The 57,671-nt window shown below is 34.8% G+C and carries 53 protein-coding genes and 1 pseudogene (1 of these 54 only partly in view); 9 read left to right on the top strand and 45 right to left on the bottom strand.

Annotation, left to right across the window (positions count from 1 at the left end):
• Nucleotides 1-100: 100 nt before the first annotated feature.
• Together OEV98_RS07660 and OEV98_RS07665 are read right to left on the bottom strand one after the other, a co-directional pair.
• Nucleotides 101-472, bottom strand: a complete 372-nt coding sequence (locus tag OEV98_RS07660) for a VOC family protein (RefSeq protein WP_263072638.1) — start codon at nucleotides 470-472, stop codon at nucleotides 101-103.
• Nucleotides 473-666: 194 nt separating this feature from the next.
• Nucleotides 667-1,266 carry a TetR/AcrR family transcriptional regulator gene (locus OEV98_RS07665; protein WP_263072639.1) on the bottom strand — a complete coding sequence of 200 codons (600 nt, stop codon included), beginning with the start codon at nucleotides 1,264-1,266 and terminating at the stop codon, nucleotides 667-669.
• Between the two features lie 120 nt (nucleotides 1,267-1,386).
• On the opposite strand from OEV98_RS07665, the gene OEV98_RS07670 reads away from it, so the two are divergent.
• Together OEV98_RS07670 and OEV98_RS07675 are read left to right on the top strand one after the other, a co-directional pair.
• Nucleotides 1,387-1,953 carry an isochorismatase family cysteine hydrolase gene (locus OEV98_RS07670; RefSeq protein WP_263072640.1) on the top strand — a complete coding sequence of 189 codons (567 nt, stop codon included), beginning with the start codon at nucleotides 1,387-1,389 and terminating at the stop codon, nucleotides 1,951-1,953.
• Between the two features lie 85 nt (nucleotides 1,954-2,038).
• A pseudogene (locus tag OEV98_RS07675) lies at nucleotides 2,039-2,230 on the top strand (hypothetical protein); the annotation flags it as partial.
• A 531-nt stretch (nucleotides 2,231-2,761) separates the two neighbouring features.
• On the opposite strand, the gene OEV98_RS07680 reads toward OEV98_RS07675, so the two are convergent.
• From OEV98_RS07680 to yeiL, 3 genes are all read right to left on the bottom strand, one after another.
• The gene (locus OEV98_RS07680; protein WP_263072641.1) at nucleotides 2,762-3,259 is read right to left on the bottom strand and encodes a hypothetical protein; all 498 of its coding nucleotides are present in this window, start codon (nucleotides 3,257-3,259) and stop codon (nucleotides 2,762-2,764) included.
• A gap of 20 nt (nucleotides 3,260-3,279) precedes the next feature.
• A complete protein-coding gene (locus OEV98_RS07685) occupies nucleotides 3,280-3,738 on the bottom strand; it encodes a hypothetical protein (protein WP_263072642.1) in 459 nt (152 codons plus the stop codon).
• Nucleotides 3,739-4,066: 328 nt separating this feature from the next.
• Nucleotides 4,067-4,738 (bottom strand): transcriptional regulator YeiL, encoded by a 672-nt coding sequence (yeiL, locus tag OEV98_RS07690; RefSeq protein ID WP_263072643.1) that lies wholly within the window; start codon nucleotides 4,736-4,738, stop codon nucleotides 4,067-4,069.
• A gap of 79 nt (nucleotides 4,739-4,817) precedes the next feature.
• Here yeiL and OEV98_RS07695 point away from each other — a divergent pair, with 79 nt between their 5' ends.
• Complete coding sequence (locus tag OEV98_RS07695; RefSeq protein WP_263072644.1) at nucleotides 4,818-5,990, top strand: MFS transporter; 1,173 nt, start codon at nucleotides 4,818-4,820, stop codon at nucleotides 5,988-5,990.
• A 288-nt stretch (nucleotides 5,991-6,278) separates the two neighbouring features.
• Here the strand turns inward: OEV98_RS07695 and OEV98_RS07700 are convergent, their stop codons facing one another.
• The 8 genes from OEV98_RS07700 to OEV98_RS07735 all read right to left on the bottom strand — a co-directional run bounded on the left by OEV98_RS07700 (nucleotide 6,279) and on the right by OEV98_RS07735 (nucleotide 14,444).
• Entirely contained in the window at nucleotides 6,279-6,404 is a 126-nt protein-coding gene (locus OEV98_RS07700; RefSeq protein WP_263072645.1) for a hypothetical protein, read from the bottom strand.
• Nucleotides 6,405-6,526: 122 nt separating this feature from the next.
• The gene (locus OEV98_RS07705) at nucleotides 6,527-7,666 is read right to left on the bottom strand and encodes a response regulator (protein ID WP_263072646.1); all 1,140 of its coding nucleotides are present in this window, start codon (nucleotides 7,664-7,666) and stop codon (nucleotides 6,527-6,529) included.
• A 29-nt stretch (nucleotides 7,667-7,695) separates the two neighbouring features.
• Nucleotides 7,696-9,462: a sensor histidine kinase gene (locus OEV98_RS07710; RefSeq protein WP_263072647.1), complete on the bottom strand. Its 1,767-nt coding sequence runs from the start codon at nucleotides 9,460-9,462 to the stop codon at nucleotides 7,696-7,698.
• Nucleotides 9,463-9,696: 234 nt separating this feature from the next.
• The gene (locus OEV98_RS07715; RefSeq protein WP_263072648.1) at nucleotides 9,697-10,713 is read right to left on the bottom strand and encodes an oxidoreductase; all 1,017 of its coding nucleotides are present in this window, start codon (nucleotides 10,711-10,713) and stop codon (nucleotides 9,697-9,699) included.
• Between the two features lie 163 nt (nucleotides 10,714-10,876).
• Nucleotides 10,877-11,788 carry a PTS system mannose/fructose/sorbose family transporter subunit IID gene (locus tag OEV98_RS07720; protein WP_263072649.1) on the bottom strand — a complete coding sequence of 304 codons (912 nt, stop codon included), beginning with the start codon at nucleotides 11,786-11,788 and terminating at the stop codon, nucleotides 10,877-10,879.
• An 18-nt stretch (nucleotides 11,789-11,806) separates the two neighbouring features.
• Nucleotides 11,807-12,610, bottom strand: coding sequence for a PTS mannose/fructose/sorbose transporter subunit IIC (locus OEV98_RS07725; RefSeq protein ID WP_263072731.1), 804 nt, complete (start codon nucleotides 12,608-12,610; stop codon nucleotides 11,807-11,809).
• 33 nt (nucleotides 12,611-12,643) lie between these two features.
• A complete protein-coding gene (locus OEV98_RS07730) occupies nucleotides 12,644-13,618 on the bottom strand; it encodes a mannose/fructose/sorbose PTS transporter subunit IIA (RefSeq protein ID WP_263072650.1) in 975 nt (324 codons plus the stop codon).
• Between the two features lie 448 nt (nucleotides 13,619-14,066).
• Entirely contained in the window at nucleotides 14,067-14,444 is a 378-nt protein-coding gene (locus OEV98_RS07735) for a DUF956 family protein (RefSeq protein WP_263072651.1), read from the bottom strand.
• A 315-nt stretch (nucleotides 14,445-14,759) separates the two neighbouring features.
• Between OEV98_RS07735 and nagA the strand changes: the two genes are divergently transcribed.
• From nagA to OEV98_RS07750, 3 genes are all read left to right on the top strand, one after another.
• A complete protein-coding gene (nagA, locus tag OEV98_RS07740) occupies nucleotides 14,760-15,959 on the top strand; it encodes an N-acetylglucosamine-6-phosphate deacetylase (protein WP_263072652.1) in 1,200 nt (399 codons plus the stop codon).
• On the top strand, nucleotides 15,956-16,693 hold the full coding sequence (gene nagB, locus OEV98_RS07745; RefSeq protein WP_263072653.1) for a glucosamine-6-phosphate deaminase: 738 nt from the start codon (nucleotides 15,956-15,958) through the stop codon (nucleotides 16,691-16,693). The genes nagA and nagB overlap by 4 nt, the downstream gene beginning before the upstream one ends.
• Nucleotides 16,694-16,804: 111 nt before the next feature.
• Nucleotides 16,805-17,527: a GntR family transcriptional regulator gene (locus OEV98_RS07750; RefSeq protein ID WP_263072654.1), complete on the top strand. Its 723-nt coding sequence runs from the start codon at nucleotides 16,805-16,807 to the stop codon at nucleotides 17,525-17,527.
• A gap of 139 nt (nucleotides 17,528-17,666) precedes the next feature.
• Here the strand turns inward: OEV98_RS07750 and OEV98_RS07755 are convergent, their stop codons facing one another.
• The 5 genes from OEV98_RS07755 to rlmH all read right to left on the bottom strand — a co-directional run bounded on the left by OEV98_RS07755 (nucleotide 17,667) and on the right by rlmH (nucleotide 24,887).
• Entirely contained in the window at nucleotides 17,667-18,299 is a 633-nt protein-coding gene (locus tag OEV98_RS07755; protein WP_263072655.1) for a copper homeostasis protein CutC, read from the bottom strand.
• A gap of 320 nt (nucleotides 18,300-18,619) precedes the next feature.
• On the bottom strand, nucleotides 18,620-21,187 hold the full coding sequence (locus tag OEV98_RS07760) for a lipocalin-like domain-containing protein (RefSeq protein WP_263072656.1): 2,568 nt from the start codon (nucleotides 21,185-21,187) through the stop codon (nucleotides 18,620-18,622).
• 980 nt (nucleotides 21,188-22,167) lie between these two features.
• A complete protein-coding gene (locus tag OEV98_RS07765) occupies nucleotides 22,168-23,169 on the bottom strand; it encodes an asparaginase (RefSeq protein WP_263072657.1) in 1,002 nt (333 codons plus the stop codon).
• A gap of 160 nt (nucleotides 23,170-23,329) precedes the next feature.
• The gene (locus OEV98_RS07770) at nucleotides 23,330-24,196 is read right to left on the bottom strand and encodes an AraC family transcriptional regulator (protein WP_263072658.1); all 867 of its coding nucleotides are present in this window, start codon (nucleotides 24,194-24,196) and stop codon (nucleotides 23,330-23,332) included.
• A gap of 211 nt (nucleotides 24,197-24,407) precedes the next feature.
• Complete coding sequence (gene rlmH, locus OEV98_RS07775) at nucleotides 24,408-24,887, bottom strand: 23S rRNA (pseudouridine(1915)-N(3))-methyltransferase RlmH (RefSeq protein ID WP_263072659.1); 480 nt, start codon at nucleotides 24,885-24,887, stop codon at nucleotides 24,408-24,410.
• A 269-nt stretch (nucleotides 24,888-25,156) separates the two neighbouring features.
• Here rlmH and rlmD point away from each other — a divergent pair, with 269 nt between their 5' ends.
• A complete protein-coding gene (rlmD, locus tag OEV98_RS07780) occupies nucleotides 25,157-26,572 on the top strand; it encodes a 23S rRNA (uracil(1939)-C(5))-methyltransferase RlmD (RefSeq protein WP_263072660.1) in 1,416 nt (471 codons plus the stop codon).
• Between the two features lie 233 nt (nucleotides 26,573-26,805).
• Here rlmD and OEV98_RS07785 read toward each other — a convergent pair whose 3' ends face one another.
• From OEV98_RS07785 to rpsF, 16 genes are all read right to left on the bottom strand, one after another.
• Entirely contained in the window at nucleotides 26,806-26,973 is a 168-nt protein-coding gene (locus OEV98_RS07785) for a CxxH/CxxC protein (RefSeq protein WP_317633794.1), read from the bottom strand.
• A 114-nt stretch (nucleotides 26,974-27,087) separates the two neighbouring features.
• A complete protein-coding gene (locus OEV98_RS07790) occupies nucleotides 27,088-28,320 on the bottom strand; it encodes a S1C family serine protease (RefSeq protein ID WP_263072662.1) in 1,233 nt (410 codons plus the stop codon).
• A 202-nt stretch (nucleotides 28,321-28,522) separates the two neighbouring features.
• Nucleotides 28,523-29,317 (bottom strand): MBL fold metallo-hydrolase, encoded by a 795-nt coding sequence (locus OEV98_RS07795; RefSeq protein WP_263072663.1) that lies wholly within the window; start codon nucleotides 29,315-29,317, stop codon nucleotides 28,523-28,525.
• 125 nt (nucleotides 29,318-29,442) lie between these two features.
• Nucleotides 29,443-30,234 (bottom strand): two-component system regulatory protein YycI, encoded by a 792-nt coding sequence (locus OEV98_RS07800; protein WP_263072664.1) that lies wholly within the window; start codon nucleotides 30,232-30,234, stop codon nucleotides 29,443-29,445.
• Nucleotides 30,221-31,537, bottom strand: coding sequence for a YycH family regulatory protein (locus OEV98_RS07805; protein ID WP_263072665.1), 1,317 nt, complete (start codon nucleotides 31,535-31,537; stop codon nucleotides 30,221-30,223). Before OEV98_RS07805 ends, OEV98_RS07800 begins: the two co-directional genes overlap by 14 nt.
• On the bottom strand, nucleotides 31,527-33,356 hold the full coding sequence (gene walK, locus OEV98_RS07810; protein ID WP_263072666.1) for a cell wall metabolism sensor histidine kinase WalK: 1,830 nt from the start codon (nucleotides 33,354-33,356) through the stop codon (nucleotides 31,527-31,529). The genes OEV98_RS07805 and walK overlap by 11 nt, the downstream gene beginning before the upstream one ends.
• A gap of 8 nt (nucleotides 33,357-33,364) precedes the next feature.
• Entirely contained in the window at nucleotides 33,365-34,072 is a 708-nt protein-coding gene (yycF, locus tag OEV98_RS07815) for a response regulator YycF (protein ID WP_263072732.1), read from the bottom strand.
• A gap of 464 nt (nucleotides 34,073-34,536) precedes the next feature.
• Nucleotides 34,537-36,021, bottom strand: a complete 1,485-nt coding sequence (locus OEV98_RS07820; protein ID WP_263072667.1) for a M23 family metallopeptidase — start codon at nucleotides 36,019-36,021, stop codon at nucleotides 34,537-34,539.
• 587 nt (nucleotides 36,022-36,608) lie between these two features.
• Nucleotides 36,609-37,895 (bottom strand): adenylosuccinate synthase, encoded by a 1,287-nt coding sequence (locus tag OEV98_RS07825; RefSeq protein ID WP_263072668.1) that lies wholly within the window; start codon nucleotides 37,893-37,895, stop codon nucleotides 36,609-36,611.
• Nucleotides 37,896-38,122: 227 nt separating this feature from the next.
• On the bottom strand, nucleotides 38,123-39,487 hold the full coding sequence (gene dnaB / locus OEV98_RS07830; RefSeq protein ID WP_263072669.1) for a replicative DNA helicase: 1,365 nt from the start codon (nucleotides 39,485-39,487) through the stop codon (nucleotides 38,123-38,125).
• Between the two features lie 332 nt (nucleotides 39,488-39,819).
• Entirely contained in the window at nucleotides 39,820-40,266 is a 447-nt protein-coding gene (rplI, locus tag OEV98_RS07835; RefSeq protein ID WP_263072670.1) for a 50S ribosomal protein L9, read from the bottom strand.
• Nucleotides 40,266-42,233, bottom strand: coding sequence for a DHH family phosphoesterase (locus OEV98_RS07840; protein WP_263072671.1), 1,968 nt, complete (start codon nucleotides 42,231-42,233; stop codon nucleotides 40,266-40,268). The genes rplI and OEV98_RS07840 overlap by 1 nt, the downstream gene beginning before the upstream one ends.
• A gap of 176 nt (nucleotides 42,234-42,409) precedes the next feature.
• Nucleotides 42,410-43,354 (bottom strand): YybS family protein, encoded by a 945-nt coding sequence (locus OEV98_RS07845; protein WP_263072672.1) that lies wholly within the window; start codon nucleotides 43,352-43,354, stop codon nucleotides 42,410-42,412.
• A gap of 242 nt (nucleotides 43,355-43,596) precedes the next feature.
• The gene (gene rpsR / locus OEV98_RS07850) at nucleotides 43,597-43,839 is read right to left on the bottom strand and encodes a 30S ribosomal protein S18 (protein WP_263072673.1); all 243 of its coding nucleotides are present in this window, start codon (nucleotides 43,837-43,839) and stop codon (nucleotides 43,597-43,599) included.
• Nucleotides 43,840-43,880: 41 nt separating this feature from the next.
• Nucleotides 43,881-44,363 (bottom strand): single-stranded DNA-binding protein, encoded by a 483-nt coding sequence (gene ssb, locus OEV98_RS07855; RefSeq protein ID WP_263072674.1) that lies wholly within the window; start codon nucleotides 44,361-44,363, stop codon nucleotides 43,881-43,883.
• A gap of 70 nt (nucleotides 44,364-44,433) precedes the next feature.
• Nucleotides 44,434-44,721: a 30S ribosomal protein S6 gene (gene rpsF / locus OEV98_RS07860; protein ID WP_263072675.1), complete on the bottom strand. Its 288-nt coding sequence runs from the start codon at nucleotides 44,719-44,721 to the stop codon at nucleotides 44,434-44,436.
• 246 nt (nucleotides 44,722-44,967) lie between these two features.
• On the opposite strand from rpsF, the gene OEV98_RS07865 reads away from it, so the two are divergent.
• Nucleotides 44,968-45,495 (top strand): AAA family ATPase, encoded by a 528-nt coding sequence (locus OEV98_RS07865; protein ID WP_263072676.1) that lies wholly within the window; start codon nucleotides 44,968-44,970, stop codon nucleotides 45,493-45,495.
• Between the two features lie 148 nt (nucleotides 45,496-45,643).
• Here OEV98_RS07865 and ychF read toward each other — a convergent pair whose 3' ends face one another.
• Both ychF and OEV98_RS07875 read right to left on the bottom strand, forming a co-directional pair.
• The gene (gene ychF, locus OEV98_RS07870; RefSeq protein ID WP_263072678.1) at nucleotides 45,644-46,744 is read right to left on the bottom strand and encodes a redox-regulated ATPase YchF; all 1,101 of its coding nucleotides are present in this window, start codon (nucleotides 46,742-46,744) and stop codon (nucleotides 45,644-45,646) included.
• A gap of 321 nt (nucleotides 46,745-47,065) precedes the next feature.
• The gene (locus OEV98_RS07875; RefSeq protein ID WP_263072679.1) at nucleotides 47,066-47,260 is read right to left on the bottom strand and encodes a DUF951 domain-containing protein; all 195 of its coding nucleotides are present in this window, start codon (nucleotides 47,258-47,260) and stop codon (nucleotides 47,066-47,068) included.
• Nucleotides 47,261-47,493: 233 nt separating this feature from the next.
• Here OEV98_RS07875 and yyaC point away from each other — a divergent pair, with 233 nt between their 5' ends.
• A complete protein-coding gene (yyaC, locus tag OEV98_RS07880) occupies nucleotides 47,494-48,111 on the top strand; it encodes a spore protease YyaC (protein WP_263072680.1) in 618 nt (205 codons plus the stop codon).
• A 170-nt stretch (nucleotides 48,112-48,281) separates the two neighbouring features.
• On the opposite strand, the gene OEV98_RS07885 is transcribed toward yyaC, so the two are convergent.
• The 9 genes from OEV98_RS07885 to spoIIIJ all read right to left on the bottom strand — a co-directional run.
• Nucleotides 48,282-48,983, bottom strand: a complete 702-nt coding sequence (locus OEV98_RS07885) for a DUF554 domain-containing protein (protein WP_263072681.1) — start codon at nucleotides 48,981-48,983, stop codon at nucleotides 48,282-48,284.
• A 61-nt stretch (nucleotides 48,984-49,044) separates the two neighbouring features.
• Nucleotides 49,045-49,902, bottom strand: a complete 858-nt coding sequence (locus OEV98_RS07890) for a ParB/RepB/Spo0J family partition protein (protein WP_263072682.1) — start codon at nucleotides 49,900-49,902, stop codon at nucleotides 49,045-49,047.
• The gene (locus OEV98_RS07895; protein ID WP_263072683.1) at nucleotides 49,895-50,656 is read right to left on the bottom strand and encodes a ParA family protein; all 762 of its coding nucleotides are present in this window, start codon (nucleotides 50,654-50,656) and stop codon (nucleotides 49,895-49,897) included. Before OEV98_RS07895 ends, OEV98_RS07890 begins: the two co-directional genes overlap by 8 nt.
• 417 nt (nucleotides 50,657-51,073) lie before the next feature.
• Nucleotides 51,074-51,967, bottom strand: a complete 894-nt coding sequence (gene noc, locus OEV98_RS07900; protein ID WP_263072684.1) for a nucleoid occlusion protein — start codon at nucleotides 51,965-51,967, stop codon at nucleotides 51,074-51,076.
• A gap of 120 nt (nucleotides 51,968-52,087) precedes the next feature.
• Nucleotides 52,088-52,810: a 16S rRNA (guanine(527)-N(7))-methyltransferase RsmG gene (gene rsmG, locus OEV98_RS07905; protein WP_263072685.1), complete on the bottom strand. Its 723-nt coding sequence runs from the start codon at nucleotides 52,808-52,810 to the stop codon at nucleotides 52,088-52,090.
• 93 nt (nucleotides 52,811-52,903) lie between these two features.
• The gene (mnmG, locus tag OEV98_RS07910; RefSeq protein WP_263072686.1) at nucleotides 52,904-54,799 is read right to left on the bottom strand and encodes a tRNA uridine-5-carboxymethylaminomethyl(34) synthesis enzyme MnmG; all 1,896 of its coding nucleotides are present in this window, start codon (nucleotides 54,797-54,799) and stop codon (nucleotides 52,904-52,906) included.
• A 21-nt stretch (nucleotides 54,800-54,820) separates the two neighbouring features.
• Nucleotides 54,821-56,206 (bottom strand): tRNA uridine-5-carboxymethylaminomethyl(34) synthesis GTPase MnmE, encoded by a 1,386-nt coding sequence (gene mnmE / locus OEV98_RS07915; protein ID WP_263072687.1) that lies wholly within the window; start codon nucleotides 56,204-56,206, stop codon nucleotides 54,821-54,823.
• A 381-nt stretch (nucleotides 56,207-56,587) separates the two neighbouring features.
• On the bottom strand, nucleotides 56,588-57,205 hold the full coding sequence (gene jag / locus OEV98_RS07920; protein ID WP_263072688.1) for an RNA-binding cell elongation regulator Jag/EloR: 618 nt from the start codon (nucleotides 57,203-57,205) through the stop codon (nucleotides 56,588-56,590).
• Nucleotides 57,202-57,671 carry the 3' portion of a YidC family membrane integrase SpoIIIJ gene (gene spoIIIJ, locus OEV98_RS07925; RefSeq protein WP_263072689.1) on the bottom strand. The gene runs 328 nt beyond the window's last position, so only the last 470 of its 798 coding nucleotides appear in the window; its start codon lies beyond the right edge, outside the window — the gene reads right to left on this strand; its stop codon occupies nucleotides 57,202-57,204. The genes jag and spoIIIJ overlap by 4 nt, the downstream gene beginning before the upstream one ends.

The raw sequence follows: 57,671 nt of genomic DNA on the forward strand, positions 1-57,671 counted from the left end.
TTTTTAGGCAAAAAATATGGGAACGTCTAATTTGGACGTTCCCATTCTTATTCCGTTAAAGCACCCGCTAATCAAATAAGGTGATTTATTTATAATAAACCTACCAGTGTACTTGAAGTTTATTTCCATTTAGGTCATAAAAGTGGAAAAAGGCATGACCATTATCTTCTTTTATATCCTCGACCTTAACTTGATTATCAATTAAGTGTTGATGAAATTCAGGTAATTCAGGACTTGTAAAGCCAATGCTAAATGCTTGTTCATTATTAATTGTAAAATGTGCAAATGTTTCATCTTCGGTAGGAACTAAGATAAGTAAAAAAGGTCCTTCATTTACTTTTAAAATTGCAAGTTCCTCCGTATCGTTTAGTAACTGGAGCCCTAATACATCCCTATACCATTGTGCAGACAGTTCTAAATCTTTAACAGGAATTCGAATATAATGTACTTGCTCAATAAATGATTTACTCATGGGCTTCTCTCCTTATTTCATCCGCTATATCAAATAGTTCCCTTTCATATACCTTTTTCCTTCCGAATTATTGAATTAACCTGCCCTTTAACGGAACAATTAACTCCCTATTATTCAGAGAATTACGATAACATTAGTTTAGCATAATTTATGTTAATTTGGAAAAAACACTATTCTTTTTTCTTTTGTTGGAGTCAAATAAATGTGGCACAAAGCTGCTCAACAATTTCTTCAGGTGTATAGCCCCGGACTTCTCTTTGGAACAAATAGGAGTCACTGCTTAAAGCGATAAGCAGCATGTCTGCTTTAAATACACTATTTGGTTGTACTTCTTTTCCTTCATACATCTCATGAAAAAGTCGAACGAAGTGTTGATGTAGCTCTTCGTGTAACGGACTGTATACTCCGGACTTTTTACGTTTCGTGGATGCTGAATCCTCGACACCTTTAAGTAGCTGGGCTTTGCTTTCCCTTAATCGAATAAATAAATGGAGTATTCCTTTCAGTCTCTCCGTTGGCGGCTCTGCTTGGTTTTGTTCCAAGTATTCTTCTACATCCTCAAAGCATCTCACCACATTATCTTTAATTAAATCTAGACATATTTCTCCTTTGCTTCTATACCGACGATAAAGCGTACCTGAACCAATTCCAGCCTCTGCAGCAATTTGATTCATACTTACTTTTTCCACACCACTTTCCTCAAACAATCGAGCCGCTGTATCTAAAATGCGCTGACGGTTCTCAACTGCATCTCGACGTTCTGGACGAGTATAGGTATTTTCGAGATCCTTCATATTCTATCGCTCCTTCAACTTCTATCAATACCCCATTTGACAAATGGAGACATCGCCGTTTATTATAAGCGAGAGAGTTCTCCACTTAATAATAGCTTAAGGAAATGAGGTTGACAACAGATGCAAGATCAATCAAAAAATGCTGCATTGTTAGTAATGGATATGCAAAATGGCATTGTTTCCCACTATGCAGAAGATGTAGTATTCCCCCCCGTTCAGAAAGCACTGGCACATGCTCGCGAACATCATATCCCAGTAATTTTTATCCGTGTTGGATTTAGCGAAGGCTATCCTGAAGTGAGCCCACAAAATAAAGTATTTTCTTCAATCGCAAAAATTGGAGGTATGACTACATCTGATGAATCGACTCAAATACATGCAGCTGTTAAGCCTGAAGCAAATGAACCAATTGTAACAAAGTACAGATTCAGCGCATTTGCTGGAAGTACACTTGAAACGATTCTCCGTTCCCGTCAAATCGATACACTCATACTTTGTGGTATTGCGACTAGTGGTGTTGTTTTATCCACTGTGCGTGAAGCATTTGATAAAGATTTTTCCTTAACAGTATTGAAAGATGCTTGTTTTGATCAGGATCCGGAAGTTCACCGCGTTCTTACAGAAAAGGTTTTCCCTAAACAGGCAAATGTAGTAACTGTCGATGCTTGGTGTGATATATTGGTTTAATAAATAAACGGTCAGCTTATTGATACGGAATCTTATCATCAATTTGAAAGTGGTAACTTCCTACGAAGAGATGGAATGATTCTGAAATAAACTTCGTGAAGCCGGCGTTCCTGTGACTTCCGTACGATTCCAAGGTATAATTCATGACTTTGTAATGCTTAATAATCTTGCAGAAACAGAAACAGCCAAAGGGGCATTATTACTAGCCACTGCTTGGTTAAAAGCTTCACTTTATGTACCCGACTTCCGGTTGATTACTCCTTATCCTGGAATTTAATAAGCAGTTCAAATGATATGTTGTCGGGTTTTTTCTTTTTGATCAGTAAGAAGTTAATACTTAATAATTTCCGCGATACTGATAAAGTTATCGGTACGAAATCCCCACATTTCATCGTTTCCGATATACTAATAGTTTAACTGACAAAGTAAGAATTCCAATTTTCCCTTCCTCTCATTATAAGACAGCTCGTATTCATCTATTAATTGTTCTTCTCCCCCAAGATTTCATAAAAACTAAAAAAAGCATAACGCATGAATTTAAAACCACTATTGTATCATTAAGAGGATTTGCAAAATACTGAAGGAAAACCATTTAACAGAGGAGAAACGAGAGGAATATTTAGATATCATCATAACCGAATCAGAAGGTATGAACATCTTGAATTTATTACCGATATAGCTCGTTTTCGATTAGATGAGCAAATCCGAAAATCGATTGTTTTAATGGAACCAAAATTAGTTTAATAGCTACATTTAGTTAGCCCCACTAAAATAAACAAGAATTAATGATTCTATTAGTAGAAATAATCTACTTGTACGGATGCTCCCTTTCCGTAAAGTTTGCTAGTCCAATGTTAGCTGCCAATACCACTAAATAAGTGATATACGATAAATACAATTTCCAACCTGTATAGGTAAAAACATGAAATTTGAATGCAATCCATTCTAATATGATTGCTATTCCTGCCCAAAATATAATATAGAATAAACACTTTATGCCTTTCGGTTTATTTTTTTGATAGAAGGTTACGACAAAATACGGAAGCGTAGGGTAAGTAACAAAATGCAAAAGTACATCAAATAATTCATGTGTTTTATGGTCAATAGTATAGTAATAATCATATGGCTTTACACTTATTGTAATATCAGCAGATAAAGCAAGAAAGATATTAAAAGTCCAAATAATTACAATGGTAACATAGGACAAGCGTCTTCGTATTACAAACATAAGGATCCATGTTACTACTGTAGATATGATAATAAATATCTCATTTTCATCAAATTCCTTTGGAAGTGGGAAAATCATATTATATTCACCTTTTTGTCTCAGTTGATAAGTTTTTCTAAATAAAAGCTGTACATGGCCAATAAGAATATAATTAAGCTATATCTAGCATATGAATAATATACATTCCAATTCACCCATTCCAAATATCGGATATGAACAAAATAAAGTTCAATGCAAACAAGTGATGTTAAGCAAATGAAGAAATAAATAATTTTACTTAAAACGGTTCTTCTCGAAAACAATAAATAAATTAACCATAAAAGTAACACTGGCTTAAGTGATAATTCCGGTATTTTTTGTACCCAAAAGATGATTGGTATCGGATCTTGCTTTGTAAATTGTAAATTTAAATTAACAATTATACCGGTATTTGTAATAAGAATATTAGCAAAAAAATAACCACCCCATAAGTTTATGATGTTCATGTTCTTCAGCAAAATCGATAGGGAGGCAAAAGATAAAATTGCTAAACTGATAAAAATCCACATTGCTTCCATATTAGTCACCATCTTTATTAATATGTCCATTATTTTATACATAAAGGGTAAAAATACACGGCATTTATCCAAAAGATGGATGGAGTACAAATTGAAATGAAATGAGTTATTTGCTTTAGAAAAAAACTAGGAGCACTTCCTCCTAACGTTTTTCCATACTCCATTTCATTAATTCGTTGTCAAGGACCACCTAGAAAATCCCCGTTCTTCTCTCGATACATCGCTTGATCCACTTCTCTGATTATAATCTCTAAATCTAAATGTAATACGTTGGTTGTGATCGACCATTCTAAAGTTGCTGAAACTTGTATCTTTTAATGCACCTTAGTCATTTATTTTTCAAAACCTCTGTAAGACTATATAAAGAGTCATATTGTTTTATTCGATAGTTCCGCCCTTCCTTCTCCAAATAATTTTTCTCACAAAATTGAGTAAGTACATGCAATAAATGTCGGTAGGAAACACCTAAATAATCACATACCGTAACATGCTTCTCTTTATATACCCCTCTATCAGCTGTTTGTAAAATAAAATCTGCTAACCTGTTTTCCAGTGGGAATGCGAGACTTTGAGAATACTTTGCTGCCATATTCGTAGCCTTCACACTTAAGAATTTGGTCAATTCGCGTAGAAACTTAGCATCCTCCAATAACCTATCACGATAGCGATGAAATGGAAATGCAAAACAAATGGTCTTCGTTGATGCTTGAATCCCCTTTGTATAGTACACATCATTTAATAGTTCCATCTCTCCAATATATTCATCCGCATTAATAAAATTTAGTAAAGATACTTTTCCATTTTGATAGGTTACATAAATTTTTGCTTTCCCTTCGATTACATAAAATAAATAGTTGGGTCTCCTATCTTCTTGAATTATCCACTCATCACGCTCATACTCATGTACCTCAATATGCTCTTCGATTGGAAAGGAAAATAAATGTACAATTGAGTGGTTCGTTACATACTGCCTTTTCTTTTCCCCTTTGTAAATTTTCATATTCCACCTCAAAATATGAGATATCTCATATTATTAATTTTTATTTCCATGATATCATGCAATCAATAAGGAGGATACTATGAAAACACAACGTTGGATGAGTACACAGTTTTTTAGCTTTTTTCTTACATGGGGTATTTTTCTCCCCTATTGGTCAGGCTGGATGATTTATACAAAAGGAATTTCAGTAACAGAAGCTAGTATGATTATGAGTTTAGGTTTACTTGCTAGAGGTATTTCTACTTTATTCGCTTTCCCATATTTATCCCAGCGATTTAGCAGTAAAACTATATTAAATATTGCTGGAATCGGTACACTCATTTCTATTCTCTGTTATATTCCCGCAAACTCCTTTGCAAGCTTACTAGTTGTTACAATTTTTATCCATCTGTTTTATCCAACACTAATGCCTGCATTAGATAGTGCTGCAAGTGTTCTTGTACAAAGTAATCAAATAAAACATTATGGAAGAAGTCGGCAATGGGGATCAATCGGGTTCGTTACTGTTGGTATGGTACTGACTATTTTTACTGGAATGTTTGGCGATGAAGTAATTTATTGGGCACTTCTACTAGCTATACTCGCATTTGTTTGTCTTGGTTTTATGCAGGCACCTGCTATTTTAGCGAAAAATCCACAAGTAAACAAAACAGAAAAAGGTGGCTTACTACAATTACTCCATATCAAGCATTTTAGTCTAGTGCTCACTATTGTTATTTTATTACAAGGAGCACATGCTACTTATTACAACTATGGATATATCTTTCTTCAGGATATCCATGCACCAATCTATTTAATTGGTCTTATTATAAACATTGCCGTGTTTGCGGAAATTATTTTCTTCTCGATTGCAGATAAAAGCTTTCAAAAATTTTCCGTAGGCTCTCTATTAATACTTTCAGCCCTCGGTTCTACCGTGCGTTGGATACTAGTATTTACTTTTCCAAACGTCATCGTTTTCTGTTTTGCACAAACATTACATGCATTCTCCTTTGCGATGGGACATTATGCATTCATGAAATACTTAATTAACAACATCCCGAACGCACAAATTCCAAAAGCACAAGGGATGTATTCAGCACTTGCACTTAGCTGGAGTACTGCAGTCTTTACGATTTTCGGGGGCTATTTGTATGATATGGAACCAAGATATGCCTTTATCGGAATGATCGTTTGTACTATACCAGCAATGTTAATCGCACTTGTCTATCGAAAAATGGAACTAAGAAAGGATATTTTGGTTTCTATATAGTTATAAGATAAGAAATAGTAAATTAACTGCTACGCAGACTGAACACACTCCCCTCGCTCGTCCGAATGGATGCGCGGAGCGTACTCAGTCTGCGAGCTATTTACAAGTCATTTTACGAAACAAAATTACGAAAACGATCGATCCTAATTAAAAAACTAGACAGGTGATACCCTATCTAGTTTTGTTATTTGTTTGTTCAAATATATTTTCTCTTATGTACTAAAAAATAGTAACGAAATAATTGAAGTAATCCATTAATATCAGATGTTATTGAAATGACCGAGATAATTAACCTATTTTCTTCAGTTTCCCACCTCTCCATTTCATATAATAATGGCCATCATTATCCTTTAATAAACTAATGCCGACTAAAGAGAGTGGCGTCCAAATTCTTTTTACATGAATAAGTGGCATGTGTTTATCCCCCTTCAAAATACTATCTACAATTACTTCCATTATAAATTTGGTAAATGAAAGAATAATGAAAATAATAAACACCTACTGGATTAACCCAAGTAGGTGTCTAATAATTTTAATCAATTACTCCGCTTTCGGTTTAATTCATTTAATTGCTCCAAATAATAATTGGCAAACTCTTTGGAAGGTTTTACGCCTAATTCTTCCTTCAAGGTTTTCGTATACTGTTCATACAATGTTACATAAGCATCCATATCCATTTGTGCTGCATACGAGCTTAGAAGTAATTTTACTACCTCATCATCTAATTCATTATAACTCCATAATTTTTTCAGAAGCAGTATTGCCGTAGCATATTCTTTATTTGTTAATAACACTGCCGTTACCTTTTTCACAAATGTACTATACATTCTATTAAATCTCTCTAAATCACTTAACGACCATAGAAACGCACGCTCTCCAAATAAAGGTCCTCGATAGATTTCCTCTACCTTTAAAGCATTTTCTATATAGTCCGGGCTTTTTTCATCAAGGCTTGCCAATTTCTCTTCAAAATTTAAAAAATCAATAGTTGCTTCATCTAAAGAGACACTATAGTGATCCTTGTTGGAATGAATGATTGCTTTTAATCCGTGGGGAATTAATGATTTTCTAATCTGATAAATGACCGTATTTAAGTAGGTCTCTGCATTTTTTTTTGCCATCTCTGGGAAAATATTTTCAATAATTCGCTCTCTTGAAACCATTCGCCCACGACACATCACCAAATAGGCAAAAACCTCTTCACTTTTTCTCGACATCCACTTAACAGGTCCTACAGTAGAGTAAACCTCTAATCCACCGAAGAAATCAATAAATAGCTTTCCCCTTATTTTTGCTTTATTTTCTGTATAATTATAATGATGAATAGCTCGTGCACGTTTGATTGCTTTTTCAAGTCTTTCTAAACTAACAGGCTTCACTATATAGTCTAATGCATAAACATCGAATGCATCTAATGCATAATCCTTATGGGAGGTAACAAAAATAATCGGTAAATTATAATTCATTTCTGCAATTCTTCTAGCAAATTGTAATCCACTTTCCTTTGGCATTGAAATATCAATAAACGCTAAATCTACTGCATTTTTTACTAAATACGAAAAAGCACTAGCTGTTTCGTGGAACATACCAACTATTTCTAGATCAGGTATTTTCCTTAACATTTTTCTCATAATGAGATGCATCGCTTTTTCATCATCAATAATGATAACCTTCATATTTGGATCGAGTCCTTTCCCCTTTGCTTTTAATTTCCCACATCCTTTGAGGAAGGAAGACTGAAGAAAAATGTACTTCCCTCCCCGATATTACTTTCAAACCAGATTGTTCCGCCATTCATTTCAACAAACTTTCCGGCTAAATAGAGACCTAAACCGGTTCCTTCCTCTCCTTCCGTTCCAGTTATGGACATTTGCTGCACTTTCCGAAACAAGGTTTTCGCAATTTCTCGATCGACCCCTACCCCAAAGTCCTTTACAAAAACCTTAACTTGACTCCCCTCAATAACCGCTCCTAATTCTATTTCTCCATTTATTTCTGAAAATTTAATAGCATTGGAAAGCAATGTTCGGATAATTAACTTCACCATTTCTATATCTGCATAAACTTGAACGTTTTCAGCGACACTTGATCGAATGTGAATATTTTTTTGTTTACTTTTTATTTTAATGGATTCTATTGTTTGATTGATAACGGAGGATAAATTCCAAACAACCGGGCGAAAAATCAATTTTCCTTGCTGACTTCGATACCAGTCGAGAAGCTGCTCGACAAGCTTATACGTATTTCTTAATCGCCAATTCATTTCATGAAAGGCCGTTACTTCCTCTATATCATAGTTTTGCAGTTCTTCTTCTAACAAATCCAGTAAATTAATTAAAATAGCCAATGGATCACGAATATCATGGGCAATTACTGTAAATAGATTGTCCTTAAATTCTCCTAGTTCAGCAAGTTGATTTGCATTCGTTAGAAGCTCCTCTTGGTATAGCGTCACTTGTGTCACATCATTAATAGTTATCAATTTCCCCAGTTCTATTGACTCTTTTTCGTAAATAGGGGATACCTTCATATCATAGTATCGATTTTCTTGCCCTTTCTTTAACGATATCCGGCTAATTGGACTATGAAGTTTTAACAACACATCTGGATAATTGGATAAAATGTGGTAGATGGAATCATTATGATTTGTTGCGGGAAGTAATTGGTCAAAAATATGTTTAGCAGCACGGTTCATACTCGTTACATTGTCCTCGTAATCAAGAATCAATACCCCATCCTGCATCGTTTCAAATACTGTTTGGATTGCTACCGGTACTAATCGGTTGAGATTAAACCGATAAATAGCCCATACCAAAAAAATTCCTGTTAACGTAAATCCTATTGGAGTCAAATCTATTTTCCAATTATCTCCTAAAAAAAGATAGATGAAATTGGCAAACCAAGGCGAAAGTGTACCAAGCATCATCATAATAATTTGCTTTTTAACAATTGGTTTTGCTTTCACATACATCCTTGCAAAGAAAACTACCCCTGATGCTCCTAGTAGATGATTATAAATAACTTGAATCCAATACCAAGGACCTTTTTCTAGCATCGTCTTTGATAGTTGGAGTGGATTGTCTGCTAACTGTAGATTGCGGTAATAGAAATGATGCCAATCATTCGTATAATGAAAAATGAGGGTAAGTGTGGGAATAACAAATAAGAGAGCTATTACCCATTTTTTTAATAAATGCTGGTACCCTGTAAAATGCAAAATAAAAATTAGCCAAAATGTAGAAATAAATGGTGATCCTATATATTCCACTTTTAGCCAAAATTTTACACTATGTAAATCTGTTGATAATAATTCAAACGCATAACCAAATGAATAAAAAGAAGAAGCGAGCATAACAAATGAAGTGTATTTCGCAATGGCGAGATGCCGTTTCCTAAAGGAAAGATATGCAATAAACAACATTAGACCTGTGGCAATAAATAATATCATGACAAAAAATGTACTGATGTTCATCTGAATTCTCCTATATTATATCCATTACACCTTGCTTCTTCGTCCTTCATATTGTAGTTATTGACGTAATGTTAATATTTATATAGTAGCATAAATATAGGAATACGTTGTATTTATAAATCACGTAATACAATTTTCTCTCTTTCATTTTATAAGAAAACAGCCGATATTAACGAACAATAGGCTCTAGCGAGAATATTTGCTAGAGCCTATTACAATTTTTTCTTTTGGTTTCTACTTTAAGTTTTTAATTCCGGTTTCTAAAATTTCCATTTGTAATAGTGTTTGTTCATCTGTAATCGTTTTTTCTTTACCATTGATGATTGCTTCATATAAATCATCATATACTCTTCCATAATCACCATCAACTGATTTCACTTTTTCTTCGTGAATGGTACCTTCTTCATCAATATAGGTCAGTACACCATAATGTTTTATTGTATCTATACCAAAATCTTTATTATCCGGCATATAAAATAACTTTAAATGTTCTTCCTGACGATCTTTTGTTTCTTTAATAAAGCATCCCTTTTTGCCATGAACAACAAAGCTTGGTCTTTCTTTCAGTCGAAAATAGCTAGATTTCACAGAAACCTTTAACGTTCCATAGTATAGGTCTAAATCAAAATAGTCATTCATTCTACCTTCGCCTAATAGTTGTCTTACATCATAATGGATATGATCTGGCTTGCCAAAATAGCTAATCACCTGATCGAGCGTATGACAGCCATGTCCATATAAAAATGATGCTGCTGGATCAAAGGAATGCGCAGACTCTGGTACTTCAGGGCGGTAATAATCATAATGCATTTCCACCTCCAACAAGTCTCCGATTTTCCCTTCTTCAATAACCTTTTGAACCGTTAAAAAATCGCTATCAAAACGTCTATTTTGATACGTCTGAACAACTAATCCTTTCTCTTTCGCGATGGCAAATATTTCTCTTGCCTGATCGGAGGTTTCCATAAATGGCTTTTCGACTAAACAGTGTTTATTATGCTCTAGTACTAATTTTGAGTATTCATAATGACTATCATGTCTTGTGCATATGACAATAAGTTGAATTTCCTTGTCGTTTAGTAGTTCATCTAAATCAGAAGTATATTGGACTCCTGCAATCCGCTCCCAGCTTTCACGCTGCGGATTTCTTTGATAAATTGTTTTTACCTTTATGTTCTCTCTTTGTAGTACAAACGGTAAATGATATCTATTTGTACTTTTCCCATTTCCGATATATCCGATCGTAAGCATAGTTGCCCCCTATAATATAATTTGGTATATTTCTGCTTTACTTTTCCCCGACGTATTCGTTTAGAAATTGAAAAGCACCTCCTTTATAATTATACCAGGAGGTGCTGCTTTATTTATATCGTGTTTACCATTGGTCTTTTAAAAACCTTGGTATGCATTCTTTTTACATTAAATGGATTAAGTGGAATACGATACCCACTACAAACAACCCAAGAATCATAACGATTGGAGAAACTTTTTTCTTCAGTAACCACATGCAAAGAATTGTTAATAATAGACCAGCTAAACCAGGGATTAAGCTATCTAAGTTATCTTGTAAAGTAGTTACTTTGAAGTTACTCAATGATAGGCCACCAGCTTGTTGTTCTAAGGCAGACTTAATTCCTTCTGCACCCGCAGGTAATTTATCCCAATCAATGTAAGCTCCTTCGTCAAGCTCAACCTTTGATACTGTAGGCGTGAAACTTACCGATACCCAACGGTTAACTAATGCACCAAGGATGAACATCCCCAAGATGGAAGCACCTTTTGTAATATCTTGAAGTAATCCGCCAGATAAGTCGTCTGTAATTTTCGAACCAGCTTTGTAACCAAATTCTTGTGTATACCAAGTGAATCCCATACGAATGAGGTTCCATAAAACGAAGTAAAGAATTGGTCCAAGTATGTTACCAGTCATTGCAAGAGAAGCAGCTAACGCACCAAGGATTGGTTTAACTGTGAACCAGAAAACTGGATCCCCGATCCCTGCTAATGGTCCCATCATACCAACTTTAACCCCTTGAATGGCTACGTCGTCAACCGGCGCACCGTTTGCCCGTTCTTCTTCAAGTGCTAAAGTTACACCAATAATTGGTGAAGCTACATATGGATGAGTATTAAAGAACTCTAAATGACGTTTTAGTGCAGCAGCACGATCTTCTTTTGATTTATATAATTTTTTGATGGCAGGAATCATTGCATATGCCCAACCACCGTTTTGCATACGTTCATAGTTCCAAGAACCTTGAATGAAAGTTGAACGCCACCAAACAGAAATACGATCTTTTCTAGATAATCTTAATTCTTGTTCCATTTTTATGTCCCCTCCTTCTTAATAATTATCAATAATGGCGCCTAGTGGATCTCCGGTATTACCACCGTTTCCGCCATTTCCTGAACCGCCTTGTTTAGAAAGCGCTAAATAGATAAGTGCAAGAGCCACACCGATGGCACCTAAACCGATAAGTGTAATTTGTGAAACAGTTGCTAATACGAAACCAATTGCGAAGAATGGCCATACTTCTTTTGTAGCCATCATGTTAATAACCATTGCATAACCAACAGCTACTACCATTCCCCCACCAATTGCTAAACCGTCTGTCAACCAACCAGGCATAGCTTCAAGTAAGCTTCTAACTGGACCTGCACCAACAGCGATAATTAATGCAGCTGGGATTGCAATACGTAACCCTTGCAAGCAAATCGCTATGATGTGCCAAAATTCAACTTTTCTAACATTTCCTTCTTTAGCCGCGGCATCCATAAAATGTACAAGTGCTGTTGCGATTGTACGAACAAGGATTGTTAAAAGTAATCCTGCTACTGCAAGTGGAACAGCAATTGCGATTGCAGATGATACACCTTCTTGACCTTGTCCACTCAAAACTAAAATAATGGCAGATGCAACTGATGCTAACGCAGCATCCGGTGCAACGGCAGCTCCAATGTTCGCCCAACCTAATGCGATCATTTGTAATGTACCGCCTAAAATTAAACATGGTACTAGGTTTCCTGTAACTAAGCCGATTAACGTACAAGCAATAATTGGTTGGTGGAAGTGGAATTCATCTAAGATCCCTTCTACACCAGCTAAAAATGCTACGATAACGACTAATATTATTTGAATAATAGTCAAATCCATAGTATTAATCCTCCCTTTTCTTCTGGATTACTTTTGTTTATTTAGCTCTTCTTGAGCTTTTTTAAGAATTTCGTCCATATCACCTTTTGAATCATTAGGAACTTTACGCACATCGAATTTCAAACCAGCATTTTTCAACTTTTTGAAAGTATCGATATCGTCTTGGCTAAACGCCAAAACTTTATTCGGTTGAACTTTACCTGGGGAGTGTGCCATTGATCCAACGTTAATTGTATCTAACGGAACTCCACCCTCAACTGCACGAAGCGCATCCTGTGGATTTTCAAAAAGAAGTAATGCACGTTGACCGCCGAAGTGCTGATCATCCTTCGCAAGTTCAATCATTTTCTTAACAGGAACAACGTGTGCCTTTACACCTGGAGGCGCAGCTTGTTGAATCAATTTCTTACGAAGTTCATCTTTAGCTACTGTGTCAGATACAACGATAATACGTGTAGGCTGTGTCGTTCTTGTCCAAGCAGTTGCTACTTGTCCATGCAGCAGACGAGAATCGATACGTGCTAAAACATATTCAAATTTACCTGGTGCGCCAGCATTCGATGGACCAGCAGCAGGTGTAGCAGGTGCAGCAACTTCTGGTTCTAATTCTTCAGGTTTAACTTTAACCCCTTCTTTAGCAGTACCAAGAATGTGTGCAGCAATTTCGTGCGCTGTGTTCATTGAGAAACGTGATGCATATGCCTCAATTAACATTGGTAAGTTCATACCACTAACGATTGCCCATTTGTCTTTGTGATCTTCCATCAAGCTGTTTGCTTGGTTGAAAGGTGTTCCACCCCAAAGATCGACTAAGAATAATACTTCATCTTGGTTGTCAAAAGAGGCGATTGCTTCTTTCATTTTTGCTTTTACATCATCAGGTCCTTCGCTTGGCATCAATGTAACAGCTTTTACATTCTCTTGTTCTCCAAAGATCATCGCACCAGATTGCAAGATACCGTTGGCAAATTCTCCGTGACTAGCAATGATAATTCCTACCATCTTTTTCCCTCCTATTTTTATAGTTACAGCTTACATGGTAAACTCCTAAAGTCCTTTTAGCTCATCTAAAGCGGTTACAGGTCCAACAAAATATAAAAAGGCATGAGGAAAAAGTCGATTAAATGAAGGTTTGGGTATAGTGTGACCCTTAATCCTCGTTTTAATCAATACTTTTCACTCATGCCTGATCGGATCAGTAACACGTAAAATAATAATGATGGCTATTTAAATGTATGTTGAAAACGCTGTAAATGAGCTGCAATTGAAGTGTTTAATAATAATTTATGTTTCACTTTAATGAGCTTCCATAAGTAGTATAGCACACTAAAAAAACCCTTTCAAGAGGAAAATTTTATTTTTGTTTCCGCTATCATTTCCATTAAAAAAATTCCTATGAAGCTTTGTATATTAATAAAAAAGACAAGTACCAACCTGTCTTATCTATAAATCAATTACTTTTTTTAAATGTACGCTTCAAACTACGTTTGACGACATCAAAGAAACTTAATGATTGGACCATTTGCTTTGGATCAACATAAACACGAATCGCTCGTAAAACTTTTTTCGGATCTTTAGAAGAAAAGGAATACGTCCCATTTCGCTTCGTTTGGATTGAATAACGTGGAATCCATTTCCCTTTGAACATGATGGAAGCTACAACGTAATCAACTTCCTCCCAAGGAATTTGAATAAACTTACGGACATCACGATTATTGAAGAATTCAAACCCTTTATCACCGATCATAATCTTTCCATACTCTGTAAGTCCTAGATGTGCAGCTGCATCAATAACTAAATCAACTTTTGTATTGATTGATTGGACCATTTTGATCTACTCCATTTCATCTTTTACTAAAAATTATTATACACGTATTAACCCTTTTAGCAAAAAATAGTTCATGCCACAAATTTTGTTAGTCGTCCTAGAGGAATAGAAAGTTATGGAAATTCCATTAGTCCGATCATATTTTGATACAGGAGTCAGCCATGATAATTTATAGAGTTTAAAATTTTTTATTAGGAAATGACCATTATTTTACAAATTAGGCAATATAATCCTTTACTGTTACGTAAAAATTGGTATAGACAACTATACAAAGGTAATGTTACTATTTATGGAGTTAAGAAAGGAAGTAATGATATGAATGCAACTTTTAAAGGTATTTTACTCAAGGGAATACAAGTGTATTCAGAAGGTAAATGGATTGAAAATGGCTATATAAAAATAAAAGATCAAAAAATTGTGGAACTCGGACGAGTAGAAACTCTTTCCGAACAGGAGAAATTTGAGGTTATCGACGTTCCCCCACAGTATAAAGCTGTTCCTGGATTTATTGACGTCCATATTCATGGTGCGAACGGGGCAGATACAATGGATGCAACAGCGGAAGCTTTAACTATTATGGCACATGCACTTCCTGCTGAAGGTACGACAAGCTTTTTAGCAACAACTATTACACAGGAAGAAAAGGCAATTGAAAAAGCATTAGTAAATGCCGGTAAATATATGAAGGATCCACAAGAACCTGGAAAATCAGAAATTCTTGGAGTCCATCTTGAAGGACCGTTTGTAAATCCCATCAAGGCTGGTGCTCAACCGCTTCCATATATTATTGAACCTAATCTTGAGCTATTTAAAAAATGGGAACAAATTTCAAATCATACCATTAAGCTAGTCACACTAGCCCCAGAACAATCTGGTGGTCTTGAAATGATTCGATATTTAAAAGAAAAGGGAATCATTGCTTCTATCGGCCATACTGATGCAACTTATGAAGAAGTATTAAACGCTATAGATGCGGGTGCAAACCACATTACCCATTTATTTAACCAAATGCGCGGCCTGCATCAACGGGAACCAGGTGTTGCTGGAGCTGCTCTTTTAAAAGACGAGTTAAAAGCAGAACTAATTGTGGACGGCATTCATGTTCATCCGGAAATGGTGAAACTTGCCTACAAGCAAAAAGGGAAAAAGGGCATTATTTTAATTACCGATTCTATGCGAGCAAAATGCTTAAAGAACGGACATTATGATTTAGGTGGTCAAGATGTAACGGTTGAAAATGGAAAAGCAGTCCTTAGCGACGGAACCCTTGCCGGTAGTATTTTGAAATTAGGTAAAGGAGTTAAAAATATCATTGCTTTTACAGGCTGCGGTCTTGAAGATGCTGTGGAAATGGCAGCAGTAAATCCGGCAAAACAACTTAATGTATTTAATCGAAAAGGAAGCCTTTCAGAAGGAAAAGACGCTGATATTGTCATTTTAGATGAAAACTTAGATGTTTACATGACATTATGTCGTGGGAAAGTGGCCTTTTTAAAGGAGGAAAACGTAAAATGAAAATTATTGAAGCAAAAGATTACCAAGATTTAAGTAAAATTGCTGCTGATTACATTATAAACAAGGTAAATTCCTTTCCAAAATTAAAACTTGGACTAGCAACAGGCGGAACCCCTATTGGGATTTATAAAAATTTAATAGCCGACCATCAAAAAAATGGAACCTCCTATCGAGAAATTACTACTTTTAATCTCGATGAATATGTCGGTCTCGCAGGACATAATCAAAATAGCTACCGTTATTACATGAACCATCACTTATTCGATCATATTGATATTCAAAAAAAGAATACATTTATTCCACGTGGGGATGTCGATAATATTCAAAGTGAATGTAGTGCATATGAGGATTTGATTCAAAAACATAAAGGAATTGATTTACAAATTCTCGGAATTGGTACGAACGGACATATTGGATTTAACGAGCCAGGGACATCTTTTAAATCGGAAACACATGTAGTTAATTTAACAGCATCCACTCGAATGGCAAATGCAAGATATTTCAACAGCTTGGAGGAAGTTCCCACAAGGGCGATTACAATGGGGATTGGCACGATTATGAAGAGCAAGGAAATTATATTACTCATATCCGGTGAACAAAAAAAAGAAGCACTAAATAGACTTTTAACCGGAACTGTCGATGAAAGTTTCCCTGCATCAGCACTTAAAAACCATCCATATGTTACAATAATTGCAGACAAGGCCGCCATTGCTGGTTTAAAAATTCACAGTTGAGGTATCTCCTCACTGTGTCTTTTTAATAAGCGAGATATTATTTTATGAAGGATTTCCCATGTTGGATATGGTCTTTTACTTTATTATAGAAAGGATGCCGTTGAGAGGAGAATGATTAAAAAGGATTCCCCCATTCCGATTTATTATCAACTTCAAGAGCTTTTAAAAGCTTTAATTGACAAAGGTGAATTAAAGCCAGGAGATGTAATTCCTACTGAAAGAGAGTATGCTGAAAAATTTCAAATCAGTCGGATGACCGTAAGACAAGCTTTAACACAGCTTGTAAATGAAGGATATTTACACCGAATTCAAGGAAAAGGAACGTTTGTTTCAGAGCGGAAAATTGAACAACCCCTTTACCGGCTGCGAAGCTTTACAGAAGATATGGAAGCAAGAGGAATGACACCAGGCAGTCAATTAATTTCTTATGAAATAATCCCTGCCACTAGCCAAGTTGCATCCCAGCTTAACATACTGGAGTTTGAGCCTGTTTATGAAATTAAACGGATTCGTTTAGCAGATGATGTTCCAATGGCTTTAGAGGCAAATTATATTTCCACAAATCTTGTCAAAGGCTTAACAGAACAAATTGTGAAAGAATCGGTTTATTCCTATATAGAAAATGAAATGAACTTGGAAATTGACCATGCTTCACAGGTCATTGAAGCATCGATTGCCAATCAAGTGGAAGCCAAATTTTTAAAAATAAAAAAAGGTTCCCCTATCATGCTCGTTCAACAGCAAACTTTTTTAAAAGACGGTACACCGATCGAATATGTGAAATCCTCTTATCGAGCGGATCGGTATAAATTTATGATTAAAATGAAACGGTAAATTACCGCTATAAGTATTTTTTAAGGGGGGATGGAGAATTCCATTAGCCCCTTTTCTTTCACTATTTCTAATAAAATAGTTTGTTTATCTGTTTCCCTAATTATTCGAATAAGGTTACATTTAGTTGCAGCTATACCTTTCACTCTACTATTTTTGTTCCATGAACCTCATCAATTTGTAATTCCGATGTGATTAGCGAAAGATTTTTATTTGTAATTCCACCACCAGGGAGAATCTTAATTCTGCCATTGGCATAGTTTATATATTCTTTTAGTCTAACTAGATTAGCTTCGATTTTCGTATGCAGTGGACCACCATGTGTTAAAATTCGATTTACCCCGTGCTTTACCAACCAATCAATCGCTTTAAACTGATTTTCAGGGCGAATATGATCAAATGCCATATGGAAGGTTACTTCTAGTCCTTCTGCTAAATGTAATAAGGTCTTCATAGCCTCTTCATCAATCCAACCATTATCATTTAAACAACCAAGCACTACACCATCTGTTCCCAATTGTTTCAAATGGACAAGATCCCGCTTCATTATTTCCACTTCTTCTTTCCTATAAATAAAGTTACCGCCTCTTGGCCTTATCATGGCCATTACTTTAATATTTTTACTGTGGCAGTAGTTAATGGTAACTTCTGCTACACCATGACTTACCGACGTACCTCCTACTGAAAGATTGTCACAAAGTTCAATCCTACTAGCCCCTTTAGCTATTAATTCAGGGACATTCGTAAAATTCTCTACACAGACTTCTCTAAGCATATTTATACCTACCTTTTGGAGTTCATTGAGGAATCAAACATTTACAAACTAGCTCTTCTTTTGTAACTGTAACGTAGTCGGATTTTTATTTCAATTAATGCTACCTTTTTTGTATCTCTACCAAACTTATATTTTTAGCAAATTCTTAGTAGTCAACGAACATTAGCCTTGGGTATATTATTTCTACATGTACCAAGAGTATAAAATCAAATTAATATCCTAAATAAAAATCCGAACAATGACTCAAAATTCTTCCATTAGAGTTTGAACCTGTTCGGATTTTATCATTACTTGTTATTTATTTTCAGATTTTTCAATATTTATTCTGTTAATCCACTTGGATTCTGGTAAAGCGATTGTACCTCTGTTGCTGGAATGGCTACCCCATCATATACACGCACTTCATCAATTAAACCTTTGAAAGGAGGATCCCAGTAGTTTACACCTAAACCAAATGCAGCATCAATGGAGGTAAATACAGTTGGAAAGTTTTCTCCTATATATTTGGTCACTCCATTGATATAAAATACTACATGGCCTTCTTTGGCGGTTAATGTAAGGTGTGACCACTCATCTAGAGGTATGGTTGTGTCCGTTATAGCATCATACCATTGGTCCCCATTGTGTGACCAAACCATTGTATTCCCCCATCCAGTACTCGGTACGATACTGATCCAGTTATTCGATGTTTCAGCCCCAAAGAAAGTGGTTGTGAATTCAGTAAGTTCTTCAGGCTTTACCCACAATGAGACAGAATAAGTATCACCCGTAATTAATCCATTAGCTAAACGTAACCCTGAATTTCCATCGAATTTAGCCGCTTGCCCCGTAATACCTTCAGTAAACGTAATATTTCCACCTGTATTATTAAGTCGATTTCCCGTCACAGTTGCATCTGCTTGTTTGCCAGAGTGATCTTTTAACCCTTCACTAAAATCATAGAAAGCGGATAAGCCACCTTCTTCCTTCGCCTTCACGGTTATGGTTACTGTTAATGTTTCCATCACATCCCCTAATGTAATCCTCCCTGTTAAGTTAACCTCCGCATTTTCAGAGCCAGGGCTTGGTCGTGTAACTAGTCCATTATTAGATACTACATCTGGATTAGAAGATTCCCACATAATTTGGGCTCCTCTTGTCGCTACTGTTGGTAGTGTTAAATTACTAATCACCGTTTCGGGGAAACTGGCAATTAACTCTTGTTTGATTGCCTGTACTAACTCCTCATCGGAAGACGCCTCCGCATGACTTCCCCAAATTACCACTCCCTCATCTGACATTGCACTAAAAGTCATAACCCACTTTTGAGAGGATGGGTCATATTGACGGATAAATACACCATCATACTTCCCTTCATTTTCAATCGTTAATTCTGCCCTGTAATTATCATAAAGTTTCCATACACCAGTTACTGCTCCAGAAATAGTGTGATCTTCGTTCAATTTCACCCAAGTTGACTCCGTTAACTCACCTGTAATTTCTTTGCCATGGTTAATATATTTATAATCCCCTATTACATCCGCCTCTGAAACCTTTTCGATGGTTTCTCCTGCATAGCGATATGGAGTTGGCACCGGCCATTGATCACTATTCTTAAATGTTTGATGTACGCGGACTTCGTGCATTTCCCCTTGTTGCGGGAAACGTGTATGTGTAACGATAAATTCCTTACCTAATTCTTCATCAATTAAATATGAGTTATGGCCGGGAGAAAGGTAGCCTGTACCGATTCCAGTTCCCGCTTCACCTAGGTCTCTTTTAAATAAAAAGTTTCCAATCATTTTATTTCCGATTTCTTTATGATCATCATTCCCTGGGAAGTTTCCAACTCCCTTATCGAATGATTCTGGGAAAACAGCAGGATTTCCTTGTGTATCAACATATGGGCCATCAGGGTTCTTGGATCTAAACTGTCTGATTTGATAGCCACCATCAGAAGCTAAACCACCGTATGTGATGTAAAGATAGTAATAGCCTGTTTCCTTGTCATATATTGCATAAGATCCTTCAGCTGACCTCCCATAGCCAGAAGCAATTTTTGTACCAAAATATCTGTCGATCATTCTTCCATCTTCTGTCTTTCCATCTTTACCCGGATATTTCGGTAGACCAGTTTTCTTATCTAATTCTAAAATATAGGTTCCACCTGACCAGGAGCCATAAGTCATATATAATTTATTATTTTTCCCTTGAAGAATATTAGCATCGATAGCATTAGGATAGAGCTTATTATTATATGCCCCATTTTCCGTAAACCATTCAGGATTTACTTCCATCACACCATCATTAACAAGATCTGCGATATTTGTATTTTCCCAATGTTTATTTACATTACTGTTTTGATCAAATGCATTATCTTTAGTAAATCCTGAATACATAATAGTATCTACATATTGATACGGTCCTTCAACGTTTTTCGATACCGCAATACCTATCGCAGATCGAATATAAGTGGAAGACACACTATAATAAATCATGTAGGCACCTTTTGTACCATCTTCATTTACATAGTGCTTATTCCAAAATACGTCAGGGGCCCATACCGCATAGCCACCTCTGCTATCTGCATCATTTTCTCCAGCCCATTTAAATGACTCTGCCAGGTTGGCTGACAAATCTCCATATATTTTATTATTTGGGGTTGTGTACCCATTTGTAAATCTATCCCAATTGATTAAGTCTGTTGATTTAGCTGCTTCTATGTGTGAACCGAACACATAGTAACTCCCAGTTTTAGGATCTTTAATAATTGAGGGATCATGAACGGAAACATTTCTAAACTCAATTGGTTTAAAATTATTACTTTGCTTTTTACCTAGTGCGCTACCTGGTATTAACAACAACAATATTAAGAAAACCGATATGAATCTTTTAAAATTACCCTTCATTTTGTCCTTTCTCCTCCTTAATTTAACTTTACAATGTGTACCCATCGTTTCCCTTCCAGCAAACATGACAACACTTTATCTTACCTTGTATGATTTGAAGACTTAATCTTAACCAATTTCCAAATATAAAAATATTTCCTTTTCTTACATATGTTCGTATCAAAAAAGTACATTTAACCATACAAAAGTGATGATAAACAAAAATAAATTATACGTATAAGTAATTATCCGAGAAGTTTATCCCTTTTACACCCTCCAATCTTGACAAGTTATTCACGCGCTTGGGAAAACGCTTACAAAATACAATTAAACAATACTATAAATATATAAAAATCTCAACATATTTATCAGAAATTTTAAATAAGTAAAAAGGAAAATCTATAGATAACCGTACAAATTAAAAACCTATTTATTAGAGTGTTACGTACTAATTGTTGTCTATTTAATTAACTTGTGTTTCTTTTTTCTAGTTGTAGAAATTAATGGCAAGGAATGATAGTACTTAATTAGTTCTCCCTATTTAAAAATATTTTCGAGGAATATCTAGTTTATGATTCTTAATCTTTCTACTTCATCAATTAACCCTATTTTTCTGATAAATAATAACTATTTACTTACTTGTGGTATGATTTTCCATAGTTTTTAGAGGCAAAAAAAATAGGCAATGAAGTTATATCCTTTGCCTATTTCTTCCATTCTATTAAACCAGTTTCATGTGCAGACTAACACATTATTCTTAGATTCATACAACTTATTGTTTAGATAAGTATGGGGCAACATCTTGCTGCTACCAATTACCTTTGACAGTTATCTGTAACTGATTCAATAACCTTGTCTCTCAGCTTAGCAGGTGGATTTAAGCTAAGGTGGATGACGATGGCACTTTTATCGATTTTATCTATGCATGGATTCGTATCGGTTTGATACGATTGAAGGAATTTTTGTTTTATATGTATCTTTATTGGGCTAGCTATTTTATTTCAAATTAACATAAATTTCTCTTTTATTTCTCCAACCATAATTCCAGCATCATTCTTCACGATTGACGGTTTTAATGCCCGGAGTCTTGCAATCGTTTCATTATTTTCATAGTTAATTTGCTCCAGAATACTTGCTACAACTACTGGCCAAACATCCTCTGAACCAGTTAATACTTTTAATGCAAAGCCAATTCGTTCCTTTTTCAACCCGAAGCAATAGACTCCTTGTGCGCCACCTTTTGCTACAATATTTGGATCCTCGAGCAATGTGGTACAAATGAAGTTCTCCGAAGCAATGATGCGCGGATGCTCGTTCATTATACTCGTCATTTGGGTTACAGCTTTACGCAAGTCGGCGTCCTTAATGACATCAGGACATGCTAATTTCAAATAGGTTAGTGCCATGTTTTTTAACGGAATAGCAAAAACAGGGACACCACAACCGTCCATGCCAATATGTATGTCGGCTTTCGGTACCTCTGAAAGCTCAGAAAGAATGTTTAGGATTTGCTGCTGGAGTGGGTGATCTACCTCCCAATAGCCTTCAACTGGGAATCCCATTTCACGGCAAACTGTAATGAATCCGATATGTTTTCCAGCACAATTATGATACAGTCTTCTCTTTTCTTTGTTTTCCCGAAGCATTTCTTCTTTTGGCTCGTTATTTAACGGATAAGATGCTGGACAATATAATTCATGTTCCCTAACCGGTAATTTCGCTAACATTGATTCCAGCACAGCGATATGATACGACTCTCCTCGGTGGGATGCTGTAAATAATGCCGCTTCTTCATTCGTCAATCCATATTTCGCAATGATATCCGTTAAAAACACCGGTAATGCTTGAATTGGTTTTGACGCAGAACGATAATAGGTATAATGTGCCATATCACCCGCATGATAAACCGTCTCCAATTGTTCATTTACACCCGTAATCATGCCAGTATGGACGTTCTCTACTAAACCCGCTCGTGTTTCTTCAACTAAAGTTACCGACTTCATGTTTTCAGCTCCTTATAATGGAAATCTCTATTTATTCTAACTATAAGCTAAAAGTTAAGTAGTCTGCTAGTATTTCCTTCCAAAAAAAAGGATAAAACCACGAAAAAAGCTTGAATCCATCACCCGAAAGATTCAAGCTTTTCGCTTATGGCTTATTCTATCACTTACTTTTTTCCTTTATTGGTGTCCAAATTTCGCTGTATAGATTTTCATAAGTACCATTATGCTTTGTAAAAGAGATGCCAGGTAAATCGGCTATTTCATAACCTGAAGTTGGTAACCATTCCGAATAAATTTTCGCGGTCGTTTCTTGAAGGGTAGCCGGGAATGGTCCTTGGTTAGGGAAAATTGCCCATAAACTTTCTTCAATAGAAAGTTGTTCTAAATCAGCAAATGGATTTTCTTTTGTTGTTGCAAAACCAATCATATGCGTTAAGTAACCTTTTTCTTCTAAATAACCATCATCAAAATCATAAGATACATTCAAGACTTGATGAGGATATAAATCAGCTAATTGATGCATCTCATTTCTTTGTTGTTCGGTAATGGACTGGGCTAGTTCTAAAATTGCATGATTGACACCTTCAAATTGAATTGGGACTCTTTTCGATACTCCAACTATATTAAATTTTTCTTTCTTTTCAATTTTGAATTCCATAGAAATTCCTCCCTTTATGTCTATAAAGAACGTAAATTTGGGAAATGATTTTTGAATTTTATTTTTCGTAACTTCTGAAGGTAAAAAGCCACACCATTCACGAAAGGCTCTTGAAAATCCTTCAATTGATTGATAGCCATATTTATAGGCAACATCTGTCACCTTTGCACCGTTTATCAATTCAACATTTGCGACCGATAATCTCCTATTTTTGATATACTCATTCAATGACATTCCAGCCATATATGAAAACATTCTTTTAAAATGATAGTCAGATAACCCAACAATATTTGCTATTTCTTTTCCAGAGATTTCTTCTGTAAGATTCTTTTCAATGTAATCCATTAATTGATTAAACTCTTGTAGCATGTCATTCCCCTCCTTTACAGTTACATCATATTATTATCAGTGATCCTTCACTCGATATTCTTCATACGGATAGTATCAAATTGATGAAAAAACAGCTTAGAAATAAACTCTAAGCTGGTTTCGTGGTCATTTCTTTTTTTTAAAATTTACTTGTATTACACATAGCATTTAACTTCTCAGTGTGGTTATATTTAAATAAGAAAAAACTCATTTATTTATGATACGGTTCCCCCCGATTAATCCGAAAACTTCGATACACCTGTTCAAGTAAAATAAGGCGCATTAGTTGATGAGGGAATGTCATTTTAGAAAATGATAGTGCGAAATCGCTACGTTTTTGGACTTCGTTACTAATTCCGAGTGATCCTCCGATGATAAAAGCGATTTTACTTTTACCGTACGTTGCTAGCTCGTCTATTTTTTCTGCTAGCTGTTCAGAGCTCAGTAGCTTTCCGCCAATTTCAAGGGTAATGACATAGCTGTCCTGGCTAATATGGGATAGTATTCGTTCGCCTTCTTTCCGTTTTACTTCCTGCATTTCCGCTTCACTCATATTTTCTGGTGCCTTTTCGTCTGGAACCTCTATTATTTCTACTTTTGCGTAGGCAGACATCCGCTTCAAATATTCGTCAATTCCTTGTTTCAAATATTTCTCCTTTAATTTTCCTACTGATACAATTGATATTCTCATTTTTTTACCCTTTCCAACTTTGGTTATGTTTATTTTAGCAAATGTCGTCACTTATCCAAAATGCTAATCAAGTTGCAGATTGATCACATGAGTTTGTCATTTGAAAATTGTCAATATCTGCTATGTATGAACATTAGCCAATCCGTTTCGCATCCGTTATAATAGGAAAGTATGTATAAAAAATAGGATTATTATTTTAAAAAAATGCATTTCTTACGTAAAAGTAAGGATTTCCTATAGGAAGCAAAATATGGAAAGGAGGACTTTGATTGACTATAACAAAAGATGAAGTATTTGATGAAGTTTTTGTTACCGAGGTTCATCGTCTCGATGCGAAAGGATCTGGACAGGCGGTTGTATGGCGTGAGAATGAACTAGGAAATCAAAGAAAAATTAAACTTACAATTCCTCAAACATTGCCTGGTGAAACGGTGCGAGTAACCGTTGATAAGCCAGAGCGGAGAAGACGGAAAGCCATTGCAGAGGAAATCGTTGTTGCCCATCCACAGCGAACGGTTTCCCCTTGCCCACATTTTGAACTTTGTGGTGGCTGTGTTTGGCAGCATTGGCAATATGCTGGTCAATTGAATCAAAAAACAGAGCATGTTAGAGAAGCGATTGCATCTCAAGGATTTGATGCTTCGCTTGTGAAAGATACGATTGGAATGGATGAGCCTTGGAGATACCGTAATAAAATGGAATTTACTTTTGCACAAGATGGCTCGCTTGGTCTTCATGAGCAAGGCAATTTCCGGAAGATTATTTCACTGGAAACATGCTTAATTGCAGGAAAGGAAATGGTGGAAGCAGCATTAACGATTGCCCAATGGGCGAAGGAATTCCAGCTTACTGGCTATAACAAGGATGCCCATGAAGGCTTGCTTCGTCATTTAATGGTTCGCCAATCCTTTGCTACCGGTGAAATGATGCTCGCCCTTTTCGCAACAGAAGCACCTACTGGAAAATTGGCAGAAGCAGTTCAAAGCCTAGTGGAACGGATTACTACTAATTTCCCACAGGTGACAAGCTTTATGTGGTTAGAAAATACCCTTTGGGCAGACCGGACACAAGCAGAGGAATCATATGTTTTAGCTGGTCGAGATTTTATTTATGATGAGCTTTTCGGCTATCGCTACCGTCTTTGGTTTGATACGTTTTTCCAAACGAATCCAAACCAAGCTGCAAAATTAATTGAACTAGCACTAGAAATGGGACAACCAAAAAAGTCAGAAAAAATGATTGATCTATTTTGTGGTGTCGGTACCTTCTCCCTCCCATTTGCTGATCGTGTTGGCAAATTAGCAGGAATTGAAATCGTGGAAACATCGATTGAATCTGCGAAGCGAAATGCACTGGATAACGGTCTTGATAATACGTACTTTTTAGCAGCGGATGCAAGACGTGGGATTGACCAAGTATTAGAGAGCTTTGGTAACCCAGAATTATTAATGCTTGATCCCCCTCGCTCTGGTGCAGGTGGTAAGGTGATGCGGAGAATTGGAAGAGCAAAGCCTGAACGAATTGTGTATGTTTCCTGTAATCCAGATACATTTGCAACCGATATTGCGGAGCTAGAACCATTTGGTTATACTCTCGAAACTGTTCAACCTGTAGACCTATTCCCTCATACTGTCCATGTGGAATGTGTTGCATTATTAACGTTAAATAAAAATGTCGAACAATAAATAAGAAAAAATCCCTTTGCTAAAGCTAAGGGATTTTTTTATTGGTGCAAGTTTTGATCTTTTACTTTTACCGTTAGTATATTCACTTGTGGATAAAATTTTTAGCTTTTCATATTATCGTATTCCATTTCTATAAAAATAGTTATCCACGAAGTATAAACAAGATACTGACATCTTATCCACAAGTTTTATCCACATATTCACAGGTGTTGTCTATATTTTGTATGAGAATATTAGTTCGCCACTACATATTCTGCTACTTGTCCACAGTATTCACAGATAGCTGTTGACAATTTATCCGCTTCCACTTGTTTTAATATTGGTGCCATTTCACTCTCATTGACGATTTCTTCTAATGCATATTCTACATGTTCCTTGCAACAATATATCAATTTTTTCACCTCTAATATTCGTATCTATTGAATAACTTTTTTATTCCCATATGTATATTATCAAACCAATTTCTATAAATAAACGTCAAAAGAGCAGAAAGATTTCTCCTTCTGCCCTAAATTTTATTGTTGCTCTTGTGCCAACAACATCGTCGTTTCTTGATATTTTCCATCACGATAAAATCCGATATTTAAATTATCTCCAATATTTTTACTTTGATATAAATATTTCCGCAAATCAACAATTCCGCCAACTTCTTCTTCATCTAATTTCACAATAACATCCATTTGTTGCAGACCAGCCTTTGCAGCAGGGCTTCCCGGAACTACTTCTGCCACAAGGAGACCAGCAGTAACATCATCTGGTAAATGCAGTGTTTCATCATGATGATAGGATGGAAGATCACTAATATTTTGCAACTGTACTCCCATATAAGGTCGCCTTACTTCACCATATGCCTCAATATCCTCTATAATTGGAATTGCAATATTAATTGGTATGGAGAAACCGATTCCCTCAATTTCCTCTTGGGCAATTTTCATTGAATTAATCCCCACCACTTGGCCAGCAATATTAACTAATGCACCCCCACTATTACCAGGGTTAATCGCTGCATCTGTTTGCAATACTTCAGAATTCCAATCTGCATAGCCATTGCCATCTAAATCAATCGGTACCGTTCGCTCTAGCCCAGAGACAATCCCTTGAGTAATTGAACCGGCAAAATCCAATCCTAATGGGTTACCTATCGCAAGTACTGGCTCTCCTAATTTCAGCGCATCCGAATCACCAAATTCTGCTACTTTGTTAATATCTTCACCACTAATTTTTACAACTGCTAGATCAGTCCAAACATCACTACCAACTAATGTTGCCTCCACTTTTTTTCCATCACTTAGTACTACTTCTAACTGATCGGCATTTTCAATAACGTGGTGGTTAGTTACTACATAGGCAGTATTCCCTTCCTTTTTATAAACGACACCAGAGCCGGTTCCAGCTTCACTTGCCTGTGTCCAAATGTTTCCACCTTGATAATTTGTGATTCCGACAACTGTATCCAATGCCTTATTAACTGCTTTTGTTATGTCTGTATCTACCTCATAGGATACATTTTGTGTAATTGTATCCGAGTTTGTGCTCCCAGTATTTGTTTTACGCTCCACTGTAGTATTTCCATCATTTTGTCCATAAGGTAGGACACCCATTCGAGCTAGTGACGGAATGGCTAATAAAATGACGATTGCACCTATTACTGCTCCAATAAGACTCGAGAGAAAATACCCTCCTTTTTTGTTCTTCCGCTGATTTCGATTTTGATATTCTGTATATGGATCTTGATCGTAATAACCCACCCACACCATTCCTTTCCTTTGTGTGTTTTGCTAAGAGTTATTGTTGCTTAATATTCATATTATCATTCTTCATCAATTATTTTCTAATAATACATTTTTAATCATTAATTTTTACAATAGTTGCAGCTTATGTTCCTTGTTCCATCCTAAATAAAAAACTCCCTTTCCGTGAAGAGGGAGCTGTGATTCTTTATATTTGCTGTTACACTGCTTTAAGGGGAGTCGGTATTTTTGGATCGGTATCATAGATGGAAAATTGATCCCCAATGGCAAAGCCTTTTCCTTCAAGTACTTGAGAGACAGACATTCTCGCTAATTCTTTCATATTATTGTCTTTACTTAAATGTGCCAAATATATTCCTTTTGTTTGATCCCCAATGCATTCACTCATCGCAAGTGCTGCATCTTCATTCGAGACATGACCGATATCACTTAATATTCTTCGCTTAATATTCCATGGGTAATTTCCCATTCGCAGCATTTCCACATCGTGGTTACTTTCAAATACAAAGTAATCAGCATTCTTAATGGTACCTACCATCCGATTACTAACATATCCAGTATCAGTTATAACAACGAATTTTTTATTACCATGATGAAAAGCATAAAACATCGGCTCTGCTGCATCATGTGAAACACCAAATGATTCAATATCAAGTCCACCAAATGTTTTTACGGTTTCCATATCAAATGTAAATTTTAAATCAGTCGGGATTTCCCCAATTAAGGAGGACATTGCCTGCCACGTCTTGGTATTTGCATAAATCGGTAGTTTATATTTTCGCGCTAATATACCTACACCTTTTATATGATCGGAATGCTCATGGGTCACTAAAATTCCATCAAGATTTTTTGGATGACGATTAATTTGTTGAAATAAGCCCTCCATTTGCTTCCCACTTAATCCAGCATCTACTAAAAAGGCATGGTCCTCTGTTTCAACATAAATGGCATTTCCCGTGCTCCCACTGGCTAAAACACTAAACTGTAAAGTCATTACGTTCACTCCAATTAAGTACTGCTTATCATAAAAAGAGCTAATAAAGCTCTATCTGCTAATTTCTGTTTCCTATACTAATAGATTGCAAGTTTCTAGTATAAATGATGACGAGCATTGAGCTACTATTCAATAACTTGTCCTTCTTCATTCGATACTTGGAAGACATGACCTTCCACCGCATTTACAAATAAATCATCCTGCCCATTAATCGAAAATCTCCACGTTGGTGCTAATAGCTGAGAGGTCATATCTGGTACTAATGTATAGTAGCCGAGATCTACATCTGTAATTTCACTACCTGGTTGGAAAAGATGACGATTATACAAAATAACCAATGCTTCATAAGCGGTAATAATCTCCTCTTCCTTAATTTCTTGAATGTCTACTAGCATTGTTTGTGTATAGGAGGTTATCTCATCTTTATCATTTAAATATAACACAACTTTTCCACTAGCGTTTTGATAAAATGTTTTATCCTCATACGTTTGATAATAGGTAATCGTTTGTTTCTCTACATCAAAATTCCAATACGCATATTGATTGCCATTATAGATGTATGTTTGAACAAATTGGTCAACATCTTTTACCGTAAAATCCTTTTTTAATACGAACGGCTTGGATAAAACACTTTGAATATAGGTTTCATTACTAATTGTAATTTCCTGACTAGGTAATGAAGAAAGCTCTTTATTACTAAAGCTTTTAATATTTGCTTCGACATAATTTTCCTTTGTTGGATCCACTGGTAATTCAGGAAAGGTGATTTCATCTGCTTTTAATTGTTCATCAATCGACGTTTCCTTCATTAAATCAAAGGTATTTTCATCTTTTTGCTTTACTACCTGTGTAATTAAAAAAATATCTAAAATGAGAAAGGTAATAATAAATATGGTTTTTGCTCTACTCCAATCCACCAGTTACCCCTCCCATTTCTGCTTCTGAGATTTGTTTCCACTGGTTATCTACCCGATAATACCAGGAAGGCTCCAATTTTATTAACTGGCTATTAAATTCTTTATTTAAATGGTAGCCAATCATTACATCATTTACCGATTCGATATCCAAGTTCTCGATGCTGCTAAGATAGTTAATTACGTCCTTACCAGAGGATAGCGTATACTCTTTATTTACTGGATTATAGGATAGATAATCGAGAATAAAATATGGTCGGCGATAAGAATAAACACCACTATTTCCAATGACAAGGGAAATCTCACTCAATCCAATTTCATTAAATACTGGATAATCATCAAAATACAATTGAAAAGTAATTTCATGCATTGTTGTATTGGAATCTGCATAGTAATAACGATCTGTCCAGCCACTATGCTCATTAATATATCCAACACTTGTTTGAATAAGGTCATTTATGGTAATCGGTGATTCTATCGAAATTGTAGTATCCACAAATGAAAGCATTTTTGTATCTGTTGCAATATCCAGTACACTCCAGCCATCTGTATATCGATTGCCATTCTTCGAAACATAGCTTGGGTCCGTAAACAAAGCATTTTTAAATTCCTCAGGGTTATAATCCCTTGGGTAGTATTGATAATTTCCTAAAGATGTCGCTTCATTTAATACAAAAAGATACTCCCCTGACTCTTTTTGATATGCATAGTATGGGCTACTTTCTTCAATGAAGTTGTTTAAGTCATCCTGGAATCTATCAATATTACTATTTCTTACTCTTGCCTTCACTGCTCTACTAAAATTTGCAGAGGCGAGATAAACAATTCCTTCATCTTCCTTCATTTGATCTGGAAAAATAACCATATAATGAAAGGTGCCAGGTGGAAATTGCTTTGTATCTGTCGAAAATAATGATTTTGTTAGCTCCACTGGAAGTTCATCAGGAAATTTTAAAATAAATGCTGTATCCCTTGCATTATTTTCCCAAACATCATTGAACTCACTACCGATTTCTTGGAAATCATAATATGTCCAGCTACGAACCACATTCATCATTGGAAGAATCAATTCCATTTTTTCTGAGCCGACATATTGATTTTCTCCTTTTCGGTAAATCATTTTATTAGGTACAAATATATCTTTTAATTCTTTTTTGTCTTCAATACTAATTTCATTTATATATTCTTGATTATTGATTATTGTATTATCATAGTTTTCTTGAAAGGTGACGAGATTCCAAAATAAATAAACGCTTAGCAAAACTAATCCGGTTAATATCCAAGACTTAATTTGTTCAAATCTCATCGAAATCATCCTCTTGATTACGGTCATATGGTAGGGTGAAGTGAATGGTTGTCCCTTTATCTTCAATACTAGAAGCCCAAATTCTGCCTCCATGAGCCTGTATCATTTCTTTTGCGATTGCTAAGCCTAGTCCCGTTCCACCTAATACCCTCGATCTTGCTTTATCAATTCGATAAAATCTATCGAAAATCCGACTGATGCTTGCTTTTGGAATACCAATACCTTGGTCAGAAATTCTAACTTCCATGTATTCATGGTACATAATAATTTTGATTGTAATTTTTCCTCCATTAGGGGAATATTTTATTGCATTTGAAATAATATTATCGAGAACCTGTGTTACTTTATCTGTATCGATTTCCACATATATTTGTTGTTTAGGGAATCTCCGAACATAGGAAATGCCTCTTTCCCTCGAAATCTCAAATCGGTCAATTACTCGATTAATGTACGGAATAAAGCTTACCCATTCTTTTTCCAAACGATAGTCTTTACTATCCATTTTCGATAATTGTAATAAATCATTTACTAGTCGAATCATACGCTCGGTTTCATTTTGCGTTACATTTAAAAACTTCGGAGCTATTTCTTCATCCTTCCATGCACCCTCCGTTAACGCTTCTAAATAGCTACGCATTGTCGTTAATGGTGTTCTTAGCTCATGTGAAACATTGGCAACGAATTCGCGCCGCTCCAGCTCTATTTTTTCCTGTTCCGTAATATCATGGAGAACGACAATAAGACCGTTCATTAGGCCAGTTTCCTTCTGGATAATGGAAAAATTCGCCCGTAAAATAAATGGATTATTCGCTTTACTATAGTCGAGGATAACAGAATTTTGTTCCTCTAATAAATCCTCAAACGTATATTGGTCTTCTAATCCTAGTAAAGAAACAATTGGTTTTGATAGAACTGTTTCACGTGTAACATTTAGCATTTTTTCAGCTGATTCATTAATTAATATTACTCTACCTTTTCGATCGGTAGAAATTACACCGTCTGTCATATAGGCTAAAATCGATGATAATTTTCGTTTTTCACTATCTGTTTTGGCCTGTTCTTCTTGTAGTTTTTTCGTTAAATTATTAAATGTTTGCGCCAATTGACCGATTTCGTCTTTTCCATATACTTTAACCTTCCGAGAAAAATTCCCTCTTGCCATTGCCTGTGCATGCTTTTTCATTTCGGATAAAGGTTTCGTAATCGTTTGTGCAACAAAAACAGCAAGTATTGCGGTTAATGCAAGTGCAATCGCAGTACCTGTAATCAATACATTATTAATAACACCAATTTGATCAAATATCCGTTCAATTAATCCTTCTAAATAAATTACCCCGACAATTTGATCATTTACTTCAATTGGTACATAAGTTACCCATGTTCGACCATTCTTCCCATCAATTACTAGGCGGTCAATTTTTTCGCCTGTAACCAATGCTCTTGTTACAAAATTATCAGTTTTTCGTTGGCCAACAATTCCTTGATTATTTTTATCTGATGTACCTAAAATTCGAGAATTTTTATCTAATACTTGAATTTCTGCAATATCAGCAGAGGTATTTTCTAAAAGAATATTTTTAATATCCTCTTCTAACGGTTTTGCCCCTTTTTCTTCTCTATCCTTAACAAACTCTTCTTCTAAATTATACGTTAGAAAGTTTATTTTACTTATAATCGACTCTTTGAAGTTCTCTGTTAGTTTATTTTCTAACTCTCTTACAAAGTAGACACCGATGATTTGCATCGCAATTAAAATAAGCAGTACAAAGAACAATATAAATTTCAACCGAATGGAAGAAAATATCGCTAATTTTTTCATTCAGCCTATTACTCCTGTTCAGGATTCTTCAAGTAGTATCCTACCCCTCTACGTGTTACCAACCAGCCTGGGTGACTAGGATTATCCTCAATTTTTTCTCTTAATCTTCGGACCGTAACATCGACTGTACGGACATCACCAAAATAATCATATCCCCATACAGTTTGTAATAAATGTTCTCTTGTAACCACTTGTCCAATATGTTTTGCAAGATAATATAATAATTCAAACTCACGATGTGTTAATTCGATTTTCTCTCCGCGTTTCGAAACGATATAGGCATCAGGATGGATTACAAGTGACCCAATAGCAATTTCATTCGATTCGTTTTCATCAACTGCAGTTGTAACTTGTTGATGGCGACGTAAATTCGCTTTGACACGAGCCAGTATTTCACGTGTACTAAACGGTTTAGTGACATAGTCATCTGCTCCTAATTCTAGTCCTAACACTTTATCGATTTCCGAGTCTTTTGCTGTTAACATAATGATCGGCATTTCGTATTTTTTTCGTACTTCTCGACATACTTCCATACCATCTCGATGAGGTAACATAATGTCTAATAAAATTAAATCTGGTTTTATATCTTCTACCATTTGTAATGCTTCATTTCCATCGTAAGCACAAAGGACCTCATATCCTTCTTTTTTTAAATTAAATTCCAATATATCTGCAATTGGTTTTTCATCATCAACTACGAGTATTTTTTTTCCCATCATCGTACGTCACCTCTCCAGTTAACTCATTTCATTATCTATTATTTTGGATTATTTTTGTTTAATATAATCGAATAAACTTTATCTAGTTAAGATAACTTTAACATGAATTACTATATTAATTCACTACTTTACACCTGTTTTCCTTTATTTCTCAATACAGGAAGGATGAATTTTGTTTAGCAAAAATAATTTCCTAATTATTTCCCAAGAAATGTTATTGTTTCCATTAACATAAAGTGTCATTGATTAAGAACTTTTATACACTAGTTTTCTACCATACTCTATTCTCGTAATAAATGTGTACTATCGTTTCATTCCATTACATATAATTTAGTATATCTATCGTGTCGGTAAAATATGATTGATAGAATATTTGGATTGATGTTTATACTAGGATTAAATAACGAAAAAATTCCCTAGTAGTTTACCAGGGAATCCTTTCGTTTTTTATGTTAGCTTCCTTAATTTAAATAGTTTAATGGATTTTTTAGGCTTCCATTGACATACACTTCGAAGTGTAAGTGAGTTCCTGTTGAATCACCAGTGCTTCCCATTACACCAATTTTTGAACCTTGTGCTACCGTTTGGCCGACACTTACATTTATTGATGATAGATGGGCGTATACTGTACGCATGCCATTTCCATGATCGATAACAATTTTATTACCATAATCTCCATCCCAACCAGCGGAGACTACTTTACCGTTATCTGCTGCTTTAATGGTGTAATTAGAAGGTCTCGCAATATCAATACCTTTGTGGAAATTACCCCAACGGTATCCCATTGTACTTGAAATATATCCACCATTTGTTGGCCAGATAAATGAACCTGTTCCACGTGAAGGAACTACTTTTGTCCCTTTATGGACAATCTTTTCTACAGGATCTTTCAGTACTTTTTCTTCCTTCACTTCTTTGCTTACTTCTTGACCATTTACTTGGCTAATTATATATGTTACAGCCTTTTGTCCTTCAGATCCTTCTTGAACAACTTTAGAATCTCCTTTAAACATTGAGGAGTCTTCCACTACTTTTGTCGTGTAGTCAATTTTTTCTTCTTTGAATACTTCTTTTTCAATAACAACATCAAGATATGGTTCATATGCTGTTACATTTAATTGATCACCAATTTGTAGAACAGTATCTTCATCAATTTTTGGATTTAGCTCAAGAAGCTGTTTTAGTTTCAATCCATGGTCCTCTGCAATTGAACCTAAAACATCTCCTTCTTTCACGGAGTATTTTTTCTCTTCCAGTGTGCCTTTTTGTAATAGCTTTACAACATTGTCGGTTTTTAAAATTTGATCTGGCTTCACATTTTCCATAGAGATTGTAACATTTTTCGATAAGTGAACGTCTAATAAACGAGACTCACCATTTTCAAGAGCTGGTGCTTCAACTTCGGAATCTGCACTTGCCTGTAATTTTTCTAAATCTTTATCTGATACATATTTAAGTTTAAGCTGGTCGATGACTTCCTCTACTTTGTCTTGATTTTCCAAGTAAGTTACGACTTTACCATCGATTTTAAGTGCTACCGCTTCAACTTTTATTGCTAAATCATTATTAATTTCATTAAGAACCTGATCATCTTCGTTTTTAGATTCCCGGAACATTTGCTCAGGTACGAAAACAATTTCGTCTGTTGTTAATGAGAAATCATAGTCTTTATATTCCTCTTTAACTGCGTTCATTTTTTCTGTTACTAAATCTTCCACCAATTCCTTATTGGAGACAGTGCCAAGATATTCATCATTTATGTAGACATGATAAATTTTTTGCAGTTTAGATTCGTTATTTGTATTAGCAAAAGCAGTGTTAATGGAAATGGTCGATACCACTAAAGTTGCAATAATCGTCTTTTTGATAACACCATTTGAATGAAGTCTAATTTTCGCTGCTTTGTCAGTCATTTTTGTTAGGTTTTCCTTTAACTGTACATTCATTAATTTACCTCCTAAACTATTTGAATACTGAATAGAACAAATAGATTAGTACTTTAATAACCCTATGAAAGGGGATTCTTAAATCCTTTAATAACTTTATCATAAAAATAGCCCAAATTGGGCAAACGTTACCTTTTGTAATGTAATTGTATAATTAATGGTAATATATTACAGATTATTTGATTAATTTCTATTAGAATAGTAGAAACATAGTTTTCACACATCCGTTTTTATCAAATAGTAATAATAAATTGCAAGAAAATTTTCTACATATCGATTTAATATTACAATTACATTACAATAGTTTTACAATTTTTACAGAGATTTTTCTACATTATTGGACAAACTCCCTATTTTTTGTCACATTCTTTTATCATTTTGATTCAGGAAATTGATACTTCTTGACTATTTTTGTATAAGATTGTCATTTAAATTCTGAGCAGCGCTAGCGCAATGGAAAGAAGATAGTAGAAATGGATATAAATGTATTTAAATCGGAAGTAGTGCAAAAATGATAAAAGACATCGAGAGGAGATCCTCTTGATGTCTTTTAACGATAAGATCCAAGCTACTTTTCAGCAGAACTTTTATCTGTACACACTTCTTACAACATTTGTTTGAGTACGGTCTGGTCCTACAGAGAAAATTGATAAAGGAATACCCGTTAATTGTGATACACGTTCAATGTAATGACGCGCATTTTCTGGTAATTCATCTAAAGACTTACAATTCGTAATATCTTCATTCCAGCCTGGTAATTCCTCATAAACGGGCTCACATTGTGCAAGCATCTTAAGGCTAGCAGGGAATTCATTGATAATTTCACCATTGTATTGATATGCTACACAAATTTTCACAGTTTCAATTCCTGTTAATACATCAACCGAATTTAACGATAAATCGGTTAATCCACTTACTCTTCTCGCATGACGGACAACGACACTGTCAAACCAACCAACTCTTCTAGGGCGACCAGTTGTTGTTCCATATTCCCGACCGACTTCGCGAATTTGATTTCCTATTTCGTCGTTTAATTCTGTTGGGAACGGTCCATCTCCTACACGTGTTGTATAGGCTTTTGCTACGCCAACGACATGATCAATTTTCGTTGGACCTACTCCAGAGCCAATTGTTACCCCACCAGCAACTGGATTAGAGGATGTAACAAATGGATAAGTACCTTGATCAATATCAAGCATTACCCCTTGAGCTCCTTCAAATAAAACTCTTCTTCCATCATCTAATGCATCATTTAATACAACAGATGTGTCACATACATATTGTTTAATTTGCTGCCCATATGCATAATATTCTTCAAAAATTTCCGCGATTGTAAAACCATTTGTTTCGTAAATCTTTTCAAATAAACGATTTTTCTCTATTAGGTTTCTTTCTAGCTTTTCCTTAAACGATTCTTCATCAAGTAAATCAGCTATACGAATACCTATTCTCGCTGCTTTATCCATATAAGCAGGTCCAATCCCTTTTTTCGTAGTTCCTATTTTATTTACACCTTTACTTTCTTCCTCTAGTTCATCTAAACGTAAATGATATGGAAGAATAACATGGGCACGGTTGCTAATTTTTAAATTATCAGTTGTAACATTACGATCATGTAAGTACTTTAATTCTTCTACAAGTGCTTTCGGATCAATTACCATTCCGTTCCCGATAACACAAATTTTTTCTTTATAAAATATTCCTGATGGAATTAAATGCAATTTAAAAGTTTCTCCATTGAATTTAATTGTGTGACCAGCATTGTTACCACCTTGATAACGAGCCACTACCTCTGCATTTTCTGATAAGTAATCGGTAATTTTACCTTTCCCTTCATCTCCCCATTGGCTTCCTACCACTACCACTGAAGTCATTTGGAGCACCTCCAAAATTTTTTATATGTTATTTTTTCATTTTAACCATATATAGTGTAGCACTTTCATCGTAAATGTCAATCAAAATACGAATATTTAATATTGACATCGAAAATATTGTTCGTGTTATTTTTATCGTTTTACGAATCCTACCATTATTATTGTCTGCAAAAATAATAAAAAAACCACAGTTTTCTCACTGTGGTCCTCACTAATTTCGGAATATATTATGCCCCTGTAGGAATGGCATCATCATCAAAGCGTCTCTCTAAATTTACAAACTTATTATACTCCTTTGCAAAGGCTAGCTGTACGGTTCCTACTGGGCCGTTACGTTGCTTTGCAATAATAATTTCAATAATGTTCTTGTTTTCCGATTCCTTATCATAATAATCATCACGGTATAAAAAGGCAACGATATCAGCATCTTGCTCAATACTTCCTGATTCACGAATATCCGACATCATTGGTCGTTTATCTTGTCGTTGCTCAACGCCACGGGATAACTGTGATAAGGCGATAACAGGCACTTGTAATTCCCTTGCTAGTGCTTTTAATGAACGTGAGATTTCAGATACTTCTTGTTGACGGTTATCGGATGATCTACCGCTTCCTTGTATTAATTGCAAGTAATCAATAATAATCATTCCTAAACCATGCTCTTGCTTTAAGCGACGGCTTTTGGAACGAATCTCGGAGATCCGAACACCTGGTGTATCATCAATATATATTCCAGCATTAGACAAGCTTCCCATTGCCATTGTTAGCTTTTTCCAATCATCGTCGGTTAAAGAGCCTGTCCGCAAATTTTGTGCATTAATATTTCCCTCTGCACAAAGCATACGCATAACTAATTGTTCAGCACCCATTTCTAGAGAGAATATCGCAACATTTTCATTTGTTTTCGTTGCGACATTTTGCCCAATATTTAAGGCAAAGGCAGTTTTCCCTACAGATGGTCTGGCAGCAACAATAATTAAATCATTTCTTTGGAATCCTGCTGTCATTTTATCTAATTCCGCAAATCCTGTTGGTATTCCAGTTATATCGCCTTTTCTATTATTAAGAATCTCGATATTATCATACGTACGCACGAGCACATCTTTAATATTTTGAAATGATCCAGTATTTTTCCGATTGGCTACTTCTAAAATTTGTTTCTCTGCATCTGTTAATAGATCATCAACTTCATCTTCCCGTGCAAAACCATCCTGTGCAATATTGGTTGCCGTTCGAATCAACCGGCGTAATAATGATTTTTCTTCGACAATTTTAGCATAATGCTCAATATTTGCTGCAGTTGGTACGGAACCAGCTAATTCTGTTAAGTAGGATACCCCACCAATATTTTCAAGCTGTTTTGTAGCAGCTAGCTCTTCGGTAACTGTAACAACATCGACAGCTTTTCCTTCGTCATTTAATTTGAGCATAACCGAAAAGATTTTTTGATGTGCGCTTCTATAAAAATCTTCTGGTATTAATATTTCAGAAGCTACGGTTAAACTTTGTGGTTCTAAAAATATTGCACCTAAAACAGCTTGTTCCGCTTCCACACTTTGGGGAGGAGTTCGGTCTATTAATACATCATTCATCTATTTGCCAACCTCCGTATCTTCAATTTACAAGCTTGTTATTTATTAATTTACGAAAATATGAACCTTTATTATTTGAATATACCATTTATGTTTTATTATCAGTACCTTTTATTTTACCAGTTTTTTTGCAAAATGAAAAAGGGAATATGCTATCGCTAATCATACCAAATAATAGAAAAATGGCTGTCCCAAAACCATTTCCCTTATTTCTGCTATCCAGAAAGGGATAATACTTGCTTGAGGCAGCCAATTTCTGATTTTCTTCTGTTATTTTATCATGGTGATATATCTTTAGCGATGGAAAAATTTATCCGCTAGCTTACTAATTATTATTCTTCTGTTACATGAACATTCAAAGTAGCAGTAACTTCTGAATGCAACTTAACTGGTACCTTAGTATATCCAAGTGTCCGGATTGCATCATCTAATTCTATTTTACGTTTATCAATTTTAATTTGATGAGTTTTTTGTAATTGCTCTGCAATTTGCTTAGAAGTAATAGAACCGAATAAACGACCACCTTCACCAGCTTTTGCTTTTAGTTCAATCGTTAATTTTTCTACGACTTCTTTTAATTTTTTCGCATCCAATAATTCTTGCTCTGCTTGTTTATCAAGTTGACGATTTTTAGCTTCTAATGCTTTTAGATTGGCACTAGTTGCTTCTAAGGCCCAACCATTTTTTAATAAGAAATTATGTGCATAACCGTCTGCTACATTTTTTACTTCGCCTTTTTTCCCTTTACCTTTTACATCTTTTAAAAAGATTACTTTCATTATTTGGTTCCTCCTTCTAAATACTCATCAATGATTCGTTTTAATTGATGTTCTGCTTCGTCTATTGTAATATTTTGCAGTTGTGTGGCAGCATTTGTTAAATGCCCTCCACCATTTAGCTGTTCCATAATTAATTGTACATTGATGTTTCCTAAAGAGCGAGCACTTATACCTATCGTCTCATCTGGCCTTATAGAAATGACGAATGATGCCTCCACCTTTTCCATCGTAAGTAATGTGTCTGCTGTTTGCGCAATAATTACTTGACTATAGAATACAGAAGGATCTCCCTTTGTTATTGCAATGCCTTCCTTATAAAATACTGCTTTTTCCAGTAATTTTGCTCGTTTAATATACGTACTTAAATCTTCTTTTAAAAATTTCTGGACGAGTACCGTATCGGCACCTTTGGATCGTAAATAGGACGCTGCATCAAAGGTACGAGATCCGGTTCGTAAAGAAAAGCTCTTCGTATCCACAATGATACCTGCAAGTAATGCAGTCGCCTCGAGTATATCAATTTTTCCTAATGGCTGATACTCCAACAATTCCGTTACTAGCTCCGCCGTAGAAGATGCATATGGCTCCATATATACTAATAGTGGATTTTGGACAAATTCTTCACTTCGTCTATGGTGATCGATTACTACAATTCGTTCAATTGCATTTACAAGCTTTTCTTCGATTACAAGTGAAGGCTTATGGGTATCTACAATGACCAACAGCGCATTGGATAAATTCATTTCCAACGCTTCCTCTGGAGAAATAAAGTTGGAATAAATATCGGAACGCTGCTTCACTTCATCCAGTAGCTTTTGCACACCAGAATCAATTTCTTGTTTATCTAATATAACATAGGCTTCCTTTTGATTGGTTTGAGCAATTTTCAATACCCCAATGGAAGCACCAATTGCATCCATATCCGGATACTTATGCCCCATAATAATAACCAAATCACTATCTTGTATGAGTTCAGATAAAGCATGTGAGATGACCCGTGCTCGAACTCTCGTGCGTTTTTCCATTGGATTCGTTTTTCCACCATAAAACTTCACTTTTCCGTTTGGAAGCTTAATTGACACTTGGTCGCCGCCTCTTCCTAAGGCAAGGTCTAAACTTGATTGCGCTAACCCACCTAATTCTGGAAATGAGGATACACCTACGCCTACACCAATACTTAAAGTTAATGGCATATTATGTTTCGTGGAAGTATCTCTAATATCGTCGATAATGGAAAACTTCTCTCGTTCTAATTTATCGAGAATTTTTTCGTTAAAAAACGCAACATAACGATCAGAAGATATTCGTTTCAAATAAATGCCATACTCATTTGCCCAATCATTTAACAAGGAGGTTACTCGGTTATTTAAACTTCCTCTTGCTTGGTCGTCCATTCCTTGCGTGATTTCATCATAATTATCTAAATAAACAATAGCAACTACTGGTTTTTCTTGTTCATATTTCCGTTCAATTTTTACTTGTTCTGTTATATCGAAGAAGTATAGTAATTTTTCTTCTTTCTTATAAATGACACGGTATCTACGGTCATATAATGTAACATTGTCGCTTTCTATTTCTTGCTTTACGATTGGAATTAATGAATCCGCTACATCATATAATGACCGACCAATTAAGGACGATTCGTTCATGCATGACGCAATAAAGGGATTTGCCCATTCGATATAATAATCATCATTAATTAATAAAATTCCAATTGGCATCTCTAAAAGGGCTTCTTCTCCTACCTTTTTCACACGATGTGAAATGACAGAGATATATTTTTCCGTTTCTTCCCGGAAAACCCTTTCCTGGTGAAAAATTTTCCAAATGATTACTGAGCATACAATAAATCCAGGAATACTAATCCACCAGTTATACCATGTAAAGAAAAGGAAAAATAAAAACAGCACAGCTACCAATATGAACAGAAGATTACGCAGCGCTTTTTTTTGTAAAAAAATCGGCATATTATCCAGCTCCTAAATAAAGTAAAAATCCTCTATTTGATGGTTATTTCGCCCTTTCCTTTAAACACTTTAGCGCTTTCACATCACAAATATTTTTACATTTTTATTTTCAATTACTACAGTAAATGGGCTAGCTATTGAAGGAAGGAATCTTTCTATCCCTCCCCCAGAATAGCCTATTTATTTTTTTTCGATGTTAGTCTATTTCGCAAACCAAAGCCTACATCAATTATACCTAAAATACGTACAATTTGAACTAATAAAGGATTTAACAATGCAAATATCGTTACAATCACTGGTACAGCTTTATGAACATTTTTTTGATATGCAAAGTAAAAAATAAATGTAATACCCTGAAAAACAAAGAGCATTTGCATTATGTATACTAAATTTGTTATCGCATTATACAAAAAAGTTCCTTCCTGTGCTGGTATTATTAGGGAAAGTATCAAAACAATAAGAAAGTACCAAATTATACTTCTTGGTAGTGATAACTCACGGAAAGGTTTTGAAGCCGGAATTTGAATACCTAGCCTTTTAATAATTGGATAAGAAATGATTTGTAAAAACAAAACAATTAGTGCTGACGATAAAACAAACATTGATGGAAGTAATACTATAAATAAATCAATCGTGGCACCAATCTGTTTTTCAAAATCAGCAGGCAAATCTTGACCTAACACTTCCATCATTGAAGTCGCATGCTTAATCGTTTCGTTAATGGTTAATGTAAATTCATCTAGATAATTAATATTAAATATCGCTATAGATATTACATATTGAATGATTAGGATAATTAAAAAGGTTATCGTCCCTGCGATGAACGAAGTAAATCGATCACGTTTCGTGTGAATACACCAACCAAATACAAGCCCTGTTAATCCTAAACTAATCGTCATGGGTAATGAGAGAACCGATCCTACAATGAAGGTAATAGCTAATGATGCTACAAAAAAGACAAATCCATCTTTCCAATTATTTTTTGCTGTATAGTAAATAAATGGTACAGGCAAAACTAGTAGCATTATGGTGCCAATGATGGGCACATACAGCAAGATGAGCAACATTATAGTATAAATAGCTAGAACGATTGCTCCCTCAGTAATTTTTCTTATGCTCACATATACACCTCTTTATTTATAATCTTAGTTCAAGTAGTATCACTCTAGTTCTAATGACCTATAAACCCCTACTATCTTATTGTAACGATTAAAATACTATCCTTCAACTAAACATCGTGACATATATTCAACTTTTCTGCAAAAGGTAAATCGAAGTTGGGATTTACATATATTTCTTTATAAACAAAAAGCAGCAAAGATAAACTTCGCCGCTTTTTATATATCCGTTCTATTATTAGTTCTTATCTTTCTTCTGCAACAAACGGAAGTAATGCTACTTGACGAGCACGTTTGATTGCTCTAGTCAACATACGTTGATATTTAGCACTTGTACCAGTTACACGTCTTGGTAAAATTTTTCCGCGTTCAGAAATGAATTTTTTAAGAAGATCTACATCTTTATAGTCGATATGAGTGATACCGTTAGATGTAAAATAGCATACTTTCCGGCGTTTTCCACGACCTTTACGTCCACCAACTGCCATTTGATTCACTCCTTTCCTAATTTATTTTTGTTGAAATCCCATTAAAATGGTAAATCATCATCTGAGATATCAATTGGTTGTCCATTATCGAAGAATGGATCCGCATTTCTTGATGGGTTAGGGTTTCTCTGTTGATTCTGATTGTTGGATCCAAATGGATTTTCATTCTGATAGCCTGAAGGTGAAAATTCTCTATTAGAAGAACCTTTTGGTTCTAAAAATTGTACACTTTCAGCAACAACTTCTGTTACATATACTCTCTTACCATCTTGTCCTTCATAATTTCTTGTTTGGATACGTCCATCAACACCAGCTAAGCTTCCTTTTTTAAGAAAGTTAGCGACGTTTTCCGCTTGTTTTCTCCAAACTACACAATTAATGAAGTCAGCTTCTCGTTCACCTTGTTGGTTAGAGAAAGTTCTATTTACGGCAATGGTAAAAGTAGCTACTGGAACTCCACTTGGTGTATAACGTAGATCCGGATCTTTCGTTAAACGACCAACTAAAACTACGCGATTAAGCATCAGAATCAACTCCCTTTTCAAAAGAAATGTTTCACGTGAAACAATTTCTAAACATTGTATATTTTAATAATTATTCTTCTTCTTTAACAATTAAATGACGGATGATATCTTCGCTAATTTTAGCTAGACGATCAAATTCCTCAACTGCTTCTGCACCAGAAGTAAAGTTGATAATTTGGTAATAACCATCACGGAAATCATTAATCTCATACGCAAGACGGCGTTTACCCCAATCTTTTTGTTGAGTTATTTCCGCACCATTATCAGTCAATACTTTTGCAAAACGTTCAACAACAGCTTTTTTCGCTTCGTCATCAATATTTGGTCGGATGATGTACATAACTTCGTACTTTCTCATCACTTTCACCTCCTTTTGGTCTTAACGGCTCATAAATGAGCAAGGAGCAATATAAATACATTACTCACGAATAAAAATTATACCATAGTTCATTAGATAGTGCAACAACACATAAATAAAAAGCTATTTTATTCATTATGAATTTATAAATCATGTTACGCTCCACCATTTTTCATAACATATTACTTAATAATGATATAGTGTGAATAGGGTATATATGCACTTAAGGAATGGAGTGTATGAACCATGTTTAAAGCGTTTAATTTTGACTTTAGCTATCAAGAACGAGATACCAACGTCCCTTTAGTGATTATGATGTGTGGTATAGCGGGGTCTGGGAAAACAACTTTTGCAAAACAATTAGAAAAGGAAGGCTTTGTTCGTCTATCTATCGATGAAGAAATTTGGACTACAAATGGCCGCTATGGGATTGATTTTCCAATAGAAAAATTGGAGGATTTTAAAATAGCTGCCGAGAGAAAATTACGAAAATACCTTGTTAAATTAATTCAAAATAAGCAACCAGTTGTAATTGACTTTAGCTTTTGGGATCGATCAAGAAGAAATGCACATAAACAACTTATTGAAGAATCTGGTGGAAAATGGAAGCTTATTTACTTAAAGGTTCATCCAGATGATTTGCGGAAACGATTGAAGATTCGCAACCAACGCTTTGATGCTAATGCATTTCCGATTACAGAGGAACTACTAGCTTCTTACCTAGATGGGTTTGAAGTACCAATTGGTAAAGGAGAAATAGTGATTGAAAATTAACTTTTTTTATTGCAAGATTGTTGCGATACTTCAAGAAAAAAGGACCATGCTTTATGCTTGTATTTATTAAGCATGGTTCTTCATTTTTATATAGAAAATCGTACGTTAAAAAGAACAAATTCTTTTAAAGTTCGCTTCTTTAAAAGAATTACACATTAAAACGGAAATGCATAATATCGCCATCTTGAACGACGTATTCTTTACCTTCTAGCCGGACTTTTCCTGCTTCTTTTGCTGCATTCATGGAGCCATATTCCATGAGATCATCATACGATACTGTTTCTGCACGAATGAAGCCCTTTTCAAAGTCACTGTGGATGATTCCAGCACATTGTGGTGCTTTCATTCCTTTTTTAAATGTCCAGGCACGAACTTCTTGTACCCCTGCCGTAAAGTATGTTGCAAGTCCTAATAGGTAATACGATTTCCGGATTAATTGATCTAATCCAGATTCCTCTATTCCAAGTTCTTCTAAAAATGCAGCTTTTTCTTCTGCGTCTAATTCCGCAATTTCTTCTTCTATTTTCGCACAAATAACGACTACTTCTGCATTTTCATTTTTTGCAAATTCACGAACCATTTTTACATATTCATTTTCTTCTGTACTTGCAATATCATCTTCCCCAATATTTGCTACATACAATATCGGTTTGATGGTAAGCAACTGAAATCCTTTAACCATTTTCAATTGATCTTCTGTTAATTCTACTGCACGGGCAGGGATTTCTTTTTCAAATGCTTCCTTCAGCTTTACTAGTACCTCGTATTCATTAATAGCATCTTTATCCTTTTGTTTTGCTAATTTTTCTACACGAGTAATACGTTTTTCAACACTTTCTAAGTCTGCTAAAATAAGCTCTAAATTAATCGTTTCAATATCATCAATCGGATTCACCTTACCGGAAACATGTGTAATATTATCGTCAGCAAAGCAACGAACTACATGACAAATAGCATCAACTTGGCGAATATTAGATAAAAACTTATTACCTAAGCCTTCCCCTTTGCTTGCCCCTTTAACGATTCCAGCAATATCAGTAAATTCAAATGTAGTTGGTACAGTTTTCTTCGGAACGACCAATTCTGTTAATTTATCCAAACGAACATCTGGAACCTCTACTACTCCTACATTTGGATCTATCGTTGCAAATGGATAATTTGCTGCTTCTGCTCCAGCTTGCGTTATTGCATTAAATAACGTTGACTTCCCTACATTCGGTAAACCAACAATTCCTGCTGTTAAAGCCATACCTTTCACTCCCAATCAAAAATATCTTTTTCAATATATTATGTTTTTTATCTTAATATTGCGGTTTTACTATTATACCGATTCTACCTACTATAATTCTCCCACAATTATAGTAATACTATAAATAAAAAACAAGAACATTACGGTAATAGCAATCAAAACTATTGTTTAATACGTAAGTAGCTAAAAAATACTGCCCCAAAGACAGGCAGTATCCTTGATAAAACTTAAAATTATATCTAATTACTAGCTTTATAGTATCCATTATTTTGTCATCTATTTCCGGTCGAGTTCTAGTCTATTCTCACCGTGGGATATATGTTATTCCTCATGTCCCACTACTTTTTTCATTTTCCTTGAAAAATCTTTTCTAGAAATGAGTACACTATGTGAACAACCTGTACATTTTATCCGTATGTCCATGCCCATTCTAATGATCTTCCAGCAATTAGTTCCACAAGGGTGTGGCTTTTTCATTTCTACTAAATCATTCAATTGAAATGTCTTTTCTTCCATATATATTGCCTCCACTCTCTGAAATACCTGTACCATCATGGATGAAAATCACGGATAGGATTTTAATCATATATCTCCACTATTATTTTACAGTTAATACATAGAAATGAAAAGATTATTTTTTCAAGCGATAAAAAGAATATTTTAACAAAATTCTTTATTTAAGATGTATAAAAATCACGATTCCTTACTAAACTGATACTATATCAGTATTGCCAAAAAGGTGGAGTGTTATGTTTAAATCACGTTTATTTAAAGGAGAAAATGATTTTAAAATTCACTGGAATGAAAGTTTAGCAACAAATAAAATTGCTAACGAGCTTTTTTCATACTTTCCTTTAAATGATTTCACTCCAATTGTTTTTATCTGTATTGGAACAGATCGCTCAACTGGGGATTCTTTAGGTCCATTAGTTGGCACACAATTACTTAATAAACATTTACCAAATAATTTTTATTGTTATGGTACTTTAGATGATCCAATCCATGCCGTGAATTTACAGGAGAAATTAGCTTTAATCCAACAGCAATTTATTAATCCATTTATTGTTGGGATTGATGCATGTCTTGGCCAAAGCCAGCATGTTGGAACTATTCAAATAAAGGAAGGTCCTTTAAAACCAGGTGCCGGAGTCAATAAATCTTTACCTAATGTAGGCAATATTCATATGACAGGTATTGTTAATATTAGTGGCTTTATGGAGTATTTCGTCCTACAAAATACTCGTTTAAACCTTGTAATGAATATTGCAACAATCATTTCGGAGTCAATTTATAAAGCAGGATTACTATATACATTTGATCAAAAAATAGTTAACAGTGGCCATGAAACACAAAAAGATTCATTATAAAGAACATGTATCTTTTGTCTATATTCTATTTTCTAATAGTTTCATGTTATTCGTGAAATATGAACATCAAAATAGCACGCGGACTAAAAATACTCTAGTAAAAACGGAGTGTCTTCAGTTTGCGTGCTATATTAATTAACTATAATAACAACAATACATAAACAGATTTTTTACAAGAAATAAAGGATAGGAACAATGATTGCAGTAATAAGCAAGCCTGGTAATAGATTCGCTACCTTTATTTTTAAAATACCAATCAAATTCATACCGATAGCAAAGATCATAATTCCGCCAACTGCAGTTAGTTCCATTATGAATGAATCTAATAATGCTTCTGGGACTAGTTTATTAATTTGCGTGGCAAACAATGCAATTAAGCCTTGATAAATAAAAACGGGCACACTTGAAAATATAACTCCTATTCCTAATGTAGTGGTTAAAATTGCAGCAGTAAATCCATCAATCATACCTTTTGTATATAATACTTGATGATCTCCTCTTATCCCACTATCTAAAGCACCGATAACTGCCATTGCTCCAATAACAAAAATTAACGTTGCCGTGACAAATGCCTGTGATATATTACTTGTCCCATTTCCACCTATTTTTTTCTCTAGCCAAGTGCCTAGTGTATTTAGCTTTCCATCTAAATCCATAAGTTCCCCTAGAATTGCTCCGAATACAATACAAATTATGACGATTAAAAAGTTATTACTTTTAATTCCCATAGATAGGCCAAGAACCATTACGGTTAAGCCAATCCCTTTCATTACCGTATCCTTCATTGATTCGGGGATCTTGGAAAGAAAGCTACCAACAATTACGCCAATAATGATTAATAAAGCATTAACAATGGTGCCTAGTAAGGCCATGTATTCCACCTACAAACCTATTATGTTTTGATTATATAAAAAATAAGTCATTATTCATGACTTATTCTAAAAATTCATTTGGACTTAGCAACTCTAAAATTCGTTCTAAATCATCTTTAGAGAGAAATTCAATCTCAATTTTCCCTTTGTTTTTATTTTGTTTAATTTTAACTGTCGTACCAAATCGTTCACGTAAATTTGATTCTTGCTCTAGTAAGAAAACATCTTTTTTCTCTTTTTTCTTCTTTGTTTCACGTGAAACATTTTCGTTTATTTGTTGAACAAGAAGCTCTAATTGACGAACATTTAGCTGTTCTTTTATTACTTTTTCAGCCAACGGCTTCATTTTTTCTTTATTTTTTAATCCAAGTAAAGCTCTACCATGCCCCATTGAAATTTTTTCATCTGTAATAAGTTGTTGAATATAAGCTGGTAGTGATAATAGCCGAACGTGATTTGCTATATGTGGTCGACTTTTTCCGAGTCTTTTGGCTAGTTCTTCTTGCGTTAAGCTCATTCGATCCATTAGCGTTTGATATGCTGCTGCTTCTTCTAATGGAGTTAAGTCTTCCCGTTGTAGGTTTTCTAGGACAGCTAGTTCCATCATTTGCTGTTCACTAAGTTCTCTAACAACAACAGGAATTTTCTCTAATTTTGCTTCCTTTGCTGCTCGATAACGTCTTTCCCCGACAACTATTTCGTAGCCTTTAATACTTTTTCTTACGATTAATGGTTGAAGTATTCCGTGCTCAATAATCGATTGCTTTAATTCTTCAATAGCCTCATCTTTGAAGTATTTTCGTGGCTGATATGGATTGGGTCGGATATCGGTAATTTTTATATCTTCAACTTTCTCCTGATCTTTTACCTCAATATCTGGAAAGAGTGCATTGATTCCTTTACCAAGAGCTTTAGCCATTCACCACCACTTCCTTTGCTAGTTCAATATATACTTCAGCACCTCTAGATCGTGGATCATATGTGATAATTGGTTGTCCATGACTTGGTGCTTCACTTAAACGAATATTCCTAGGAATAATTGTATGGAACACTTTATCTTGGAAATATTTTTTCACTTCATCAATTACTTGAATACCTAAGTTTGTTCTCGCATCTAACATCGTTAACAGAACGCCTTCTATCATAAGCTCTGTATTTAAATGTTTTTGTACTAATCGAACGGTATTTAATAATTGACTTAATCCTTCTAAAGCATAGTATTCGCATTGAACGGGAATTAAGACAGAGTCAGAAGCAGTAAGAGCATTAATTGTAAGTAATCCAAGTGAAGGAGGACAATCAATAATAATGAAGTCAAATTGATCCTTAACTTGATCAAGTGCATGTTTTAATCGAACTTCTCTTGAAATCGTTGGTACAAGCTCAATTTCTGCACCTGCTAGTTGAATAGTAGCTGGAATAGCATACATATTTTCTACTTGGGTTGGAACAATTACTTTTTCTGTTTCAACATCATCTATTAAAATATCATAAATACAATGCTGAACATCACCTTTTTCTATACCAATACCACTTGTTGCATTCCCTTGAGGGTCTATATCAACTAGTAATACTTTCTTACCGATGTATGCCAAACAGGCTGATAAATTAACAGATGTCGTTGTTTTTCCAACGCCACCTTTTTGATTTGCAATTGCAATAACTTTATTCACGATGTCACCTACCTTAATAAAACAAATGAAACTTATTTTATTTTAACATGAAAATAGGAAAAAAAAACTTTTATTGATGAAAAGTAAAATAGATTTAATGAAAAATAGTGTTTCGATTGTTATTTTCTATGGTTCTTCTGCTTAAATTTATTATTTTGTAAATTTATTCCAAATGTAATCTCCCCTTTTCTCTACTCTAATATTTTTATTAGAGAACATTACCCGAAATATTTATTCCTCTTATAAAACAACTTGCACACAATACACCGCAATTTATCAAACAGTGCGCAAAAAGTTATCCACATGTGAATAACTTTTTTAAAACAACTACAATATAAATTTATTGATATAAAGAATTCCATAAAAAAGACTGCTAGTAAGCAGTCTTTTGAAAACATATTATATTAAATTACAAATCTATGATTTCTTTTTTGGAATTCGAATCGTGATTTGATAACAATCATCTAGTTCTTCTTCTGTAGAATCGACATTAATACCACTCTTATTTACCATAGACAAAGATTGTCTAATCGTATTTACTGCAATACGGATGTCCTTACTAAAAGAAAGTCGTTTAGATTTTTTAGGCTTCTCTGTATTTAATAATTTATTTACACGCTCTTCTGTTTGTTTAACATTCAAGTTCTTTTCAATTATTTCTTCAACCACTTTTAGCTGAAGCTGCTCTTCCTTTAACGGAATTACTGCACGTGCATGTCTTTCCGTAATGGATTTATTAAGTAATGCCTCTTGCACTTTTTTAGGCAACTTTAATAGACGAAGTTTATTCGCTACTGTTGATTGGCCCTTTCCTAAACGTTGTGCCAATGCTTCTTGTGTTAATTGATGAATTTCTAATAATTGCTCATATGCCAGTGCTTCTTCAATAGGTGTTAATTCTTCCCTTTGTAAGTTTTCAATCAGTGCCATAGAAGCTGTTTCTTTATCATTCATGTTTTTAATTATTGCTGGAACACTACTCCATTCAAGCTTTTTAACCGCTCGAAAACGTCTTTCCCCGGCAATAATTTCATAAAATCCATCTTCTAATTCTCTTACAACAATTGGTTGAATAATCCCATGGGTATGAATTGTCTTTGCAAGTTCATCAATTTTTGCTTCGTCAAAAATAGTACGAGGTTGATAACGATTGGGCTGAATCCGATCAATAGGTAGATTTCTAATTCTCTCTTGGTCATCTACTACTTCATTTTCTACTAATTCCGTTAATTCTGCTTGTTCTTCATTAACCCCATTTTCTACCTCTTCTTTTTCAATGACCCCAAATATTCGCGAAAAAGGAGACTTCAATGCGCATACACCACCTTTATTAGAAACTTCCTGACAGTATTTAGTAGCTCATACATAAATATTCTCGATTACTTAACAAATTCCTGCAAAATATAAGAATTTTTAAATACATATCCTGTATTAATTTAGTGGAGTTTTTATCGGAACTCCAGGTTTTCTAGGATATTTCTTCGGAGTATTTTTTACTTTTCTTATTTGAATAATAGTTCTTTCACTATTTTCCTCTGGTAGTGTAAACGGATAAATCTTGTCCACTTGCCCACCTAAAATTTCGATTGCTTTTCGCCCTTCTTCTAGCTCTTCATTCCCACTCGATCCTTTAAGTGCGATAAAATGACCGTTCACCTTTACTAATGGTAAACAAAATTCACTAAGAACAGACAATTTTGCGACTGCACGTGCAGTAACAACATCATATTGCTCACGGTGTTCCGCTGCTCTTCCGAATATTTCCGCACGATCATGGTAAAAATGAACATTTTCAAGCTCTAAAGCATTTGCTAATTCTTTTAAAAAGGTAATTCGTTTATTTAATGAATCGACAATCGTAACCTTCAAATGCGGGAACACAATCTTTAAAGGAATACTTGGAAATCCCGCTCCCGCTCCTACATCACAGATGGATAGAGAAGATTGCTCTTGGATTGGGAAAAAAAAGGCAGCAGATAAAGAATCATAAAAATGCTTTACATACACTTCATCTTTATCTGTTATTGCTGTTAAATTTATTTTTTCATTCCACTCGATTAATAGTCGATAATATCGTTCGAATTGGGAAATTTGTTTACTAGTCAATTCAATATTATATTTTTGTAATTCCAATTGAAATTGCTCTATTTTCATTCGATACACTCTTCCTCGTCATCGAAATGACTTTTCTAATTTCATTATACTGGTAAACAGCAAAATATTAAATGCTGGATTTATTTTTATTGATTATTCGTTTGATACGCGTGCAATTTTTCCTTGTTCAATATAAATCAATAGAATTGAAATATCTGCTGGATTTACACCAGATATACGGGATGCTTGAGCTAATGTAAGTGGAAGCACTTTTTTTAATTTTTCTCTTGCTTCATTAGCTAAGCCACTAATCGCATCATAATCAATATCTGCAGGTATTTTTTTATCTTCCATTTTCTTTAAGCGATCCACTTGTTGATAGGTTTTTTCAATATAGCCTTCATACTTAATTTGGATTTCTACTTGTTCTTCAATTTCTTTATCCAATTCAATCTCGGATGGTGCCAATAATTTAATATGGTCATATTTCATTTCTGGTCTTCTTAATAAATCTGCAGCACGAATTCCATCCTTTAATTCACTACCACCAACGCTAGCAATTAATTGCTGTGTTTGTTCGTTAGGTTTGATAATGATTTTTTTCAGTCTCTTAATTTCGTCCTCAATTTTTTGCTTTTTATTTAAGAATTTTTTATAACGTTCGTCACTAATTAAACCAATTTCATGACCAATTTCAGTTAAACGTAAATCTGCATTATCATGTCTTAATAGTAAACGATATTCCGCTCTTGAAGTTAACAGACGATATGGTTCTACTGTTCCCTTTGTTACAAGGTCATCAATTAACACTCCAATATAGGCATCTGAACGATTTAAAATAACATCTTGATTACGTCCGAGTGCTCGGGAAGCGGCATTTATTCCAGCCATGATTCCTTGACCAGCAGCTTCTTCATAACCACTTGTTCCATTTATTTGACCAGCTGTATATAAATTTTTTACTGCTTTCGTCTCTAATGTTGGCCAAAGCTGTGTTGGTGTGATGGCATCATACTCAATTGCATAGCCTGCCCGCATCATTTCCGCATTTTCCAACCCAGGGATACTTGCAAGTAATTTATGTTGAACTTCCTCAGGGAGACTTGTAGATAATCCTTGAACATAGACCTCTTCTGTATTTCTACCTTCTGGCTCTAAAAATACTTGGTGTCTTGGTTTATCGTGGAATCGAACAACTTTATCCTCAATAGAAGGACAATATCTTGGACCTCTACCTTTAATCATTCCGGAAAACATTGGACTACGGTGTAAATTACTATCAATAATTTGATGGGTTGTTTCAGTAGTATAGGTTAGCCAACAAGGTAATTGATCGGTAATTGTATCGGTTGTTTCATAGGAGAAGCTTCTAGGTTCTTCATCTCCTGGTTGAATTTCTGTTTTAGAATAATCAATTGTTTTACTATTTACTCTTGGTGGGGTTCCTGTTTTAAATCGGACAAGATCAAAGCCCAATTGTTCTAGGTGCTCGGATAATTTAATGGACGGCTGTTGATTATTTGGTCCACTAGAATACTTCAATTCACCGATAATGATTTCCCCTCTTAAATACGTTCCTGTAGTAATGACAATTGTTTTGGCACGATAAATTGCACCTGTTTTTGTAATAACTCCTTTACATTCGCCATCTTCTATAATAAGGTTTTCAACCATTCCTTGGATTAATTTAAGATTTGGTTCATTTTCCAATATTTTTTTCATTTCTTGCTGATATAACACTTTATCTGCTTGCGCACGTAAGGCACGAACTGCTGGACCTTTACCTGTATTCAACATCCGCATTTGAATATAGGTTTTATCAATTACCTTAGCCATTACCCCACCTAATGCATCAATTTCTCTAACAACAATCCCTTTAGCCGGACCACCAATAGATGGATTACACGGCATAAAGGCAACCATATCAAGATTAATGGTAATCATCGCTGTTTTTGCACCCATTCTTGCGGCAGCATAACCTGCTTCACAGCCCGCATGTCCTGCACCGACGACAATTACATCAAAATTTCCCGCTTCATATGTTTGCATTTCTCTTACCTCCTATCAACGTTATTTTCCTAAACAAAATTGGGAAAACAACTGATTAATTAATTCGTCATGGACACTGTCACCGGTAATTTCACCTAATGTCTCCCATGATTTTGTCATATCTATTTGTACGATATCAATTGGAACTCCAGATTCTACACCAAATAATGCCTCGTCAATCATTTGCATTGCATTGTTTAGCAAGGCAATATGTCTTGCATTCGATACATAAGTTAAGTCACTTGTTTCAATCTCACCTTTAAAATACATGGATGATATTGCCTGTTCTAACTCATCCATACCTTTATCATCTTTCATTGATGCATAAATAATAGTTCTTCCCTCTGCGAGCTTCTTGATTTCTTCTATATCTAGCTTCTGTGGTAAATCTAGCTTATTTATTATGATTATGGCATCCATACCTTTTATCGTTTCAAATAATTTGCGATCCTCTTCTGTGATTTCCTCATTATAATTTACCACAAATAATATTAAATCTGCTTCCTTCAATACTTTTCTGGAACGTTCTACACCAATTCTTTCTACAATATCTTCGGTTTCGCGAATCCCTGCTGTATCAACAAGTCTTAATGGCACTCCACGGACATTCACATATTCTTCTATAACATCTCTTGTAGTCCCAGGAATATCTGTAACAATAGCTTTATTTTCATGAACAAAACTATTTAGTAAAGAGGATTTTCCAACATTTGGGCGACCAATAATAACGGTAGCTAAACCTTCTCGTAATATTTTCCCCTGTTTTGATGTTTCCAATAACTTTTCAATTTCATTTTTTACGTATTTTGCTTTTTCTTGTAGAAGTGTATGTGTCATTTCTTCCACATCGTCATATTCTGGGTAATCGATATTTACCTCGACTTGTGCTAAAACTTCTAATATTTCTTGTCGAAGTTTTCTAATTTTTTTCGATAAACGACCTTCCATTTGACCTAAAGCAACGTTCATCGCACGATCAGTTTTTGCACGGATTAAATCCATCACCGCTTCTGCTTGGGAAAGATCGATTCTTCCATTCACAAATGCCCGTTTCGTAAATTCCCCTGGTTCGGCAATACGTGCACCTTTTGTTAACACTAATTGTAGTACACGATTAACGGAAAGTAATCCACCGTGACAATTTATTTCCACGACATCTTCCCGAGTAAAAGTTTTTGGTCCCTTCATAATAGAAACCATTACCTCTTCAATTTTTTTATTTTCACGTTTATCTATAATAAAACCATAATGAATGGTATGTGAATTTACTTCCATAAGTGTTTTCCCAGATGGGCTTTGGAAAATATCGTCTGCAATTTTGATTGCGTCTGGACCAGTTATCCGAACAATACCGATGGCACCCTCTCCTAAAGGAGTAGAAATTGCGGCTATCGTATCAAATTCCATTTATGTCACCTCACTGTTTACTTATTTTCTATTTGCATTTTTATTTCTATTATTTGCTTTATCTTTATAATTCCTTATTATTCTAGGTTAGTATTGCTTTGCAATCAAAAAATATAGCTTTTGACCAAGAAATAGAATACCATACTATGATGGCAAACAAAAGAATGGCATCCTTATATTATAACTTATCCACATGTTGATAACAAAAAATATTTATTTCTTTTTTCACCGCTTCAATCAAATTATCCACATGTGAAAAAGTAATTTCTTTTCCTTCCCATTTTAAAAAAATCACCATTCTATGAATTAAAAAAAGTCTTCCTTCACTGTTATTACTAAGATATTACTTAGCAAAACAATGTTAGGAAGACTTTTAAAATATTATTTTGGTGCAATAACTAGATAACGATTTGGATCCATTCCTACAGAATAGGTTTTTACTTTAGTGTTATCCGCTAGAGTAGAATGGATTATTCTTCTTTCATTAGATGGCATTGGTTCTAATGAAATTTCCTTCTTCTCCTTAACTGCCTTATTTGCTAGTCGATTTGCTAATAACACGAGACTCTCTTCTCGTCGTTTCCGGTAATTCTCTGCATCTAATGTCACAATCATAAATTGCTCCGAATGCCGATTCAGCACTAACTGGGTTATGTTTTGGAGTGCATTTAAGGTTTGGCCTCTTTTTCCTATAATATATCCAACCTTATCACTCGCTAAATTAAAGAATACATGCTTTCCTTCGACGTTTGTTTCAATCGTGACATTAATATCCATCTGTTTACAAACATTAATTAAAAAATTTCGCGCTTCTTCTATTGGGTCTACTTTCATCGTTACTTTTACAACAGCTAGACGTGAACCAAAAATACCGAAAATTCCTTTTTTCCCTTCATCAATTACAACAATATCTACTCGATCCTTTGTAGTATGTAAATCAGAAAGAGCAGATTGTACTGCTTCATCCACGGTTTGGCCAGTAGCCGTCATTTGTTTCACTTTTTCTTTCCTCCCGAACGTTTAGAAGTAGCAGTACTTGTTTGCTCTAGCTCTGCTATTTCTGGCGTTTTAATGAAAAACGTTTGAACAATGGAATAAATATTACCGACAATCCAGTATAAAGGAAGTGCTGCAGGTGTCATCGATGCGACAAATACAATCATAACAGGCATAACCCAAAGCATAATTGCTAATTGAGGATTAGCTGGTTGACCCTTTGTCATAAACTTTTGCTGCAAGAATGTTGTTATACCTGCAATAATTGGAAGAATAAAATATGGATCTTTATCAGCTAGTTCGAACCATAAAAAGCTATTTCCTTTTAATTCCTCCGTACGCATAATGGCGTGGTAGAAACCAAGCAATATTGGCATTTGAATTAGAATTGGTAAACATCCAGTTAATGGATTAATATCATATTTTTGCATTAATGCAATTTGTTCCTGTTGAAATTTTTGCTGTGTTA

It is taken from the genome of Perspicuibacillus lycopersici (assembly GCF_025660475.1).
Classification (GTDB): domain Bacteria; phylum Bacillota; class Bacilli; order Bacillales; family Caldibacillaceae; genus Perspicuibacillus; species Perspicuibacillus lycopersici.

What these genes read in the sequence shown, in the direction of transcription:
- OEV98_RS07660 (WP_263072638.1), bottom strand. Translation starts at nt 472, where the DNA reads ATGAGTAAATCATTTATTGAGCAAGTACATTATATTCGAATTCCTGTT.
- OEV98_RS07665 (WP_263072639.1), bottom strand. Translation starts at nt 1,266, where the DNA reads ATGAAGGATCTCGAAAATACCTATACTCGTCCAGAACGTCGAGATGCA.
- OEV98_RS07670 (WP_263072640.1), top strand. Translation starts at nt 1,387, where the DNA reads ATGCAAGATCAATCAAAAAATGCTGCATTGTTAGTAATGGATATGCAA.
- OEV98_RS07680 (WP_263072641.1), bottom strand. Translation starts at nt 3,259, where the DNA reads ATGATTTTCCCACTTCCAAAGGAATTTGATGAAAATGAGATATTTATT.
- OEV98_RS07685 (WP_263072642.1), bottom strand. Translation starts at nt 3,738, where the DNA reads ATGGAAGCAATGTGGATTTTTATCAGTTTAGCAATTTTATCTTTTGCC.
- yeiL (WP_263072643.1), bottom strand. Translation starts at nt 4,738, where the DNA reads ATGAAAATTTACAAAGGGGAAAAGAAAAGGCAGTATGTAACGAACCAC.
- OEV98_RS07695 (WP_263072644.1), top strand. Translation starts at nt 4,818, where the DNA reads ATGAAAACACAACGTTGGATGAGTACACAGTTTTTTAGCTTTTTTCTT.
- OEV98_RS07700 (WP_263072645.1), bottom strand. Translation starts at nt 6,404, where the DNA reads ATGCCACTTATTCATGTAAAAAGAATTTGGACGCCACTCTCTTTAGTC.
- OEV98_RS07705 (WP_263072646.1), bottom strand. Translation starts at nt 7,666, where the DNA reads ATGAAGGTTATCATTATTGATGATGAAAAAGCGATGCATCTCATTATG.
- OEV98_RS07710 (WP_263072647.1), bottom strand. Translation starts at nt 9,462, where the DNA reads ATGAACATCAGTACATTTTTTGTCATGATATTATTTATTGCCACAGGT.
- OEV98_RS07715 (WP_263072648.1), bottom strand. Translation starts at nt 10,713, where the DNA reads ATGCTTACGATCGGATATATCGGAAATGGGAAAAGTACAAATAGATAT.
- OEV98_RS07720 (WP_263072649.1), bottom strand. Translation starts at nt 11,788, where the DNA reads ATGGAACAAGAATTAAGATTATCTAGAAAAGATCGTATTTCTGTTTGG.
- OEV98_RS07730 (WP_263072650.1), bottom strand. Translation starts at nt 13,618, where the DNA reads ATGGTAGGAATTATCATTGCTAGTCACGGAGAATTTGCCAACGGTATC.
- OEV98_RS07735 (WP_263072651.1), bottom strand. Translation starts at nt 14,444, where the DNA reads ATGGTCCAATCAATCAATACAAAAGTTGATTTAGTTATTGATGCAGCT.
- nagA (WP_263072652.1), top strand. Translation starts at nt 14,760, where the DNA reads ATGAATGCAACTTTTAAAGGTATTTTACTCAAGGGAATACAAGTGTAT.
- nagB (WP_263072653.1), top strand. Translation starts at nt 15,956, where the DNA reads ATGAAAATTATTGAAGCAAAAGATTACCAAGATTTAAGTAAAATTGCT.
- OEV98_RS07750 (WP_263072654.1), top strand. Translation starts at nt 16,805, where the DNA reads ATGATTAAAAAGGATTCCCCCATTCCGATTTATTATCAACTTCAAGAG.
- OEV98_RS07755 (WP_263072655.1), bottom strand. Translation starts at nt 18,299, where the DNA reads ATGCTTAGAGAAGTCTGTGTAGAGAATTTTACGAATGTCCCTGAATTA.
- OEV98_RS07760 (WP_263072656.1), bottom strand. Translation starts at nt 21,187, where the DNA reads ATGAAGGGTAATTTTAAAAGATTCATATCGGTTTTCTTAATATTGTTG.
- OEV98_RS07765 (WP_263072657.1), bottom strand. Translation starts at nt 23,169, where the DNA reads ATGAAGTCGGTAACTTTAGTTGAAGAAACACGAGCGGGTTTAGTAGAG.
- OEV98_RS07770 (WP_263072658.1), bottom strand. Translation starts at nt 24,196, where the DNA reads ATGCTACAAGAGTTTAATCAATTAATGGATTACATTGAAAAGAATCTT.
- rlmH (WP_263072659.1), bottom strand. Translation starts at nt 24,887, where the DNA reads ATGAGAATATCAATTGTATCAGTAGGAAAATTAAAGGAGAAATATTTG.
- OEV98_RS07795 (WP_263072663.1), bottom strand. Translation starts at nt 29,317, where the DNA reads ATGACTTTACAGTTTAGTGTTTTAGCCAGTGGGAGCACGGGAAATGCC.
- OEV98_RS07805 (WP_263072665.1), bottom strand. Translation starts at nt 31,537, where the DNA reads ATGAGATTTGAACAAATTAAGTCTTGGATATTAACCGGATTAGTTTTG.
- walK (WP_263072666.1), bottom strand. Translation starts at nt 33,356, where the DNA reads ATGAAAAAATTAGCGATATTTTCTTCCATTCGGTTGAAATTTATATTG.
- yycF (WP_263072732.1), bottom strand. Translation starts at nt 34,072, where the DNA reads ATGGGAAAAAAAATACTCGTAGTTGATGATGAAAAACCAATTGCAGAT.
- OEV98_RS07820 (WP_263072667.1), bottom strand. Translation starts at nt 36,021, where the DNA reads ATGAATGTACAGTTAAAGGAAAACCTAACAAAAATGACTGACAAAGCA.
- OEV98_RS07825 (WP_263072668.1), bottom strand. Translation starts at nt 37,895, where the DNA reads ATGACTTCAGTGGTAGTGGTAGGAAGCCAATGGGGAGATGAAGGGAAA.
- dnaB (WP_263072669.1), bottom strand. Translation starts at nt 39,487, where the DNA reads ATGAATGATGTATTAATAGACCGAACTCCTCCCCAAAGTGTGGAAGCG.
- rplI (WP_263072670.1), bottom strand. Translation starts at nt 40,266, where the DNA reads ATGAAAGTAATCTTTTTAAAAGATGTAAAAGGTAAAGGGAAAAAAGGC.
- OEV98_RS07840 (WP_263072671.1), bottom strand. Translation starts at nt 42,233, where the DNA reads ATGCCGATTTTTTTACAAAAAAAAGCGCTGCGTAATCTTCTGTTCATA.
- rpsR (WP_263072673.1), bottom strand. Translation starts at nt 43,839, where the DNA reads ATGGCAGTTGGTGGACGTAAAGGTCGTGGAAAACGCCGGAAAGTATGC.
- ssb (WP_263072674.1), bottom strand. Translation starts at nt 44,363, where the DNA reads ATGCTTAATCGCGTAGTTTTAGTTGGTCGTTTAACGAAAGATCCGGAT.
- rpsF (WP_263072675.1), bottom strand. Translation starts at nt 44,721, where the DNA reads ATGAGAAAGTACGAAGTTATGTACATCATCCGACCAAATATTGATGAC.
- OEV98_RS07865 (WP_263072676.1), top strand. Translation starts at nt 44,968, where the DNA reads ATGTTTAAAGCGTTTAATTTTGACTTTAGCTATCAAGAACGAGATACC.
- ychF (WP_263072678.1), bottom strand. Translation starts at nt 46,744, where the DNA reads ATGGCTTTAACAGCAGGAATTGTTGGTTTACCGAATGTAGGGAAGTCA.
- OEV98_RS07875 (WP_263072679.1), bottom strand. Translation starts at nt 47,260, where the DNA reads ATGGAAGAAAAGACATTTCAATTGAATGATTTAGTAGAAATGAAAAAG.
- yyaC (WP_263072680.1), top strand. Translation starts at nt 47,494, where the DNA reads ATGTTTAAATCACGTTTATTTAAAGGAGAAAATGATTTTAAAATTCAC.
- OEV98_RS07885 (WP_263072681.1), bottom strand. Translation starts at nt 48,983, where the DNA reads ATGGCCTTACTAGGCACCATTGTTAATGCTTTATTAATCATTATTGGC.
- OEV98_RS07890 (WP_263072682.1), bottom strand. Translation starts at nt 49,902, where the DNA reads ATGGCTAAAGCTCTTGGTAAAGGAATCAATGCACTCTTTCCAGATATT.
- rsmG (WP_263072685.1), bottom strand. Translation starts at nt 52,810, where the DNA reads ATGAAAATAGAGCAATTTCAATTGGAATTACAAAAATATAATATTGAA.
- mnmG (WP_263072686.1), bottom strand. Translation starts at nt 54,799, where the DNA reads ATGCAAACATATGAAGCGGGAAATTTTGATGTAATTGTCGTCGGTGCA.
- mnmE (WP_263072687.1), bottom strand. Translation starts at nt 56,206, where the DNA reads ATGGAATTTGATACGATAGCCGCAATTTCTACTCCTTTAGGAGAGGGT.